The sequence below is a fragment of the Ruegeria sp. CL3 genome (assembly GCF_056536505.1).
In genome coordinates this window covers 1-56,084 of sequence record NZ_JBQFPT010000012.1, presented here as the reverse complement: position 1 = coordinate 56,084, position 56,084 = coordinate 1, and the positions used below count along the sequence as shown (strand labels likewise).

Here is a 56,084-nt window from a genome sequence, read left to right as displayed (position 1 = left end):
TTTTGTCCGGGTAAATCTGGCTTAACGCCTGCGCGTAGGCCCCCATCTGTCGCAACAGGCCTTCGGGGCAGGCTTCAGTCTCGTCGGGCACCGTGGTATTTGTTTTAAAATCAACCACATGCACCTCGGTATCCGTTATGATCAGCCGGTCGATGACACCATGCATCCGCCTTCCGTTCAGTTCGGCTGAAACGGGAACCTCGGTCAGCGCATCCGACGCGAAGACTGGTTGCAGGTGATCCGCTGTCAGTACCTTAGTGACCTCAGACAACAACTCGGCCCTAGTCTGTTCTTGCATATCGGGTAGAACCCGCGCGCACAGCATGGGCCAGTCATCCTGGGGCGCGGCGGGAAGATGTTCCAGCAGCAGGTGCAATCGGGTGCCGCGCAGCTTTGCGGCCTCTTCATCCTGCCCCGCATCACCGGGCAGCGCTTTTGCCCCGCCAAGATCTGAGGGGCTGAGGGTTTCTGGTTCCGAGGGTGGATCCTCGGCGGGATGCTTGAAGTACGCAGGCAGGTCCTGACTTGGCTCGGCGTGTTCGCTGCGTTCGACCAGCGGCAACCCCTGCCAATCGCCATGGGCCAGTCGCCGTGTCAGCGACCCCTCTATCTGTGTCGCGCCTGCGCGCTCCATCGCGGCGTCGACCATCTGATACCAGCTGGTTCCATCCTTCCCGACATCCCCAGCAGCGGCCACGATTAACCACTTTTCTGCCCGTGTTAGAGCCACATAGAGCAATCGAAGGCGCTCATTTTCCTCACGGTTTCGGGCCTCCTCGCGGGCGCTGGAGATCAACTTGGGCGAGACATCGGCAGATACTTTCCACAGGGGCGTTCCATCCGCCACCATGATCTCGGCATCGCGCGGGGCCTGCCGTTTGCCGGTATCCGGCAGGATCACGATGGGCGCTTCCAACCCTTTTGAGCCATGCACGGTCATCACGCGGATCATGTTACCTACGCCGCTCATCTGGCGTTTGATCTCCAGATCGTCGGTCTGCATCCAGACCAGAAAGCCGGTCAGGCTGGGAATATCGGTTCGCTCATAAGCCAAAGCCTGCGAGAGTAGCGCGTTGATCCCATCCTCGGCTTCGGCACCCAGCCGACCCAGCAGCTTTCGCCGTCCGTCATGGCGGGTCAGGATGCGTTCGATCAGGTCATAAGGCCGCAGAAAGTCGATCTGTCCGCGCAGATCGTTGAGGATCGCAAGCGTTTCGGGAAACTCGTCCGAGCGATTGCGCAGCGCGGCCCACAGGAATTTCTCTTGCCGGCGATGGGCCAGATCGAACAGAGCCTGCTCGGACCAGCCGAACAGAGGGGATTTCAGGACCGTCGCCAGCGACAGGCTGTCTTCGGGCGTGGCCAGAAAGCTCAGCAATGCCGCCAAATCCTTCACCGCCAGCTCGGCGCCGACTTTCAAACGGTCGGCCCCGGCGATGGGCAGATGCAGGGCTTTGCAGGCGCGGATGATCTCGGCAAACAGGTCCGAGCGGCGCTGGACCAGGATCAGGAAATCCCCCGGCTGAACCTTACGGCGCACGAATGTGCCGGGCGTTTCGCCATCCTCGGGGATTGTGGCCCCAGTGTCGATCATGTGCTTGATAGACTGCGCCACCTGCTCGGCCAAAATGACGGTATGATGGCGCGACCCGGGCCGATCCACCGGATCGGTCCAATCGCCATCCTCCTCATCCTCGACCTTTTCCACCACGGGCCAGAGGTCTACGCGTCCCGGCAGGTCTGACTTGAACGCACGGTGCTGGCTTTCCTTGTGAAACCCGGCCTCGGCCTGATTTTCGAACAGAAGGTCAACCAATGACAGGATCGCACTGGAGGATCGGAATGAGTATTCAAGCGTCGAATCCCAAAGTTTAGAGCCTGATTCTTCCAGCTTTCGCCCAAACTCGGCCTGCATACGGTCAAAGGCTTGCGGGTCGGCGCCCTGAAAGGAATAGATCGACTGTTTCTTGTCGCCGACCACAAAGATCGTGCGTTCAACCTCGGATCGGGCCCCTTCCCCGCTGGTGAATTCCTGCGCTAGCTTCTCGACCACGTCCCATTGATCCGGGCTGGTGTCTTGCGCTTCGTCCACCAGAATGTGGTCGATGCCGCCGTCCAACCGGTACAGAACCCATTCCGCGACCGCCGGATCGTTCAAAACCTGTCGCGCGCGCAGGATCAGGTCGTCAAAGTCCAGCCACCCGCGCAGCTGCTTACGGCGTTCATATTCCGGCAGGAAAGCTGCAGCGAAGCGATGTAAAACGGTGGTTTTTTGCGCAGCAACCAGAGCCAGCCGTTGTTCGCGCGCAGTCTCAACCCGCAACATCAGCGATTCCAGCTGTGGCATGCGGTCCGCCAGAGCGCCTTCGCGCAGGGCTTTGGTTGGGAAACCGTTGATCTTGGCGGTGAACGGCTCCTTCGCGCCCTTGCCCGTAAGCAAGACGCCTTCCAGCGTTGGCAGATGGGTCAGTTTTGCCTCGGTGAATGCTGCGAGTTTTGCGGCGGCCTTGGCATTGTTGCCGCCGCTTTCGATCAGTGCAGGCAACATGGATTGGATCAGATCAACCTCACCACCCAGAAACACCTGCCCCGCAAGGGTGTCGTCGTCAAAGCCCTCCGGTAGGCCAAACCGCTGAAGTAGATCCGCACGCTGCAAGGGCTGCGCGAACAGGTTCCGCTTTTGCGTCACCGCCGCGGTCAGCCTGTCAAACCCGGTATCGGTGACGAACCGTGCGATATCCTCGATCAAACCGCCCTGAGGGCCCTCGGCGAAATCCTCGATGATCTCTTCGCGTAACAAGGCGGCGGCACGGTCCTCCATCTCGGCAAATTGCGGGCTAACACCGGCCTCAAGCGGGAAGCGACGCAGCAGTGAAGCGCAGAAAGAGTGGATGGTCTGGATTTTCAACCCACCCGGCGTTTCAATCGCGCGGGCAAAAAGGGTGCGCGCCTGCGCCAGTCGGTCCGAGTCGATTGCGCCTTCGACGCCCAGATCTGTCAGTTGCGCCAACAGCGGCGCGTCCCCCAGCATCGCCCATTCCCCAAGCCGCTTGAAGAGCCGGTTCTGCATCTCGCTGGCGGCGGCCTTGGTGTAGGTCAGGCAGAGGATGTGCTGCGGTTGCACCCCGCTCAGCAGAAGACGCGCCACGCGGTCGGTCAGAACGCGGGTCTTGCCCGACCCGGCATTCGCTGCCAACCAGGTCGAGGCATCGGGGTGTGCGGCCTGCACTTGCCGCTCGGTGGCGTCGTTCCGGGCGCTCATGTCAGGTCCTCAGGGAGGGTTTCGGCGGTGCGGTCCCATTCCCCGAACCGGGCCAGATGATCGTAGTCGCCGATATCGGTGTCCTTGTGCAGCATGCGGCGCGATGAGAAGCCTTGATCAGGCTCTAAATAAGAGGAAATCAGCTCTTTCAGCTCAGCCAACACCTTGTCGGTGGGTTCTTTGGCAAGCGGAGCCGCGACCTCTTTGTAGCTGCCGCCCATACCGATGAAGATCGCCTCGGCCACGTCTGTGGGGTCGATCCCTTCGATTGCACCTTGCTCGGCCACGGCGGCTTCGATCAGCAGCTGTTTGTCGAACTTTGCCTGCTGGCTTTCGGTCGGAGGCGCGCCGGTTTTGTAATCCACAATCCGCAACGCACCTCGGCTGTTGCAATCGATCCGGTCGGCCCGTCCAGCGATGGTGAAATCCAGAGGCTCCAACACCAGTTTCATCACGGCCTCAAACGCGACCGGGCCACCGTCGCCCCGGCGATTGACCTCGGCACTCAGAAAGTCGTCTGCAATCCGTTCCAGCCGCGCCAGCCACAGTTTACGGGCGGTTGGCCAGGCGACGTGTGTTTCTAGCAGATCATGGGCGCGTTTCAGGAAGTTCTCGCGGGTCAGCAAAGCGGTATCCAGCACGCTGTCCTTGACGAAATGCTCCAGGATTTCATGAATCACGATCCCGCGTAGCAAGGCATCGGGGGCCTGCACCAGCGGATCGAGCGGTTTCAGACGCAGCACATGTTTGGCGTAAATCGCATAAGGGTCGCGGATCAGGCGCTTGATCTCGGTGACTGAAAGGCGTCGTGGTCGGGCGGCAACCGGAGGTTTGGGCGAGGGGCGATGCGCTGCCTCTATCCGAGGGGCTTGCTCCAGTGTTTTAGCCCAGTTCAGATAGGTCCGACCCCGCGCGCGCATATCCGATAGCGCCGCTTGGCCGCCTTGGTCAGGCAGGCCCTGCAAGAGGTTGGTCAACCGGTTCAGCCAACGCGAGGGCACGGTTTCCGCATCGTCCGAGCGGGTGGCGCGGGTCAGCCAGACCTCGGGCGCGCCGATGGCCTGTTGGAAGTCATGCGCTGAAAGCCCGATCCGACGTTCGGGCAGCAGCAACCCCGCCTTGTCGCGCATCTGGCGGTTCAGCCATGGGTCCGGCGCTGGGGCTTCAGGCCAGCTGCCCTCGTTCAAACCGCCGAGGATCAACAGATCCGCACCCTGCACGCGGGCCTCGAGCGTGCCCCAGATCATGATATGCGGGTGCGGGGCGTCGCGGTCGCGGACTTCTTCTCCGGCCAGAAGCGCGCCCAGCAGATCGGCGAAGTCATGGGCGGTCATGGGGCCGCCGTGATGCGCCTCATCCCGCAAATTGGTCAATACTGACAGGGCCTTTTGGCCCGCGTTCTTGTCCCACAAAGTGCCTTGATCGCCTGCATGTCCGGCCGAGATCGCCTCGGACAGAGACAGCAATCGGTAGACCCATTCGGTCAGGGGGAGTTCCCCGGCGATTTGCTGATCGCAGAAATGCGCTTTGACCCAGCTTACCCATCCTTCGGGCGCTTCGGCGCGGATCGCGGAAGCGGTAAGGCTGGCTTGGTCCGGGAATGGAGGGCCGTGGCGGCGCAGGTCCAGCTCGAGATCGCGGGTATGCAGCAGATGGGTCCCGCGTTCCCCTCCGTCATGGCACAAGGGGTGTTTCAGCAGCGTCAGTAGCGCCTCACCCTCCAGACGGCGGGCAAACAGGCCCGCGACATGGCGCAGAAACCGGCCGGGCGGAGATAGTTGCAGCGGCAGACCGGCGCTATCATCGGGTAGGATGTTCCAGCGATCCAATGCCGCGCTGACCTGCCGGGTCAGCATCCGGTCAGGCGTGATCAAGGCGGCGGTCTGGCCCGTCTCAGCCGCCTGCCGTAGTCGAAGGGCGATGGCGAGGGCTTCGGACCGGGGCGAGTCTGCCTCGACCAGTGTCAGGTCGCGCGTGGCCCGGTCCAACTCGGTCAGCTGTGGGCCCTCGGACATCCACGCGTCGGTGATGGGGGCAGGTCGCAAAGCCAGCGAAACCAACCGGTTACGCGCGGGTGAGGGCGGTTTTTCATCCGTCCAGGGCAGGATTTGGTCGTGCTCCAACCCCAGCGCTCGCATCAATTTTCGGAACCGATATTGCGGGTGGTCCTCAGAGGTCAGCGCCTCGTCCAGACGGTCCCAAACGGCGCGCGGCTGGTCGAAATCATAGCCCGGCAGGATCAAGGCCCCTTGTGGCAGGCGCGCGACGGCTTGCATCAGCATCAGCGTGGTGCCGCGCGATCCGGTCGAGCCCGCGAGAATGACGGGATGTTGCGGAGGAGCCTCCTGCCAGCGGTCGATCAGATTTTCGACCACACGACGTTGCCGCGCCTGTGCATCCATCGCCTGATCGCTTGCATCGACAAAGTGATCCGCGATGCCGATAAACGCCTGCGCGCGGGCCCAATGGCCGGACATATCGCTGACATCTAGTTGGCGGATCGCGTCGGGGGACACGCCCTCGCCCTGCATCTCATCGATCAAGGCAGCGAGACTGTCGGACAGGTCAAACAGCGAGGCCCGTGCGGCCAGATCAGGCTGCTGGTCCAGCAGTTTTGAGATCAGCTGAGTCAGCTCCAACCGCCGTCTCAGCGGGGGTATGGCGGGTGGAATCTGCGCCAGATCAACGCTTTCGCCCAGATCGGTGACCAGAGAAAGCCGAGGCAACAGGCATGGCGCCCCCTGATTGAACAGGTCGCGCACCCGTCGGGCCATCCGGCGTGTGTTGACCACCAATTGCACACGGGCGAGCGCGTGCGGAGGGCCGGAGGCACGCTGTCGTAGCCCGGCAACAAGCGCTTTGGGAAAATCCGTGCCCGGAGGAACTGCGAACACCCGTGGATGAGCGCTGAGGTCAAACATCCGCCAGCATCCCCTCAGCCAGAACGATCCCTTCGGGGCGTCCGACATCGCACCATCGACCGGGATACTCCAGCGCAAACAGGCGGTTGCGGTCGTGCATCTGGTTCCACAACAGGTTTAGCGAGAAGGCCTGTTCTGCGATGTGCCGCAGTCCGTCGGTTTTCAGAATCTGCACGCCGCCATAGACCAGACCCGGACCTCGCGTGATCCGGCCGTCGGCATCAGCGGTAAAGTCCCCTTCGCCCGCATGCCCGATGGTTTGACCAATCGGGACGCACATCAAAAGCGCATCCATCCGGTCCGGGTCCCATGACTGTTGCAGTAGGCTCAGCGGGTTGGGACCGGCCCAGATCGCATCGGTGTTCATGGTGAAAACCGGGCCTGTGCCAAGCAGAGGCAAAGCCGCCCGCAAGCCGCCGCCGGTTTCCAGAATCTCGGGTGTTTCATGCGAAAGCAAGATACCTTTGGGAGCTAGATGCGCCTGCAACTGATCGGCGTGATAGTGGAGGTTTGCAACCACACGGGACGGATGAACGGCATCCACCAGCGCAAGCGCGTGGTCGATCAGCGGGCGCCCGGCGACCTCAATCAGAGGTTTTGGCCGGTCCTTGGTCAGCGCGCCCATCCGGGTGCCGAACCCGGCGGCAAACAGCATCACGGCATCGGGAGATTGGCTCATGACGCTTTCAGCCTTGCGAGGTTTTCTGCGGTTGGTTCAGGCAGGGCGTCGCGCAGGATACCGGCAACCGGGATCAGCGCGGGATGCTCCAGATCGCGCATCAGATGCGCCCATGTGGCGGGGATCAGCTCGACGTAATGTGGCTTGCCATAATCCGTGGCCAGCCGGGCGAAAACACCCAGAATACGCAGGTTTCGTTGCGCGCCCAGAACGCTGTAAGCGGTCCGGAAATCATGGTCATCCATGCCGGAGGCCGCGATATAGCGATTGACCATTTGCATTTCGATTCCGGTCGGCACGGTCCTGCGCACATCCTGCAAGAGCGAGACCAGATCATAGGCCGGGTGCCCAAGCATCGCCAGTTGGAAGTCAAGAAGCCCGACGCGCTGCACGCCCTCACGTTCTGGCAGCCAGATCAGGTTTTCGGCGTGGTAATCCCGCTGAACGACGACTTTGGTGCTCGAGGTCTCCTGCAGCAGGATATCGGCAAAGCGCAGCTCGAACCTCTCCTGCGCGTCTTCATCATGGTCGCCCAGAATGGCCTGCGCGTATTTCGTGAAGGCCAGAGCGGCCAGCTCAGTCATCAAAGTGGGGTCGTATGAGGGCAGGGGCAGGATCGGGGCCTCATGCAGGTGCAGAAGAACATCAGTCGCTGCCTCATATAAGAGGCGTTCCTGGCTCGGGTCCTTGGTCAGAACGCGTGAAAATAGATCATCGCCCAGATCCTCCAGAACCAGAAACCCGTTCTGATTGTCCTCGGCGTAAATCTCGGGTGCGCTGAGGCCGACCGCGCGCAGATGGTTCGCGATCCGGACGAAGGGCTCGACATCTTCTCCCCGATCCGGCGGGGCGTCCATCAGAACCGCCGTGCGACCAGTCGCCGGATCAGTCAGACGCTCATACCTGCGGTTCGAGGCATCACCGGCCAAAGGTGCGCGCGTGGCATTGGCCCATGGCGTCTGTGCAATCAGGGCCTCGGCCAGCACAGTGCGATCTGTCATAGAGTATTCTCCAGTTTCCCAAGCCATTTCGGATCAGACCAGGACAGGGTCAGATGGCGCGTCTCGGTTTCAATCGGGTCGGTTTGGAAGGCAAGCGTCAATGCGGTGTCGGGGGTCAACGACCCAAGTTTGTCGGGCCATTCCACAAGACAGAGCGCAGTGTCGAAGGCTTCAGTCAGGCCCAGCTCGTCAACCTCATCTACCGAGGTCAGCCGGTAGAGGTCACAATGCCAAATCTCGCCGATCTGCGTGTCATAGGCCTGCACCAGTGTGAAGGTCGGTGAGGGCACATCCTCGGGCGGGTTCATCAGAGACTGGATGAGGCTACGGGCAAAATGGGTCTTGCCGCTGCCGATCTCACCTTGCAGTAGCAATACATCCGCAGGTCTCAAGGTCGCGCCAAGACGCACCGCGAAATCTGCGGTGTCCAGAGGGCTTTTCAGGGTGAGAGAAACAGGTGCCGAAGTCATGGCGCCACAATGGACCTGCGCCCCAGCGGCTGCAACCCGGTTCAGGCGCTGATCTGGGCCATGGGTTCGGTGGTCAGAGAATTGCTTGCCGTCGCAAAGCGCACGATCGTGGCACCGTTCTGCATGGGCATAACGGTACAGTCCAGTGCGGTGCCGTTGCGCATCTGAATCTCGGCGCTCCATTCGGTGCGGTCATCGCGCATGTCCACGAAATCGCGGATCTCTCCCAGGACCGGGGTAGCGACGCAATGATCCTGCCAGATGCGCGTGACCTCGGTTACCGTTTCACTGTGAAATCCGGCCTCTTCCTGCGTTCCCCAAAGCCGCTGGTAGGCGTAGTTGGTTAGGGCCAATGTGCCGTCTTCGGAAAAGACCGCGATCGCGTCGGCCAGCTTGTCGAGGATGGATTGCATCAGGTCCATCTCGGACCGGAACCGCCGGGTCAGGGTGATCTCGGCGGTGATGTCTTCGAACAGAAATGCCACGGCGCCATCGGGATGCGGGCGGCCGCTGACCGAATAGACCGAGCCCGAGGGCAGGGACCATGTTTCCTGATAGTTCCCGTCTTCAGCCGCCTCGAGCAGATCGTTCATCTGATTGCGCCACGACCGGTAGTTCTTGGGCTCGGGCATCATGTGCTGATCTCGCAGCCGGTCAAAAAAGCTAGAGATATTGGGACGGCAGCTGAGGAAATCCGGCGGCAGGGTAGTCAGGTCGATCAGCGCCGGGTTGAACAGGGCCAGTTGACGGTTGCGGTCGAAAATAGCCAAGCCGATCGACAGCTGCGCAAAGGTCTTGGTCATCGTCTGCACGAATTTGCGCTGGGCGGTTTCGGCTTGCACAATCGCATTGATATCAACCGCATAGAACAGGCGACCTTCCGTGTGATCCACCTGAGTAAGGTCGAACCACAATTTGCTGTCGCTTCCGGCCACGTCGATCGAGACGCGGGATTTCCCGCCGCGTAGCGGTTCGGCCCCGATGTCCGGGAACAGCGATAGGGTCAAGTCAGCATCCAGCCCGCGCGCCTTGCGAACAAGGGCGACATAGGCCGCGTTGCACCAGCGCACGCTTGCGTTCTGATCCAGCAGCCAGACCGGATAGGGTGCCTGATCCATCGCTAGCCGGATCGGATCATTCGGATCCCGCAGCTTGGTTTTCTTTTCTCTTGCCGGTTCGTGCAGTTGAATTCGAACGATCCCGTCAATCCATTCGCAAAGAACCTCACGCTCAACCGTGCAGTCGATGGCTGAGACAACCAGATTGCCCTGATCGCGCACGAGGTCAGGCGTTTCCGGGAAGGTCGGAAAGTCGCGCTGCAACAAGCGTCGAAGATCGCTCCAATCTGCAACATGTTCGAAACCGGCCAACGCTATATCAGAGTGGCTGATCAGGCGGTCGCCATCGAACAGAAAAACGGCGTCGAACAGGGAGCTTGCAGTGAACATGCCATAGCTGTTGTCCTGTCGGGCACGACGCGGCAGTAGCCACATGACCGCAAAACAGCACGAGACCAAGCTGATCGCGGCCAGAATGATCCAGTCTGCCATCTTCTCCCCTTACGACTACGGAACCCCGACGCAAACTATGGCGAAAATGGTTAACCGTGTCTTAACTCAGACCTGGATAGGCTGGTTGCGCCCGGATGGTACCGGGGTATCGCCCTGTTGCGCGTCGATGCGATTGCGCGGCCATTCGACCTTGACGATAGCACCCCGGCGGTCAGGCTTGTCGGAGAGGTGCTGATACGGGTCCGAGCCGTTGGCAAATTCCAGATCCGCCCCGCTGCGTTCCAATAGGGTTTTGGCGATGAAAAGGCCCAGACCCATACCCTCATACTCGGGGCGCGCGCGCTGGTCTGTTTCGGCCCGTCTGCGCCGCATCAAGGGGTCACCAATCCGCCCAATCAGATGCGAGGGGTAACCGCGCCCGTCATCCATGATACAGACGGCGATCTTGTCCGAGGTCCATTCCGCCTCGACCCAGACATTCGCGCGGGAGAAATCCACCGCATTCTGGATCAGGTTGCGCAGCCCGTGAATGATCTCGGGTTTGCGCAGGATCGACGGTTGTTGCACATCGCCATCCTGCACTGGGCCTTCGGCGAAATGCACGGTTTTGCCCCGGTCGATATGCGGCTCGGCCGCTTCATGGACCACTGTGGACAAGGGCGCCTGACGCAGATGCAGATCGTCTTTGCCAGCGCGTCCCATATCGCGCAGGATGTCCCGGCATCTGTCCGCCTGCTCACGGATCAAGGCTGCGTCTTCTTTCAGTTCGGGGCGGTCGTCGAGCTCCTCGATCAACTCGGAACTGGCCAGTTTGATCGTCGCCAGAGGGGTCCCCAACTCATGCGCGGCTGCGGCGACAACACCGCCCAGATCGGTGAGCTTCTGTTCGCGCGCCAGCGCCATATGCGTGGCCGCCAGCGCCTCGGACATTGAGCGCGCCTCGGAGCTGACACGGTGCGAGTAGGCCCCGATAAAGACAATAGCGATAATGATCGCGGCCCAGTTGCCGAACAAAAGAATGTCGGGGATCTGCAGGACCAGGCCAATCTCGGTCCGCAGGGGCAGGTGGAATTCAGCCAGAAGTGTGGCCAGCGCAATTGCCACGGCCCCCACGATCAGCGTTGAGCGGGTGCTCATGACATTTGCCGAGATCGTGACCGGACCCAGCAACAGCAGGGCAAATGGATTGTTCAATCCGCCGGTCAGATACAGCAGGATCGCCAGTTGAAACAGGTCGAATAGCACCATCAGGAAGTTCTGAAACTCGGTCAGGCGTTTGTTCTGCGGGAACAGGAAGCTGGCAGTCAGGTTGCCGATTACCGAAACGCCGATCGCCAGATAACACAGGGTGACCTCAAGCTGCACATGATAGCTGTGCTGAGCCACCGTGATGGCCGTGATTTGGCCAAAGATGGCCACCCAGCGCAGCAGGATAAGGGTGCGCAGCCTGATCCAGCTGCTGCGTTCCTGACCGCCCCATAAACTCTGGTTGGATTCCGCCATTGGTCACTTATGTCCTGTTGCATCGGCTGATCATCTTGATAGGTGTCCCGACCGATACGATCAACAACCCCTTGCACACGGAAAACGATCATGACCCGCCTGTATGCTATTCTCGCAGCTGTCGTTCTTGCTATCGGCCTTGGCGCCATGTGGCTTTTGACAATGGGGTCCGGGTCAGATGACAAATACGCCCAATGCCGGTCCAGCCAGATCGCGGGCGGAACGGCGGCGATTGGCGGTCCGTTCGAACTGGTCAATAGCAAGGGCGAGACGGTCACCGACAAAGATGTGATCACCGAGCCAACACTGGTCTATTTCGGCTATACGTTCTGTCCCGATGTCTGCCCGTTTGACATGTCCCGCAACGCTGAGGCAGTAGACATTCTGGCCGAGCGTGGACAATCCGTGACACCGCTGTTCATCTCGATCGACCCCGATCGCGACACGCCTGAAGTGGTCGGAGACTACGCCTTTAACCTGCATGAACGTCTGATCGCTCTGACCGGTTCACCCGAGCAGGTCAAGGCCGCCAGCCAGGCCTACAAGACCTACTACAAGGCCCATGACAAAAGCGACGAATACTATCTGGTCGACCATTCCACCTTCACCTATCTGGTCACACCCGAAGATGGGTTTCTTGAGTTCTTCAAACGCGAAGACACAGCGCAGCAAATGGCAGACAAGGTCGGCTGTTTTTTGGACCAAGCCGGGTCCTGACAAGCCAGTTTGACCTTTGGCCCCGCGCTGCTATTACTTCTAGGTAAAGCCAAAGGCATGAAATAGCGGAAAGACTCAACGATGGCAGACAGTTCTCAGCTTGATATCGGCCCCGATAAATCTCTGCTTCTGGTGGATGATGACGAGCCGTTCCTGAGACGACTTGCCAAAGCTATGGAAAAACGCGGTTTCGAAGTTGAAACAGCAGGTTCTGTCGCCGCAGGCCGCGCCATTTCCACCGCTCGTCCGCCGGCTTATGCGGTTGTCGATCTCCGGCTAGAGGATGGCAACGGTTTGGATGTCGTCGAAGTACTGCGTGAAAAGCGCCCGGACAGTCGAGTCGTGGTGCTGACCGGCTACGGGGCCATCGCCACAGCCGTCGCCGCCGTCAAGATCGGAGCAACCGACTACCTGTCCAAACCCGCCGATGCCACAGACATCACCAACGCGCTGCTGGCCAAAGGCGACGAACTGCCCCCGCCGCCGGAAAACCCGATGAGCGCGGACCGCGTGCGGTGGGAACATATCCAGCGGGTCTATGAGCTGTGCGATCGCAACGTCTCGGAAACCGCACGGCGGCTGAACATGCACCGTCGGACGTTGCAGCGAATTTTGGCGAAGCGAAGCCCGCGGTAAAAAGCAGAGCCTTCAATAGTCTGTTGAGAGGGTAGTCTTTCGGGCTACTCGCCAGACTTCGGATAGATGAACCCGTTCACCGGGTACAAACTGCCGTATTGCCCCGGAACGCTCTCGACCCGGACCAGTGTCCAGTCATTGTTCTTGGAGACATCTTTCACGCCCATTTTCAATGACACTTTGTTGCGGTGCCAATTGGCGTGGTTCACGATGACGACTCGGTCGCTAACAACATCGGACACGACCGCCACATGGCCCAAAGGCATCCCGCGCGTTGCCCGAAACGACATGACCGAGCCGACAGCCGGTTCGTTGCCTCGCTCAAACGCACTGCGCGCTTTGCCCCACCAGTCCTTGGCATTGCCGCGAATGTGGATACCGCTGAGGCTACGTGCGTAGGGCACGCACCAAACCCGTTGCCCTCGAGCCTGCTTTTGCGAGACCTCTTGCAGCGCCATTGACTGACGTTCCGGATCAAGTTGCACATCGGTTGGGCCATGGGCGCACGCAGAGACCAGACTCAGAAGCCCCACCGCAACTGCGGTTCGCGCGCCGCCAGATAAGCGCGGCCAATTGGTGTCCGTTTTGCGTTTGCCCGTATTCAAGAATCTTCACTGCCCATTTTGAAGACACGCAAGTTTTAGGGGCATCTGATGTGTTGTGAAAAGAGGCTTGTCAGTACGTGGCAAGATTTCGCCTGTCCTCAGCTACATCGCTAGGACAATCAATTGAGATTGTAGTCGTATCTGCAACCGAAGTATTGGTCTCTGCGCGTCGCGAGATTGTCCGAATCCGTACGGCGTCTGATCATGAACCGCCGGACATCGCAGCAGAATCTGTTGAGACACTGCCACCGGTAGCCATTAGTCACCCTGCCTTTAGAAAAGCGGCGCGTATTTCCAATTGTCGGCATCCGGGGTCACCTCGTCCAGATCGTAGCCTGCATCCTGAAGACGCTTTGCAATTGCAAGGCCTTCCCTTGCGGCCTGATCGACATACTGACGACCCAAAGCCTCGTTCTGAGTTGCACCATGTCCACGCATTAGGTTCAGCCCGTGATTGAAGCGTCCCACCGGGTCACCCGCTTCTGCCGCCTTGCGGTCCCATTGGGCTGAGGCATCAGGGTTGTATTCGCCGCCCAACCCGTTGTTTTCCAGTTGACTCATCCAGGTCATAGCTTTGGTATAGCCCGCATCCGCGCATTGCTTCGTCAGCCGTCTCGCCAACTCGTGGTTGTCGTTCTTTGTGACATTTATACCGAGCGAGCAGGTAATTGAGTCGATAACGCCCATCTCGATTTTGCGGGTTAGCATCTCACGACCCGTATCCTGTGGGTTGAGAATACCAAGATCGTCTTCAACGGTTTCAGGCGGTTCCGCCAGAACCAAGTTTGCGCAAAATACCAAACATGTCACCAGTGCAAGGTGTCTCATCCCGGGTCCTCCTTTTATGAGGATACCATTTATCTTGATTCCGATCACTACTGTTAAGGTCGTAGGTGGCATGAGCCACACGCCGCGAAAGCCGTGTCGCTACAGCCAATATCGCATCAAAGCTCACCTATCAGTGCTGCATGCCGCTGCGTGTAAGCCGTCCTTACTTCAACTGGCGGCCTTAGCCTGATCTCCAACCCCTCCATCACCGCCCGATCCGGACGACCGAAGAACTTCGTCGCCTCAGCCTCGGAAAAGCCCGCGATCTGGGTGGCCTCCATCCAAGCGCTGATCTTGTCTGCCTTCTTGATCTGCCGTTTTACCGATTTAGGCACCTCGGCGGGAAGTCCAAAGCGAATATGAATCGCTGCCGCCAGACGGTCATCCAGTGCGCCGTAGTCCGGGCCTACGGCGGATTTGACGGGGGAAATCATGTCTCCGATCACGTATTCCGGCGCGTCGTGCAGCAAAGCTGCCAGCCGCCATTTCACGGGCGCTTTGGGTGCAATACGGCCAAAAAGGTCTTCGACCAAAAGTGAATGCTCGGCCACAGAATAGGCGAAATCGCCGGCCGTTTGCCCGTTCCAACGCGCCACAAAGGCCAGGCCATGGGCGATATCCTCGATCTCGATATCGACAGGGGTCGGATCCAGCAGGTCTAGCCTGCGGCCCGACAGCATCCTCTGCCATGCGCGGGGTTGTGTTGCCATTCTGCCATGCCTTGTGAAGTGGGACACAATAAAACCAAATTGTTTCTGCTATGATGTACCTGTCAGGATCACCAGCTGCCAACGTTTTCTTGAGCATTCGTGCTTTGAAACCACACCAACTGATCCCGACATTTAAACCGAGGGGGGCACTGGCTTCTCCCGGTGCGCTCCTCTCACAAAGTGAAACGAAAGGAGTTTGCTATGTTCAAACGTATATTTGCAGTCGCCCTGACCTTTGGCATGGCCGCCACGGCCCCGCCCGCCTTTGCCCAGAATTGTGCAGAGCGCGAGCATGTTGTTGATAAGCTGCAGAAAAGCTACTCGGAAGAGCTGGTTTTTGGGGGTTTGCAGAAAACACGCGGCGCGCAGTCGGTCATGGAGGTCTGGACCTCACGAGAAACGGGTAGCTACACCGTTTTGGTGACCCATGCGAACGGCTTAAGTTGTATTGTCGCTGTTGGCACCGATTTTTTCGAAGCGATTCCGAAGGTCAAGGTTGACGGCACGCCCAGCTGATTTTTGCGGCGCAAAATCCCGTTTTCGGTCATCCACATTGCCACCTGCCCCAAGGGATGTTAGGGGCAGCCGGAACTGTGATTGACCGCAAAAATGGAGCGCCTGATGGCCGGGGACTATATCGTCAAAGACATTTCGCTGGCCGGGTTTGGCCGCAAGGAACTGGATATCGCCGAAACTGAAATGCCGGGCCTGATGGCCCTGCGTTCGGAATATGGTGAAAGCAAGCCTCTGAGCGGTGCGCGGATCGTTGGGTCGTTGCACATGACCATCCAGACCGCCGTTCTGATCGAAACGCTGGTTGCCCTGGGCGCGGATGTGCGCTGGGCGTCGTGCAACATCTTCTCGACCCAGGACCACGCAGCCGCTGCGATTGCCGAGGCGGGTATCCCTGTCTTTGCCATCAAAGGCCAGACGCTGGAAGAGCATTGGGACTACTTGGACAAATCCTTCCTGTTCGAAGATGGCCCTAACATGATCCTGGACGATGGCGGCGACGCGACGCTGTATATCCTGCTGGGCGCCCGTGCCGAAGCGGGTGAAGACATTATCCCTGTTCCGGGTTCGGAAGAGGAAGAGGTGATCAAGAAGCAGATCGCCAAGCGTATGGCGGCTAGCCCGGGTTGGTTCACCAAGATGCGCGACCAGATTCAGGGCGTGTCCGAGGAAACCACCACCGGTGTGAACCGTCTGTATCAGCTGGTAAAAGACGGCCATCTGCCGTTCCCGGCGATCAACGTGAACGACTCTGTCACCAAGTCGAAGTTTGACAACAAATATGGCTGTAAGGAATCCTTGGTTGATGGCATTCGCCGCGCCACCGACACCATGATGGCCGGTAAGGTTGCCGTGGTCTGCGGTTACGGCGACGTAGGCAAAGGCTCGGCTGCCTCGCTGCGCGGTGCCGGTGCCCGCGTGAAAGTGACTGAGGTTGACCCAATCTGCGCCCTTCAGGCCGCGATGGACGGGTTCGAAGTCACCCTACTGGAAGACGAAGTTGCCAGCGCGGATATCTTCATCACCACCACCGGCAACAAGGACGTGATCCGTATCGAGCATATGCGCGCGATGAAGGACATGGCCATCGTCGGCAACATCGGCCACTTCGACAACGAAATTCAGGTGGCCAGCCTGAAGAACCACAAGTGGACCAACATCAAGGAACAGGTGGATATGATCGAGATGCCCTCGGGCAACCGTATCATTCTGCTGTCCGAAGGTCGTCTGCTGAACCTCGGCAATGCCACCGGTCACCCGTCCTTCGTGATGTCGGCCTCCTTCACCAACCAGGTTCTGGCGCAGATCGAGTTGTTCACCAAGGGTGACCAGTACGAAAACAAGGTCTACATCCTGCCCAAGCATCTGGATGAGAAAGTGGCCCGCCTGCATCTGGATCGTATCGGCGTGAAGCTGACCAAGATGGACAACGAACAAGCGGCCTATATCGGTGTTGCGCCGGAAGGCCCCTACAAGCCCGAGCACTACCGCTACTGATCGCGGATCGGGTATGACCAAACATTCAGGACGCCGCCGGATCTTGTATCTGGCGGCGTCTTTCTTTTCGATCATCGTATTTCTATTTCTTGTTGGGTCGGTCGGGTATGTGTTGCTGTCGCATCCCAAGTCACCGCTGCCCGACCACTGGAACCCCCTGCGGGATTTGACCCTGACTGCACCGGTCACACCCGTTACCAAGTATCAGTTGAACCGGGCATTGGCGGATGAGGCGCAATGCCGGGCGACGCTGTCTGAGGCCGGTGTTGCGTTTTCAGAGATAGAGGATCTGGTGATCGACCAGAACTGCAGCATCTCCGGGCGGGGTGAGCTGTCCCGGTTGGTCAGCGCCCGCGTCAGCGGGGTCGAGACCCGCTGTACGACGGCCCTGCGTCTGGCGATGTGGGAGCATCACGTGGTTCAGCCCGCCGCGCAGGAACTGTTGGGTACTCAAGTGCGCGCCTTGCGCCATCTAGGCAGCTACAACTGCCGCCGTATGCGGACCGCGCAGGGTGAGAACAGCGGCTGGAGCAGCCATGCAACAGCGGATTCGATTGATATCATCGGGGTGGAATTGGCGGATGGGCGGACGCTCAGCCTGCTTCAGGATTGGTCCACGCCGGGACCTGAGAGTGCTTTTCTACATCGGATCGGGAAAGGGGCCTGCGACTGGTTCCGCGTGGTATTAGGCCCAAATTTCAACCGACTGCACGCGGATCATTTTCACCTACAAGGCCCCGGTTGGGGCTATTGTCGATAGGTATCCCGGCCCCGCTGAACAGGGCCGGGCCAGGATCAGCGTCCGCTGACCGCGTCGGAAAGCGATTTGAATCGGACGATCTTATAGATCCCCTTCGAGGCATCCTCGCCATTGTTCAAAACGGGTGAGCGGTGCAACTCGTTAATCGTGGCATAGACATACCCATCCGCCCCGATCGAGAACCCGTCTGGCCACGGCAACTCATCATCCGACCGGAACAGAACCTCATAGCTGCCGTCCGGCTTGGTCACACCCAGCGCATTATCCGTCATCGCGGTGATGTAGACATTGCCACCGGTATCCACGGTCGAGCCGTCCGAGATCGGTTTGTCGCCATAGCGTTCGACCTGCGCCTCAAGATCAGCATCCGACAGGCTTTCATCCAGCAATGCCGCCGTAGGGATGCGGTACATCGCGCTCGCTGTCATCGGGGCGAAATAGACCCACGTGTTGGTCGGATCGACGGTGATCGGGTTGATGCCGATCTTGGCCGGATTGCCGCCCAGCGTGATCTCGCGCCCGTCGATCACCATCGGAGTATCCTCGGGGATCGTATATTTGGACCCCTCCAGAACGCGCCGTGCGCGGCCCGTCTCAAGATCAACCACGATGATGGCCGAGTTTTGACCGTCGCCCGTATCCGAAATGTAAATCGCCCCATGATCGCGGTCCACGGCCAGATCGTTCAGGAACGAGGTCGGCCGCGCGACTGGGGCGCCGATATAGTGGATCGCGTGCAGGGTCTCGGTCTTGGTGTCCCAACCGACAATGCGCCCGGTCTGGTTTTCACCCTGACCATCCAGCATCCACAGGATACCATCGCGATCTGCCCGCAGGCCCAAGACGCCGTTCAACCCATCGGCATCGTCTTGCGGGGCACGGGCCCAGTCCTCGGTCGGGTAGGGTTTGGTTGATCCATCGGGCATCACTTCGACCACACGCAGCTCGGGCCCGTAGAATTCATGCACGGACATGAACATGCGCCCATCCGGTCCAATCGCCAGATTGCCCGGAGGCATGGCCTTCTCGAACTCAAGATACGTTTCCAATTCGGCTGCCGCGGCGGGCAAGGCCAGCGCCAAGGCGCATGTAGCTGCATAGAGCGATTTCATCGGGTCCTCCTCTGATGTGCCCGATCAGATACCATTTGAAATTTTCGCGGATAACTGGCTCAATTTCGAAACCAGTGTTAGGAATTTTCGAATGTACCATGTGAACGATCTGCTGACCTTTGTCTCTGTCGCTAAAACCGGAGGGGTCGGATCGGCTGCAAAGGCGCTGGGCATTTCGGCGGCGACGGTCAGCCATCGGATCGGGAAGTTAGAAGAGGTGCTGAACCTCAAACTCTTTCACCGCAACAGCCGCCGGGTGCAGCTGACCAATGAAGGCCTGATCTTTCTGGATCGGATCGAGCCTGTGCTGTCTGATCTGCGTGAAGCCGAGTTGGAGGCTGGAAGCGGCAAGGGTGCGTTGCGGGGCCATCTGCGTGTAACCCTGTCACCGTGGATCCTGTCTCGGTTCATCATGCCGTTGATGGACAGTTTCCAAGAGGATCATCCGGACCTGACCATCGAGTTTCTGGCCGTCGATCGCTATGTCTCTCTGGTGGATGAGGGCGTTGATTGCGCCATTCGTGTCGGGCAATTGCCGGACAGCACGCTGAAGGCGCGCAAGCTTTGCGACAATGACCGGATTATCTGCGCCGCGCCGGGTTTCATTGCACGATACGAGATGCCCAAATCCGTTGAAGACCTGCGCAAGATGCGCTGGGCGTGTTTGCCCTGGCAGACGCGGTTTGACACCCATGAGGGGCAACTGTCCGTCACGAGACGTATTGCCGTTTCCAACTCGGACATGTTGACCGAAGCCGCGGTGCAGGGGCTGGGACTGGTGGTCAAGTCCCGCTTGGCCGTTCAGCGAGAGCTGCAGCAGGATACTCTGGTCGAGGTTTTGCCCGGTGCGTTGAAATCCCCCGCTGCACCAATTGCCTTTGTTCACGCGGGCAGCAGCACGCCGGGGCGCAAGGTGCGCGCGTTTTCGGACCTTGCAGATCGAGCCTTTCAAGGCGCGCGGCAAAGGCGTTCCTCCGCTTAGGGGGAAAGCGCGGAATTTTTCCCTTTGTGAGAAGGGGATGAATGGCTAGGCTTCCGACACCTGTTTTTAGGATTTGAGTAACCGCAGCCTGGACTGCTGATAGGGAGACTATTTTATGGGAAAACGCGACGATCTGATCGCCAAATACGCTGATGATCTGAAAAACAAATGCGGCATGGATGCCGATATGGACCTGCTGACCAAAGTCACCATCGGGTGCGGTCCGGCGATCTATGACGCCGACGCGTCGACCGTGGCGGCCAGCCAGGACGGAGAGCTGGAGACCGTCAAAAACAACTTCCTCATCAAAAAGCTGGGTCTGGCCGACGGTCCTGAGCTGATGGAGGCCATCAACTCGGTGCTGGAAACCTATGGCATGTCCGAGCGCAACAAGTACCGCGCCGTGGTCTACTACATGCTGACCAAACATTTCGGCAAAGAATCCGTTTACGGCTAACCGTATCGTTTTCCACCCAAACGCCCGCCTCCCCATCGGCGGGCGTTATTGTTTTGAGTTATATTTTAAGGACTTGGTGTTTGAAGCGGCCTGAGAAAACAGGCTATAGTCCTTATGTGGCCAGGACGGTCAGAACCAACAGAAACCAATACGCGTGTGGTGAGTAGGGAGCACGTGGGGTAGGGAAGGTTCTGCACGGTGCAGGGCCTTCCCTCAATTTTACTAGGCCTCAGTCGCGCCCAACGCGCAAATCACCTGCCATTCCGCCTCGGTGACCGGCTGCACCGACAGGCGAGAGTTTTTCACCAGCACCATTTCCCCCAGACGTTCATCCGCTTTGATCTGATCCAGCGTGACGTGCGCCTCAAACGGTCTCACCGCTTTGATGTCGACGCAATCCCAACGCTCATCATCGGTGGTGCTGTCGGGATGGGCTTCGGCGCAGACTTCGACGATGCCGACGATCGCCTTGTCCTTTTGCGAGTGATAAAAGAACCCGCGATCACCGATTGCCATTTGCCGCATGAAATTGCGCGCCTGATAGTTGCGCACGCCGTCCCATTCTTCGCCCGCCTCGCCCTTGGCAACCTGCTGGTCCCAGCTCCAGGTCGATGGCTCGGATTTGAACAGCCAAAATGCCATCAGCCAATCACCTTCTTCCACGGGATCAGTTCGACGGATTGGAACAGACCGGCCTTGGCATAGGGGTCATTGTCGGCCCAGCTTTGTGCGGCGGCCAGATCTGCCACATCGAGAATAACCAGCGAGCCGATCATCGCGTCCCCGTCCAGCAGCGGGCCGGCCTGCGATACAACGCCGGTTTCTTCGATATAGGCCAAATGGGCCGCGCGGTTGTCCAGACGGGTTTGCAGCGCGCCGGGTTTGTCACGGGCGATGAGGGCGATTAGCATGTTATTCCTCCTTGAGGGGTCGGTTGAGCAGGGTTTCGATGGCTTGAGCAACACTGTAGGCGCCTTGGCTCAGGTCGGCCACAGTGGCGCTGATGGGCATGTCCAGACCTTCGGCCTTGGCGATATCGGCCATGGCGCGGGCGGTGGCGACGCCTTCGACGGTTGTTTTGGTGTCGAAGGGCTCATTTCGACCCAAACACAGGCCAAAACGATAATTTCGGGACAGCTCGGACGAGCAGGTCAACACCAGATCGCCCAGTCCAGAGAGTCCCATCAGCGTCTCTGGTTGCGCGCCACGCATCAGGGCAAAGCGCTGCATCTCAGCAAAGCCGCGGGTCATCAGGGCAGCACGGGCGCTGTCGCCCAGGCCGGCACCGATGGCAGCGCCACATCCGATGGCCATAACGTTTTTCAATGCGCCGCCGAGTTCCGCTCCGATCACATCGGTGGTGCGGTATAGGCGCAGATTGGCGGTGGTCAGCTCGGATTGCAGTGTTTCGAGCAGATCGGCATCTGCACAGGCCAGGGTCAGCGCAGTCGGCAAGCCACGCGCGATGTCATCCGCAAAGCTGGGGCCAGTCAGAAGCGCTGGTCGTGCGTCCGGAATGGTTTCCCGGATCACGGAAATCGGACCGAGGCCCGAAGACAGTTCAATCCCCTTGCAGCACGCAACCAGCGGTTTCCCGGCCAGCACCGCTGCGTTTTTTTGCAGCGCGCTGCGCAACTGTTGCATGGGCACGGATACCAGGAGGACATCTTTTGCCGTCGCTGCTGCGATATTCGAACTGACGGTGATGGCATCGGGCAAGGTTACATCGGGCAATCGGCTCTTGTTGATCCGATTGTCTTGCATAGCTTTCGCGTGCTCGGCGCTTCGCGACCACAGGGTGACCGGCCCGCTTCCGGCCAGCGAAATCGCCAGAGCCGTGCCGAACGCCCCAGATCCGAGAATCGAAACGCTCATGCCTTTGCGCCCTTCTTTCCGCTTCCCAACATGGCGGGGCTGGTCTGGTCCAAAGGCCAACGGGGTCGCGCTGTAAGATCCAAACCGTCGCGCGCACCTGTGCGAAACCGTTCCATCCCCGCATAGGCGATCATGGCCGCATTGTCGGTGCAAAGCTCAAGGGGTGGGGCGGTGAAACGCGCGCCTTTTTCGGCACAAACAGACTCTAACGCAGTGCGAATAGCGGAGTTTGCAGCCACACCGCCCGCGACTGCGATCACCGGATCCGAGGGGGTCTTGGCCAGATACATATCCATAGCGCGTCGTGTTTTCTCGGCTAAAGTATCCACGACAGCCTGCTGAAACCCGGCACATAGATCGGCGCGATCCTGACGGGTCAGGCCGGTTTTTTCGGCGACGATCTGATCCCGCATCCGCATCAGCGCGGTTTTCAGCCCCGAGAAGGAAAGATCACATCCGGGCCGGTCCAGCAGGGGCCGCGGAAAGCGGAACCGCTTTGGATCGCCCTGGCGCGCCTCGGCCTCAACCGAGGGTCCACCGGGTTGCGGCAGGCCCAGAAGACGGGCGGTTTTGTCAAACGCCTCGCCGGGGGCATCGTCGATAGTGCCGCCCAGACGGGTAAATTCCTCAGGTCCGTAGGCGATAAGATATTGGCAGTGCCCGCCCGAGACCAGCAGCATCAGGTACGGAAAGGCTACTCCATCCGTCAGGCGCGGGGTCAGGGCGTGACCGGCCAGGTGGTTTACCCCGATCAAGGGAAGGCCGGTCGCGGCACTGATCCCCTTGGCGCACATAACGCCGGACATGACCCCTCCGATCAGGCCGGGCCCGGCGGTCACGGCGATGGCGTCCATATCAGCCAGTGTTAGACCCGAATCTTTTAGCGCCTGCGCGACGCAGCTATCCAATTTCTCGGCATGGGCACGTGCAGCGATTTCGGGGACGACGCCCCCATATGCGCTGTGCAGCTCGGTTTGGCCATGGACAATCGACGACAGCACTTCGGCCCCTTCGCCGTCGGTTTGGCGCACGACGGCGGCGGCTGTGTCGTCACAGCTGCTTTCCAATCCAAGGACGGTAAGTGTTTGCACCATTGGCCTGATCCGTTGCATCATGATTGCCAAGCGGGGTACCACCCTGCGCGGACGCAAACAATCCCAAGGCCGAAGGCGCCGATAGTTGTATTTGTTGATGACCCGCCCTCGCGCCGCCTCGGAGAGGTTTGTTGCGCAGCTTCCAACCCGCGTCAGATCGCGTGTTGAGGTCATCCATTCCCCCATTCTGGAAATCAAACCGCTGGCGGTTCCGATTTGCACGGCCGAGACGCAGGGGATGATCTTCACGTCATCCAATGCGGTGAATGCGGCAGCCTCGGCGGGTGTGCGCCGGGATTTGCCTGCCTATTGCGTGGGTCCGACCACGACTGCGACCGCCGAAGGCGCGGGCTGGGATGCGCGTATGGTCGGTGGCACGGCAGAAGAGCTTGTGGCCGGTCTATTGCAGATCAGACCAACAAGCCCGCTGTTGCATCTGCGCGGCGAACACAGCCGGGGCAACATCGCCGAGCGTCTGACCGAGATGGGCGTAACCACGCGCGAACAGGCGGTGTACCAGCAACTTCTGCTGCCGCTCAGCCCCGAGGCAAAGGCCGCATCCGAGGGCGACAGGCCAGTGATCGCGCCTATTTTCTCACCCCGCACCGCGCGACAATTTGCCGACATTTGGGCGGGCACTGCCCCGCTATGGCTGGCCGCAATCAGCGAGGCAACGGCGGAACCCCTTAAATCCTTGGGGTATGAACGTCTGAGGATCGCCAAGGAACCGACGCCCAAGAAGATGCGTAAGGCCGTTAAAAAGCTTGTGAAACACGCGTTGCGGGTTGAGAGAGAGCCGGGTGCAGATTAACTTGGAACAGTCTGTAGTTCTGGTGATTTTAGAATCGATAAGGGGAATTTGACGGTGGCGGGCAAAAAGAAATCCGATCAGGAACCGGTGGAAACCCCGAAATCAGACGATGTGGTCGAAGATGTAAGCGTTGAACCTGGCGGTGAAACTGAAGGGTCGCCTGTTGACGAAGATGCGCCGAATGAGGACCTGATTTCCGAAGCCGAAGCCGAAGCCGAAGCCGAAGCCGAAGCCGAAGCCGAAGCCGAAGCCGAAGCCGAAGCCGAAGCCGAAGCCGAAGCCGAAGCCGAAGCCGAAGCCGAAGCCGAAGCGTCCGTCGAGCCGTCGGAACCTATGCAGGCCGATGAGAAACCCGCTGAACCGACCCAGGAACAACGGGGCGGATTTGTTCCGGCCCTGATAGGTGGTGTGATTGCCGCGGGCCTTGGCTTCGCGGCGGCTCAAACGGGGCTGATCTCGTCTGGTGGGTCGGATAACTCGGACGTGATTGCGGCGCTTGAATCGAAGCTCTCGGAACAATCCGATCAGATCGAAGCGCTGACGAAGCAACTCTCGGATGCGCCAGACGTGTCGGGCCTGACGGATCAGGTTCAGGCGCTATCGCAAAAGCTGGATCCGGTCGATGCCGACCTGTCTGCCATGAAATCCAGCGTCGAATCTCTGACGGGTCAGATCGCGCCTCTGGCCGACCGGCTGACCGAGCTTGAGAAGGCACCGATCTCCGCTAACACCTCGACCGAAGCCACCGCTGCTTTTGAAGCCGAGTTGAAAAAGCTGCAGGACTCTCTGGCGGCGCAGCGCGGTGAGGTCGAAAAGATGGTTGCCGATGCACAGGCGCTTGAGGCGAAAGCAACGGCCGAAGCGCAAGCCGCGACCAATCTCGCCATTCTGTCCCGCCTGCATGGACAGTTGGATGCCGGTCAGCCCTACTCGGACCTTTTGGGCGAACTACAAGCGGGGGGTGTGACGGTGCCTGATGCGCTCTCAACGCCTGCAGATAAAGGGGTTGAGACGCTTTCGTCCTTGCGGGCCTCATTCCCTGCGGCGGCGCGTACCGCTTTGGCGGATGCGCGGGATGCGGACAAAGGCACGGGCGTGATCGCCTTTTTGCAGCGCCAGACCGGCGCGCGATCGGTGACGCCTCAGGATGGGGATGGTCCGGATGCTGTGCTGTCGCGTGCTCAGGCGGCCTTGGCCGATGGTGACGTCGCTACTGCCCTGACTGAATTGAAATCCCTGCCAGAGGCGGCACAAACCGCAATGGCCGATTGGGAACAAGCAGCCCAAACTCGGGTCGCGGCGGTCGAGGCCGCCGATACGCTTGCTTCCGACCTGAACTCGAACTGAAGGACCTGCCATGCTGTGGTCATTGTTTAAGATCCTTGTTTTTGTTGCGATTATCGGCCTTCTGGCTTTGGGTGGTCACTTCCTCATGCAAACCAGCGGCGGAGTTCAGATTACCGTCGCCGGGGTAGAATACACGCTAGGGCCGCTGCAATCGGTGATCGCGCTGGGCGTGCTGGTCTTTGGCGTCTGGTTGTTCTTCAAACTGCTGGGCCTGCTGATCGCGACGCTGAAATTCCTCAACGGTGATGAAACCGCCCTGTCGCGCCATTTCGACCGCAGTCGCGAACGGCGCGGATATGAGGCGCTGTCCGACGGCCTCATGGCTTTGGCATCGGGCGAGGGTCGCATGGCGATGGCCAAGGCCTCCAAGGCCGAGAAACTGTTGAACAAGCCGGAACTGACCAACTTGCTTGTGGCGCAAGCGGCCGAGATGACGGGCGACACCAAAAAGGCCTCGGAAACCTACAAGAAGCTGGTGACCAACAGTGCCACGCGCTTTGTCGGTGTGCGGGGTATCATGAAACAGAAACTGGCCGAGGGTGATGACGAAACCGCGCGCAAACTGGCCGAGAAAGCCCTGGCACTGAAGCCGCGCCATGAGGAAACGCAGGATGTATTGCTCAACCTGCAGACCAAGGCACAGGATTGGGCCGGAGCGCGGTCGACTCTGACGTCGAAGCTGAAAGCCGGATACCTGCCGCGCGATGTGTTCAAACGGCGCGACGCGGTTCTAGCCCTGTCCGAGGCCAAGGGGATTCTGGACGATGGCGCAAGCCTCGAGCAACAGGAACAAGCCATCGAGGCCAACCGCCTGTCGCCCGATCTGGTGCCCGCCGCCGCCATGGCTGCGCGGGCCTATATCGAAAAAGGCAAACCGCGCGCGGCGACAAAGATCCTCAAGAAAGCGTGGGAGGTTCAGCCCCACCCCGACCTCGCCCATGCCTTCGCCGAGATTGCGCCGGACGAGTCGGCTCAGGACCGGATCAAGCGGTTCACCGCGTTGACCCGTATCCACCCTGAGAACATGGAAACCCGCCTGATTCTGGCCGAATTGAACATCGTCGCCGAGGACTTCCCCGAAGCGCGTCGCGCGCTGGGTGATGTGGTCGAAAAACAGGCCGACGCGCGTGGATACACGTTGATGGCGGCCATCGAGCGCGGCGAAGGTGCCTCGGACGCTGTTGTTCAGGGTTGGCTGGCCAAGGCCTTGACCGCACCGCGTGGGCCGCAATGGGTGTGCGAGAACTGTCACGACATTCAGCCCGAATGGGGCCCGGTCTGCCAGAATTGCGGCAGCTTCGATACGCTCAGCTGGCAGGCACCTCAGACGCCCGAGATCGCCACAGCCACAGGTGTGCATATGTTGCCTTTGATTGTGGGCGCACTGGAAGATCAAACCTCGCCTAGCGAGGAGACAGAACAGGAAGCGCCTGCCGAAGTGATCGAGCTGAACGCCGACACGGTGGATGAAACCGTAGAGAAGCAGGCCTGACCCAAACGGCCTGATCTTTTCTGGGCCACAACGGCCTTGCAAAAAAATAGTAGTCTATGGCTCCGCCCGGAAGGGCGCTGCTTTGGTGTGTTTTACGCCAGTGTGACGGGTTTCACTGACGCTCAGGCAGCATTTGCCGCATTCTCTCGATGAATCGACCAAGCGTTTTAGATTGAGGAGAAACACAATGAAAATTGATGAAAAAGGCCTGGATAAATTTGAGAAAGAGGCGGACAAGCTCGCGGCGGCGATTGTCCAGCAGTCCAAAATCATCGATCAGGCGGAAAAGGCGTCTCCTGTCGCGAAGAAAACACTGGCACCGTTGAAAAAGGCAATTGCAGTGGCGATGAAGCAAGGCAAAGCTGCGCAGAAGGCCATTTCGACTGCGAAGAAGAAAAAATGTATGGACGAAAAGGCCAACAAAGACCTTCTGGTTCAGGTGTCGAAAGCTGCCAAGACTGCATCGGCGGCCAAGAAATTGATCGGTCACGAGGCAACGCATGTGGTTCAACAGGCCGTCCCGAAAGCGAAGCCGAAGCAAATGGAAAAGACCTTCGACGAAAAGCTGAAGTTCTGGCAAAACCTAGAAAAGAAAGCCAAGTAAATCTGAGACATAGGCCGGGGCCTGCGCAGAGCACGGCTTTGCGAGGCCCTGACGTCAACGCTCAAGGCATGAAATGCTATGCGTGTGGTTGGATCTGAGACTGAATTCCCCAAACACACGGGCTATTTCCACGCCGCAAATGCGAGTAATCAATAGAATTTAGGGGGATTTGGTGCCCAGGAGAGGACTCGAACCTCCACGTCCATACGGACACTAGCACCTGAAGCTAGCGCGTCTACCAATTCCGCCACCTGGGCAGGTGTCGTGAGGGGGCGTTTAAGCCCAGTGGCGGGGAGGGTCAACCAGATTCGGACAGATTTTTGAAAGTTTTTTGAACCATGCCGCTTGGCCCCTTTTCGCAGCGGGTCTCGATGCAGGATGCGCGGCGATTTGATGCCTTGTTTCTAAGGGGTTCGGGCGCTACTTCTACGTCAGAGCCACGCAGCAGGAGCCATCGAATGTCGAAACTGGTCACGATCTACGGAGGGTCAGGGTTTGTCGGGCGCTACATCGCGCGCCGTATGGCAGCAAAGGGATGGCGTGTCCGAGTCGCCGTGCGACGCCCGAACGAGGCCATGTTCGTGAAACCCTATGGCGTTGTGGGTCAGGTTGAGCCGATTTTTTGCAACATCCGGGATGACGCCTCGGTGCAGTTGGCCATGCAGGGTGCAGAAGCGGTTGTGAATTGCGTGGGTGTTCTGAACGAACTGGGCAAGAACGGGTTTGATGCAGTGCAGGCCGAAGGGGCCGAACGCATCGCGCGTCTTGCGTCCGAGAATGGCGTGGAGCGGATGGTTCATATCTCGGCCATTGGTGCAGATGCCGAGTCGGCCAGCGCTTATTCCCGCACCAAAGCTGCGGGTGAGGCCGGAGTTCTGGCTCATATGCCCGATGCAGTAATCCTGCGCCCTTCGATCATTTTTGGTACCGAGGATCAGTTCTTCAACCGGTTCGCCGCGATGACGCGGTTCGGGCCGTTTTTGCCTCTGGTCGGGGCCGAGACGCGGTTTCAACCGGTCTATGTGGATGATGTGGCGCAGGCGGCCGAGCAGGGTGTCTTGGGGAAAGCGGCCTCGGGCATTTATGAGCTGGGCGGTCCTGAGGTGAAAACCTTCCGGGCTTTGATGCAGCAAATGCTGGAGGTGATTCATCGGCGCCGGGTGATTCTGGGTGTGCCGTTCTTTGCCGCCAAGATCATGGCCGGTGTGTTGGATATTCTGAAATTCGTCAGCTTCCAGCTGTTCTCGAATCCGATCCTGACGCGGGATCAGCTGAAGAACCTTCGACAAGACAATGTAGTCGGTGACAGCGCCAAGGGCTTTGCGGATCTGAGGATTGTGCCCACTACGTTGGATGCTGTTCTGCCCGAATACCTGTGGAAATTCCGCCCCTCAGGTCAGTATGACGACATTCAGAACTCGGCCAAGAATTTGCGGACCTGATCAGCTATAGGCGATCACCAGCAGGATCGCGCCAAGAATGACGCGATAGATGACATAGGGCGTGAAGCTGACACTGCGCAGCAGGCGCATCATCAGGCTGAGTGCTAACAGGGCCGACACAAAGGCAAAGAGGGCGGCGATCGCTCCGTCTTTGGCCAGCTGCGCGTCGGCCTGGTGGGCTACGTCAAGGGATAGCAACACGCCTGAGGCGATGATGGTCGGGATCGACATAAGCATGGCGAGGCGTGCGCCTTCTTCCCGCGTATAACCCAGATGCCGTGCCCCGGTGATGGTGATGCCCGACCGAGATGTTCCAGGAATTAAGGCGATAGCCTGCCAAAGGCCCATGATTGCTGCGTCACGCAGGGTCCAATCGGCGGCGATCTTGGTCTGGGGGCCTTTCTGGTCCATCCAATAGAGCAGCAGCCCGAATAGCAGCATTGTCCAACCGATGACGGCTATGGATCGCAGCGCCTCGGTCAGGCCGGTCAGGAAAAGGACCAGCCCAGCGAGGACTGTCGGAATCGTTGCCACGATCAGGCCTAGCGCCAGCCGGGCCTGTGCTGTGTCAATGCGCCCCGTCAGTGCCGCAGGCAGCCCGCGGATTGCTTGTTTGACGTCGGACCAGAAGTACAAAACAACCGCGCCCAGCGTGCCCACATGAACGGCGACGTCGATGGTTTGGCCCTGATCCTGCATCCCGGTCAGGTTGGGCAGCAAAATCAGATGGCCGGACGAAGAGACAGGCAGAAATTCAGTAAGCCCCTGAATGATCGCCACGAGAATCAAGTGAAAGAGACTCATTTACCCTGCCGCACTGCCATCAAATTGCTTTGAGTTCATGGGTATTCTGGTGGTGTCGAAAAGGAAAGATGATAGATAGGTCCGTATCGGACATAAAAATAGAAGAAAAAAGCAAATATTTTGCGCGCCAGTCGATATTTTTCTCAATTAGGTCAGTATATATGACTTTTCATATCCTGGACGATCTCATAAAGAGATGCTTCCTAGCCAATTCATGGAGTCGGACCCGTGGCAAAGCAACCGATGTTGAAATTTGTGCAGATTGACCGTGTCATGCCTGAAAAGCGTGCCGCCGATGACCGCAAAGAAGACTTTGACGAAATCTACGCGGAATTCGCATCGGCCAAGGCTGCAGAACAAGCCAGTCGATGCAGCCAATGTGGTGTGCCCTATTGCCAATCGCATTGCCCATTGCACAACAACATCCCCGACTGGCTGCGCCTGACGGCGACAGGTCGTCTGGAAGAGGCCTACGCGACCAGTCAGGCCACCAACACATTCCCCGAGATCTGTGGCCGTATCTGCCCTCAGGATCGCTTGTGTGAGGGTAATTGTGTGATTGAACAGTCGGGTCACGGTACGGTCACCATCGGGACGATTGAAAAATACATCACTGACACCGCATGGGACAAAGGCTGGGTGAAGCCCGTCGTTCCGACCGCTGAACGCAGCGAAAGTGTGGGCATCATCGGCGGAGGCCCGGGTGGCCTGGCGGCAGCCGACATGCTGCGCCGTGCCGGTATCCAAGTCACAGTCTATGACCGCTATGACCGTGCGGGCGGCCTGTTGATGTACGGTATCCCTGGCTTCAAGCTCGAGAAAGACATCGTCCAGCGCCGCAATGACCTGTTGGCCGAAGGCGGGGTGGAGTTCGTTCTGAACTGCGACGTGGACGCCGCCAAATTTGACGAAATTCGCGCCAAGCATGACGCCGTGATCATCGCAACCGGCGTTTACAAGTCGCGTGATCTGTCCATGCCGGGCAGCGGATTGACGGGCATCGAGAAGGCGATCGACTTCCTGACCGCCTCGAACCGCAAAAGCTTTGGTGACGCGGTCGAAGATTTCGACAATGGTCGCCTGAACGCCGACGGCAAGAAAGTTGTCGTTATCGGTGGTGGCGACACGGCGATGGACTGTGTGCGCACTTCGATCCGTCAGGGCGCGACCTCGGTCAAATGTCTGTACCGCCGTGACCGTGCCAACATGCCCGGCTCGCAGCGAGAAACGCAGAATGCCGAGGAAGAAGGCGTGGTGTTTGAATGGCTCAGCGCGCCAAAAGGTTTTGTCGGTGATGACAAGGTGTCCGGCGTGATGGTGCAGAAGATGCGCCTGGGACAACCGGATGCGTCGGGCCGTCAGGCCCCTGAGGTTATCGAAGGTGCAGACTATGTCGAGGACGCCGATCTGGTGATCAAGGCGCTGGGTTTTGAACCCGAAGACCTGCCCACACTCTTCGGTCAGCCCGATCTGCCGGTCACGCGCTGGGGCACCATCAAAGCGGCCTTCCAGACCGGTGAGACCGAGATAGATGGCGTGTACGCCATTGGTGACATCGTGCGCGGCGCTTCTCTGGTCGTCTGGGCGATCCGGGATGGCCGTGATTGTGCCGACGCCATCATCGAGCGGTTCAATGCCAAGGCGGTGGTCGCGGCCGAATAACCGCCCATCATCGAAGTTCAACATTTTCCCTAAGGGATACGCGTTCGATCCAGAACGCCAGCCAAAGACCAAACCAGGGATCCGGCAATCCGTGCCCCCTTGGAAGCAGGAGACAGCGAATGACCAAATTTGATGCCGATTGGGTGCGCGCCGAGGAAGCCAAGCGCAAGTGGATGGCGGAAAACGGTCTTTATTCCGAAGAGGAAGAGCATTCCTCATGCGGTGTGGGCCTTGTGGTGTCCGTCGACGGTAAACCATCGCGTAAGGTCGTGGATGCGGGGATCGATGCCCTCAAAGCGATCTGGCATCGAGGCGCTGTCGATGCGGATGGCAAAACAGGTGACGGCGCGGGTATCCATGTTCAGATACCGGTTCCCTTCTTCTACGACCAGATCCGCCGTACCGGCCATGAACCCAATCTGGATGAACTGATCGCCGTTGGTCAGGTCTTCCTGCCTCGCACCGATTTTGGCGCGCAGGAAAGCTGCCGGACCATCGTGGAAACTGAAGTCCTGCGGATGGGGTATTACATCTACGGTTGGCGTCACGTGCCGGTTGATGTCACCTGTCTGGGCGACAAGGCCAACGCGACCCGTCCTGAGATTGAGCAGATCCTGATCTCGAACTCGAAAGGCGTGGACGAAGAGACGTTTGAGCGTGAGCTGTATGTCATCCGTCGTCGCATCGAAAAAGCGGCTGCCGCTGCTGGGATTTCGGGACTGTATCTGGCTTCGCTGTCCTGCCGCTCGATCATCTATAAGGGCATGATGCTGGCCGAACAGGTTGCCGTCTTCTACCCCGACTTGATGGACGAACGCTTTGAGTCGGCCTTTGCGATCTATCACCAGCGCTATTCGACCAACACCTTCCCGCAATGGTGGCTGGCCCAGCCGTTCCGGATGTTGGCACATAACGGTGAGATCAACACGCTGAAGGGCAACATCAACTGGATGAAGAGCCATGAGATCCGCATGGCGTCCTCGACCTTTGGTGACTATGCCGAGGATATCAAACCAATTATCGCAGGAGGATCGTCGGATTCGGCCGCATTAGACTCGGTTTTTGAAGTTCTGGTGCGTGCAGGCCGCTCGGCACCCATGGCGAAAACGATGTTGGTGCCGGAGAGCTGGTCCAAGCAGGCGGTTGAGCTACCGCAGGCGTGGCGCGACATGTATTCCTATTGCAACTCGGTGATGGAGCCGTGGGACGGCCCTGCTGCTCTAGCCATGACCGATGGCCGCTGGGTCTGTGCCGGTCTCGACCGGAATGGTCTGCGCCCGATGCGCTATGTGGTGACAGGTGACGGACTGGTCATCGCGGGATCCGAGGCCGGGATGGTGCCGATTGATGAGGCCTCCGTGACTGAAAAAGGCGCTCTGGGTCCGGGTCAGATGCTGGCTGTCGACATGAAGCGCGGCAAGCTCTACCGCGACAAACAGATCAAGGACAAATTGGCCCGCGCCCTGCCGTTTGGTGAGTGGGTCAACAAGATCAACGATCTGGATGACGCGTTGGCCGGCGTGACCGAGACCGCCAAATTCCGCGGAGAAGAGCTGCGCAAGCGTCAGATCGCGGCTGGCTACTCGATCGAAGAGTTGGAGCAGATCCTTGCGCCGATGGCCGAGGATGGCAAGGAATCCATCGCCTCGATGGGCGATGACACGCCCTCGGCCGTGCTGTCCAAGCAGTACCGCCCGCTGAGCCATTTCTTCCGTCAGAACTTTAGCCAGGTGACAAACCCGCCCATCGACAGCTTGCGGGAATACCGCGTGATGTCGCTGAAAACTCGGTTCGGTAACCTGAAAAACGTGCTGGACGAAGACAGCAGCCAAACCGAAATCGTGGTGCTGGGCAGCCCCTTTGTTGGCAACGCGCAGTGGGACAAACTGGTTGAGACCTTTGGCTCTCCTCTGGCAGAAATCGACTGTAGCTTTGAGCCCGGTCGTGGCGCGCTGAGCGCCGCTTTGGCCCGTGTTAGAGCCGAAGCAGAGGAGGCTGTGCGCTCGGGCGCGGGGCATCTGGTGCTGTCTGACATGAACTCGGGCGAGGGCCGTGTGGCTATGCCGATGATCCTGGCGACCAGCGCGGTGCATTCGCATCTGACGCGGCAAGGGCTTCGGACCTTCTGCTCGCTGAACGTGCGCTCAGCCGAATGTGTTGATCCGCACTACTTTGCGGTTCTGATCGGCTGCGGTGCGACCGTGGTAAACGCCTATCTGGCCGAGGACTCGCTGGCGGATCGGATTGACCGTGGTCTGCTGGACGGCACGCTGACCGAAAACGTCGCGCGCTATCGCGAAGCGATTGACCAAGGTCTGCTGAAGATTATGGCCAAGATGGGCATCTCGGTGATCTCATCCTATCGCGGCGGTCTGAACTTCGAGGCCGTTGGCCTCAGCCGCGCTATGGTTGCGGAATACTTCCCCGGTATGACCAGCCGGATTTCCGGCATCGGTGTCACGGGTATTCAGGCCAAGGTCGAGGAAATCCATGCCAAGGCTTGGGACAACGGCTTGGACGTGCTGCCCATCGGTGGGTTCTATAAAGCCCGGCAATCGGGCGAGACCCATGCGTGGGAAGCGACCTCGATGCACATGATGCAGATGGCGTGCAACAAGGCGTCCTACGAGCTGTGGAAGCAGTATTCGGCCAAGATGCAGTCGAACCCGCCGATCCACCTGCGTGATCTGATGGATTTCAAACCGCTGGGCAAACCAGTGCCGATTGAAGATGTCGAATCGATCACCTCGATCCGGAAACGTTTTGTCACTCCGGGAATGTCGCTGGGCGCGCTGTCGCCCGAAGCGCATAAGACGCTGAATGTGGCGATGAACCGGATCGGTGCGAAATCCGACTCGGGTGAAGGTGGTGAAGACCCGGCGCACTTCGTGCCCGAGCCGAATGGTGACAACCCGTCGGCCAAGATCAAACAGGTGGCCTCGGGCCGGTTCGGTGTGACCGCAGAGTATCTGAACCAGTGTGAAGAGTTGGAAATCAAAGTCGCCCAGGGTGCGAAACCCGGTGAGGGTGGTCAGCTGCCGGGTATGAAGGTCACCGACCTGATCGCGCGTCTGCGTCATTCGACCAAAGGCGTGACCCTGATCTCGCCGCCGCCGCACCACGACATCTACTCGATCGAGGATCTGGCGCAGCTGATCTACGATCTGAAACAGATCAACCCGCGCTGCAAGGTGACGGTGAAACTGGTGGCGTCCTCTGGTGTTGGCACGATTGCTGCCGGTGTGGCCAAGGCGAAAGCGGATATAATCCTGATTTCGGGCCACAATGGCGGCACGGGCGCATCGCCTGCGACCTCGATCAAATATGCCGGTCTTCCGTGGGAGATGGGCCTGACCGAGGCGCATCAGGTTCTGGCGATGAACAACCTGCGTGACCGTGTGACCCTTCGGACTGATGGCGGGTTGCGCACCGGGCGCGATATCGTCATGGCAGCGATGATGGGGGCCGAGGAATATGGCATTGGCACCGCCGCCCTGATCGCGATGGGCTGTATCATGGTGCGTCAGTGCCAGTCGAACACCTGCCCGGTCGGAGTGTGTACGCAAGACGAAAGCCTGCGCGCCAAGTTTACCGGCAACGCGGATAAGGTCGTCAACCTGATCACCTTCTACGCACAGGAAGTGCGTGAGCTGCTGGCCAGCCTCGGCGCGCGTTCGATTGATGAGATCATCGGTCGGGCCGATCTGCTGGCTCAGGTCAGCCGCGGCTCGGCGCATCTGGACGATCTGGACCTGAACCCGCTGCTGATCACTGTCGATGGCGCGCATGACATCGTCTACAACCGTGACAAGGACCGCAACGCGGTGCCTGATACGCTGGACGCCGAGATCGTGCGCGACGCGGCGCGGTTCCTGAAAGACGGTGAAAAGATGCAGCTGTCTTACGCGATCCAGAACACGCACCGGACCGTGGGCACCCGCGTCTCCAGCCATATCGTTCAGAACTTCGGTATGCGGAACACGTTCCAGGACGACCACCTGCATGTGAAACTGCAGGGCTCGGCCGGTCAGTCGCTGGGGGCCTTTGCGGCACCGGGTCTGAAGCTGGAAGTGTCGGGTGACGCCAACGACTATGTCGGCAAAGGTCTGTCGGGCGGCATGATCGTTGTCCGCCCACCGCAGGTCAGCCCTTTGAAGGCGGATGACAACACAATCATCGGCAATACCGTTCTCTACGGTGCAACCGACGGGCAGCTGTTTGCCGCGGGTCGTGCAGGTGAGCGGTTCGCGGTGCGGAACTCGGGCGCCAAAGTGGTGATTGAGGGCTGTGGCTCGAACGGGTGTGAATACATGACCGGCGGCGTCGCGGTGATTCTTGGTGATATCGGGGCCAATTTTGGTGCGGGCATGACCGGCGGCATGGCCTATCTGTATGACCCCGAAGGTAAGGCGCAGGCGTTGATGAACATGGAAACGCTGGTGACCTGTCCGGTGACCGTCGATCATTGGGAAGATCAATTGAAATCCCTGATCGAGCGTCATGCGGCGGAAACCTTCAGCCGGAAGGCCTCGGACATCCTGCAGCATTGGGATGTGGAAAAGGCGAATTTCCTTCAGGTCTGCCCGAAAGAGATGCTGAACAAGCTTAGCCATCCTCTGACAAACGAAGTGGCTGCTGTTCCGGCCGAATAAGTCGGGTGCAGAGATAAATAAGAAGGACCCGCGTTTCTGGGGTGGAACGCGGGTCTTTTTTGTATTTCTCGGCGGACACAGTCGCGCGGCCCAATCCGCCGATCAGGAATTCCGCCGTTCCCAAGACCGGCGCGGCGGCGTATAGCAAAACCATGGCAAAGAAAGCAGCCCGCAAGAAAAGCGGCAGAAAAAGTAAGGCAGGCAAGGGGCAAAAGACACGGTCGCTCTGGTCCCGCATCCGGCGATGGATGATCTATTCCGCGCTGGGCGTTGCGGCGTTTCTGGTGGCGTTGGTGGTTCTGTATTCGGTCGTGAACCCTCCGATCACGCATACGATCTGGTCTGAATGGCGCCGTCTTGGAAAGGTCGAGCGCGAGTGGGTCACGATGGATGAGATCGCTCCAATCATGGCGCGTTCGGTCGTGGCGGCTGAGGATGCGAATTTCTGTCTGCACTGGGGTTTTGACGTCGAAGCCATTCGTGACGCTTTGGAGGGGGGTGGGACCCGAGGGGCCTCAACCATTACGCAGCAGGTGGTGAAGAATGTCTTTCTGTGGCAGGGGCGCAGCTGGGTGCGCAAGGCGATGGAAACCACGATCACGCCTGTGGTCGAGATTTTCTGGAGCAAACAGCGCATTCTTGAAATCTATCTGAATGTCGCGGAAACCGGGACGGGCCTATTTGGGGTTGAGGCCGCGGCGCAGCGGAACTTTGGTGTCAGCGCGGCGCAATTGACTCCGACGCAGGCGGCACGGCTTGCAGCGATTCTGCCCTCACCCCGCAAACGCTCGGTGACGGACCCGTCGGTTTTCACCCGCAGGCGGGCGGCGGCTATCCTGCAAGGGGCGGCTACCATCCGCGCAGATGGTCGCGCGGATTGTTTCGAGGATTGAATCCCACGCCCTGCCAAGGCTAAAGCTGAGGGGTACTCATTGGTTTGATTGGAAGTCCATGGCGCGTTTGTTTCACGTTCCCCTCTCTCCCTACTGTCGCAAGGTTCGGCTGTCTCTGGCCGAAAAGAAGATCGAAGTTGAGCTGGTCGAAGAGCGGTATTGGGAGCAAGATCCGGATTTCCTGCGTCGAAACCCGGCTGGAAAAGTGCCGGTTTTGCGGTTGGACGGGCAGATCATGTCCGAGAGCGCGGCGATTTGTGAGTATATCGAGGACACGCGCCCTGAACCTCCATTGATGCCCAAGGCCGCCGAAGCGCGGTATGAGGTGCGGCGCTTGGTGGGCTGGTTCGATGACAAGTTTCATCACGAGGTGACCTCGAAACTTCTGTATGAGCGGGTCAACAAGAAGATGACTGGACAGGGCTACCCGGACAGCAAGAACGTCAAAGAAGGCGCGCGGGCGATCAAGTATCACTTGGAATACATGGCATGGTTGCTGGATCATCGTCGCTGGTTGGCCGGAGATCAGATGACGCTGGCGGATTTCGCGGCGGCGGCGCATTTGTCGGCGCTGGACTATATCTCGGACGTGGATTGGAATCGCAGTGCGGCGGTGAAGGATTGGTACGCCAAGATCAAATCGCGGCCGGCGTTCCGGTCGATTCTGGCGGACCAGGTGCCGGGGTTTCGGCCTCCACCCCATTACGCTGATCTGGATTTCTGATAGGGTAGCAAAGGGGGGCTGTCTGCCCCCCAATCGCGCCAGAGGCGCGATTCCCCCCGAGGATATTTTTAGCCAAATGAAGAGCGGATCAGGTTTAAAGGACAAACTGGTGGCGCAGGCTTTGGCCGAGGGGTTTGTCTCGTGCCGGGTGTGTCGGCCCTGGGATGTGCCGCAGGTGCCCGCGCGGTTGGAGGCCTTTTTGGAGGCCGGGTATCACGGGCAGATGGGCTGGATGGCGGAACGCACGCATTGGCGTGGGGATCCGGCGGCCCTTTGGCCCGAGGCGCGGTCGGTGATCATGTTGGCCGAAAGCTACACGCCCGCGCATGATCCAACCGAGGTTTTGACCCATCCCGAACGCGGGGCGATTTCTGTTTATGCGCAGAACAAGGACTACCACGATTTGGTTAAGAAGCGGCTGAAACGGTTGGCCCGTTGGTTGATTTCTGAGTCGGGTGGTGAGGTTAAGGTTTTTGTGGACACCGCCCCGGTTCCCGAGAAGGCTTTGGGTCATGCAGCCGGGTTGGGGTGGCAGGGCAAACACACCAATCTGGTCAGCCGAGAATGGGGCAATTGGTGCTTTATAGGCTCTGTTTTTACGACTTTGGACCTTCCGGCGGATATGGCGGAAGTTGATCATTGTGGGTCGTGCCGTGCCTGTTTGGACAGTTGTCCGACGGATGCCTTTCCCGCGCCGTATCAGCTGGATGCGCGCCGGTGTATCTCCTACCTGACGATCGAGCATAAAGGCCCGCTTGACGAGGAACTGCGCGGCAAGATGGGCAACCGGATTTACGGCTGCGATGATTGTCTCGCTGCGTGCCCATGGAACAAGTTTGCCGTGGCGGCCAGCGACATTCGATATGCAGCGCGGGAGGATCTGAAGGCTCCGGCCCTGGCTCATCTGGCGGTGTTGGATGATGCCGCGTTTCGGGCAAAATTCTCGGGCTCTCCGATCAAGCGGATCGGGCGAGACCGGTTCGTACGCAATGTTCTCTATGCCATTGGCAACTCGGGTCGGGCCGAATTGCGGGCTGTGGCGCAGGGCTTGGCGGATGATCCCGATCCGACTGTGGCCGATGCCGCGCGCTGGGCGGTGGAACAGCTAGGTTAAATGCCGCAAATAGGCTGGACGTGTCGGTCCAAACCGCTACACCCATCTGCAGCGAACAGATGGAGGACCCGATGGCGCTGGCTTTGGGGGTAGATACGGGCGGGACCTATACCGATGCGGTGTTGATCCGGGATGAGCGTGAGGTGATCGCCTCGGCCAAGTCCCTGACCACTCGGGCGGACCTGGCGATTGGGGTGGGTAAGGCGATCTCGGCCGTTTTGGACGAGGCGCAGGTGACGCCGGATCAGATCTCGATGGCGTCTCTGTCCACGACGCTGGCCACCAATGCTCTGGTCGAGGGGCAGGGCGGTCGCGTGGCCTTGATCTATATCGGGTTCAAGGAAAGCGATCTTGAAAAGCATGGGCTGAGGGACGCTTTGAAAGGCGATCCGGCGCTTGTCGTGGCAGGTGGGCACAGCCACGCCGGCGGTGAGGTCGCAAAGCTGGATGTTGAAGCCTTGGAGGCGTTTTTAGACACTCATAAAGGGGTTTCGGGCTTTGCGGTGGCGGCGCAGTTCGCGACGCGCAACCCGGCGCATGAGTTGGAAGCGGCAGGGATCATAACCGAAAAGACCGGAGCGCCGGTTACCTGCTCGCACCAATTGTCGGCCAAGTTGAACGGGCCGAAGCGTGCCGTCACGGCTGTTTTGAACGCGCGGTTGATCGGGATGATTGATCGGCTGATCGGGCGGGCGCAGGATCAGTTGCTGGCTTTGGACATTACCGCTCCGATGATGGTCGTGCGCGGGGATGGCGCGTTGATGAGCGCGGAACAGGCGCGTGAGCGGCCGATTGAAACGATTCTGAGTGGTCCTGCGGCCTCGATCGTAGGGGCGCGGTGGCTGACGGGGGCCGAGAACGCTTTGGTCTCGGATATTGGCGGTACGACGACGGACGTGGCGCTGATCCGCGATGGGAAACCCGCGATTGATCCGGCGGGCGCGCAGGTTGGTGGGTTTCGCACGATGGTTGAAGCCGTCGCGATGCGAACTCACGGTTTGGGCGGCGATAGCCAGGTTCATGTCATGACCGAAGGCTTGAAGGGCGGCGTTTTCCTTGGGCCGCGACGGGTGCTGCCGGTTTCACTGATCGCGTCCGAGGCGCCCGAAGTGGTACATGCGATACTCGACGAGCAGCTGCGCTCGACCACGGTGGGCGAGCATGACACACGGTTTGCTCGCCGCGTTCCGGGGGTGCGTGTCGATGGGATCGGTGCGCGGGAAGAGGCGTTACTGGACAGGTTAGGCGATCAGGTCCTGCCTCTCAGCGGACTATTGCGGACGCGGATGGAGAACGGAGCGCTGACCCGCTTAGTGGATCGCGGAATCCTACAGGTTTCGGGGATCACGCCGTCTGACGCCAGCCATGTTCTGGGTCGGGTCGAGGCATGGGACGCAGATGCCGCACGAAAAGCGCTGGAACTGGTGGCGCGCAAACGGGTTGGGTCGGGTGACATGCTGGCAGCGACACCGGAACACCTGGCGCAGATGATCATCGACCAACTGACCGAGCAGACTAGTTTGACCTTGTTAGAGACTGCTTTTGCCGAAGAAGCAGAGGATTTCGGTCTGCCGCCAAAGGAGCTTGCCCGGCATGTCCTGACCCAGCGCGGGTTGGCACAGCACCGAGGGTTGCTGGCGCTGGATGCGGCGTTGAACGTAGATGTGGTGGGTCTGGGTGCCTCGGCCCCCAGCTACTATCCGGCGGTTGGGGAGCGGCTCCATTGCAAAATGGTTCTGCCCGAACATGCTGGTGTGGCCAACGCTATCGGGGCGGTGGTTGGGCGGCTGACTCTGCGGCGGTCGGGAACCATTACCTCGCCTGCCGAAGGGCAGTACCGTGTTCATCTGGAAGACGGCCCGAAGGACTTCAACGCCTCGGATGAGGCTTTGGCGTTGCTGGAAAAGATCCTCCGAGATGAGACGGAAGGTGCCGTGCGCGAGGCGGGTGCTGAAGATATCCGAGTGGTTGTCGACCGCGATATCCGAACCGCCCGCGTGGAAGAGCGTGAAGTGTTTGTCGAGGCGATGTTGACCGTCGAGGCCAGCGGGAGACCCCGGGTCGCCACGGGTTAACCCCCTTCGGAACCCGAAGGGGTCCAAGCGTTATTCAGCCGCGTCGCGTTTGGGCAGAACCCAATCGGGGCGCGGGAAGTGGCAGGTATAGCCGTTTGGAATGCGTTCCAGATAATCCTGATGCTCGGGTTCGGCGTCCCAGAAGTCGCCCACGGGTTCCAGTTCGGTGACGACCTTGCCGGGCCACAATCCACTGGCGTTCACATCCGCGATTGTGTCCAGAGCCACCTGCTTTTGCGCCTCATCCACATAGTAGATCGCTGAGCGGTAGCTCATGCCAAGATCATTGCCCTGACGATTCGGTGTGGTCGGGTCGTGGATCTGAAAGAAGAATTCCAGCAGTTCGCGATAGGTGATCTGTGTGGGGTCAAAGAAGATATCGATCCCTTCGGCATGGGTGCCGTGGTTGCGATAAGTGGCGTTTGGCACGTCGCCGCCGGTATATCCGACACGCGTGCGGGACACGCCGGGCAGTTTGCGGATCAAATCCTGCATGCCCCAAAAGCAGCCACCGGCCAGAACAGCGCGTTCGATACTCATTGGATGTCCTCCACGTGGATCAGGTATTCGCCGTAACCTTGGTCCTCCATCTCGTTGCGATGGATGAACCGCAGGGCGGCAGAGTTGATGCAATAGCGCAGACCACCATGTTCGCGCGGGCCGTCCGGGAAGACGTGGCCAAGATGGCTATCGCCGTGTTTTGAGCGGACCTCGGTGCGGATCATACCATGGGTGGTGTCACGAAACTCTTCCACATGCTCATGGATGATTGGCTTCGTGAAACTGGGCCAGCCGCAGCCGGATTCGTATTTGTGCGTCGAGGCAAATAGCGGCTCGCCCGATACGATATCCACGTAGATTCCGGGTTCTTTATTGCCCAGGTATGCGCCGGTTCCGGGGCGTTCGGTGCCGCTGCGCTGGGTGACGTGAAACGCCTCGGGGGACAGAGCGGCAACGACCGCGGGGTCCTTGGTGTAGCGGGACATGGCTCCTCCGATCAATTGGAATGGTTGAGTAGTATTTGGGCATAATTTTCCGGAAATCAAAATCATATTTCAAACCCCTCGCGCGCATGTGCGGTTGATCCGAAAGGGGGTTTTGACCGTATCCTTTATACCAAGGAGGTTTTGCCATGTTTCGTGTGTTGCTGCTAAGCGTTCTTTTGTTGATCGGTCGTGCTGTTCAAGCGGCGCCCTTGACGGCTGAGTTTGCGTCGATCGACGGGGGTGTTCTGTCCCTTGAGGCATGGCGTGGTCAGCCGGTTCTGGTGGTCAATACTGCATCGCAATGCGGCTTCACCGGTCAATACGCGGATTTGCAAGAAATGCATGAAACCTATGGCAAACGCGGCCTGGTGGTGCTTGCGGTCCCATCAGATTCCTTCAATCAGGAATTGGAAACGGCAAGCGAAGTCAAAGCCTTCTGTGAGATGAACTACGGCCTGACCCTACCGATGGCCGATATCACTCCGGTCAAGGGGCCAAAGGCGCATGCGTTCTACAAGGCGGTTGCGGAGCAAACCGGTTTTGTGCCGCAGTGGAACTTCAACAAAATCCTGTTGGATTCTGAAGGTGAGGTCGTGGCGACCTTCGGGTCTGGCGTCAAGCCGACATCGCCGAAACTAACCCGTCAGGTCGAGGCGCTGCTGCCCTGACCAGGCTGACGCGACAGTTGCACCGCCAGAATGCCAAGCGTGGTGATCACAACACCCAGCGCATCCAGCGGCCCCAACTTCTCACCCAGCAGAACGGCGGCAATGGCGACGCCGAACACGGGGTTGAGGAAGTGGAACGTCGCCGCGCGAGTCGCCTCGATCCGGTTGAGCAGCATGAACCAGATCAACGTCGCCAGAAGGCCGGGGAACAGCGTTGTGTAGCTGAACGCCAGAACCAGCGGTACTGTCAGATGTATGCGGATCGTTTCAAAAATCGGGGCGGCGACAAACAGAATCGCGGCACCCACGAACATCTGCAAGCCGACCACCATCATGAAATTGCCGCCCGACGTGGCCCCGCGCACGGACAAGGTCGCGAAGGTCAGGGCGAGGGCTGCGATTCCACAAAGGGCCACTCCGAACAGATCGACACCTGCGCCGATGCGGTTGCCCATGATGAGGGCAACGCCAACAAATCCAGCCAGTAGCCCGACAATTCCCAAGGGGCGCAAACGCTCACCCAGGAATGCCCAGCCCGCCAGTGCAACAAGCAGCGGCATGGTGGATGCGATGATCGCCGCGACCGAGGCCTCGACGGTTTGCATCGCATAGAAATTCAGACCCAAATAAAGGGCATTTTGGCAAACTCCGAACAGTATGGTCGCGCGCCACTGCTCACGTGTGAGGTGCCAGGATTGGCCCATGGCCCGCGCGATCGCGACGCCGATGATGCCGGAAATCAGAAAGCGCAATGCCAGCGAAAACAGAGGCGATGCATCCGCAACGATGATCCGCGCCGACGTAAAAGCCGACGACCAGATCAGGGCAAAGGTCAGCCCCATTGCGATGGCGCGCAGATCCATTTCCATCTCCTTGGGTGGGCGGTGTGCTTTTCTTAAACGGGTCGCCCGGCAAGAAAAAGGGGGCCACCTTCCGGCAGCCCCACATTCTGTCAACATGACGTCGCGGCTTAGCCGTTCACGCTGTCTTTCAGAGCTTTTGCGATGGTCATCTTCACAACCTTGTCGGCTTCTTTGGTGAAGGTCTCACCAGTGGCCGGGTTGCGAACCTGACGCTCGGGGCGTTCGCGGCAGTAGATTTTGCCAACGCCGGGAAGGGTTACTGCGCCACCGGCCGAAACTTCGCGGGTGATCAGGCCGGTCACAGCCTCCAGCGCCGCGTTCGCGGATTTCTTGTCGGTTCCCATTTCCTCAGCGAGAGCAGCCACCAGCTGAGTCTTTGTCATAGGCTTTGCCATTTCTTGGTCTCCTTAACGTGCCCGATCTATAGGGCCTCACCGCGTAACTGTAACGGGATATTGTGGACGAACACAACGAATAGTAGCGCGGAAAACCCTAAAAATATGGGGAAAACGTTGCTTTTTTACGTCAGAGGAAGGCCGTTTCGTCAAATGAACGCAATTTCCGGCTGTGCAATCGTTCTAACGGCATGCCGCGCAGATGCTCCATCGCCTTTATTCCGATCGCCAGGTGGCGGCTGACTTGAGTGGTATAGAAGGACGACGCCATGCCGGGAAGCTTCAATTCCCCATGCAACGGTTTGTCGGAGACGCAGAGCAAAGTCCCGTAGGGAACCCTGAATCTGTAGCCATTTGCAGCAATCGTGGCACTTTCCATATCCAGCGCAATCGCACGGGATTGGCTGAGCCGCTGCACCGGGCCGGATTGATCGCGCAGCTCCCAATTGCGGTTATCGACCGATGCGACAGTGCCCGTCCGCATGATCCGCTTCAGCTCATACCCTTCAAGTTCGGTGACCTCGGCCACGGCGCGTTCCAGCGCCACTTGAATCTCGGCCAGCGGTGGGATCGGGACCCAGACCGGCAGGTCATCGTCCAAGACCTTGTCTTCGCGCAGATAGGCGTGCGCCAGTACAAAGTCGCCCAAGGCTTGTGTATTGCGCAGACCGGCGCAGTGCCCGACCATCAGCCAAGCGTGTGGGCGCAATACCGCAATATGGTCGGTAGCGGTTTTGGCGTTCGACGGCCCGACGCCGATATTGACCAGAGTAATACCGGACCCATCCGCACGCTTCAGGTGATAGGTCGGCATCTGAGGCAGCTTCATCGGCTGCTCCAGCGGCGCATCTGCGTCGGTGATCTCGACATTCCCAGTCGAGACAAAGCTGGTATAGCCGCTATCGGGATCGGCCAGTTGTTCACGCGCGTAGTTTTCGAACTCGGACACGTAGAACTGGTAGTTGGTGAACAGAACGTGGTTCTGGAAATGCCCCGCATCCGTCGCGGTATAGTGTGCCAGCCGCGCCAGAGAATAATCGACGCGCTGGGCGGTGAACAAAGCGAGCGGCCCGACCTCGGTATGATCATGTACGCCATTGACGATATCGTCATTGGTTGTTGTCAGATCGGGTACGTCGAACACATCGCGCAGGGTAAATCCTGCGGCGCCTTGATGAGGCACTACCAGATCTGGGTTGTTGGCGACGGCAAAATGAACCGGAATCGGCGTGTCTGATGCACCTATGGTCACCGGTTGGTCGTGATTCTTGATCAGCAACGCGATCTGCTGCGTCAGGTACGCGCGGAACAGGTCAGGCCGCGTCACGGTGGTTGCATGGATGCCAGGTTCCGAGACATGCCCAAAGCTCAGGCGGCTATCGACCTGCGCGTAGCTTGAGGTCTTGATGCGAATTTCCGGGTAATAGGCTCTAATACGGGCCGAAGGGGCCCCATCTTGCATCGCCGCCGAAAAGCCCTCGCACAGGAAATCGGTGGCTTGATTGTAGAGAAGTTCAAGCCGCGCGACGGCGGCCTTGGGGTCGGTGAAGTCTTCCGCAGCAGGTGTTTCAGGTGTTTTTATTATTGTCATGCCAGGGGTTCCAGAAGGTCTATTTTTTCAAACGTACGGACATCCACCAATCCAAGATCCGAGATCCGCAATTCGGGGATCACAACGAGGGCCAGCAGAGAGTGTTGCATGTAGGCGTTGTTCAACTGACAGCCGCAGGCCTCCATCGCCTCAACCATCTTTTCGGCTTTTGCTGCGACCTCGGCGGCAGGGCTGTCGGACATCAGGCCAGCGATGGGCAGTTCCACCAGCGCCAGTTCCTGACCGTCCCGGAACAGGGTGATACCACCGCCGACCTCGGCCAGACGGTTGGCGGCCAGCGCCATTTGCGCGCGGTCGGTGCCGACGACGATCATGTGGTGGCTGTCATGGGCCACGGTTGAGGCCATCGCCATGTTGCCCTGATAGCCAAAGCCTGAGACGAACGCATTTGTGACCCCTCCGGTGGCGCGATGGCGTTCGACCAGCGCGATCTGACAGACCTCGCCCTCCCCCTCGACCAGACCACCGATGATCGGCAATTCGGCCTTGAGCGCCTTGGTCGGGGCCTGATTTTCGACAACACCGATGACATTGGCCTGAACCCGGTTCGCGCCAGCGGGGGCCTGTATTTCAAAGTCACTTTCCGTCAGCTCATGCCCCAGATGCACCGTATTGCGCACGCCTTCCGGCCAGTTCAGATGCGGGCATTCGACGGTGATGGCTCCGTTCTCAGCGACCACCCGCCCACGCGCAATAACCGTCTCGATCGGCAATTCGGTCAAATCCGAGCTGAGGATGATATCCGCGCGCCGTCCCGGCGTGACCGAGCCAATCTCACGCTCCAGCCCGAAATGCGTGGCGGTGTTGATCGTGGCCATTTGCAAAGCGACCAGAGGTTCGCACCCACAGGCGATGGCATGGCGCACCACCCGGTTCATATGGCCTTCATTGACCAAGGTGCCAGAGTGGCAATCATCGGTACACAGAATAAAGTTGCGCGGGTCCAGACCTTTTTCGGTAACGGCCGTGATCTGGGTCTCCACATCGTACCATGCAGACCCCAGCCGCATCATCGACCGCATCCCCTGCCGTACCCGTGCAATGGCGTCAGCCTCACAGGTGCCTTCATGGTCGTCCGCCGGGCCACCAGCTACATAAGCCGAGAAATCAGACCCTAAATCAGGCGAAGCATAGTGTCCGCCGACCGTTTTCCCGGCCCGTTGAGTGGCTGCGATCTCAGCCAACATCTTCGGGTCGCCGTTGATCACACCGGGGAAATTCATCATCTCACCCAGCCCGATGATACCCGGCCAGCTCATCGCCTGTGCCACATCCTCGGGCGAGATTTCATAGCCGGTGGTCTCCAATCCCGGGGCCGATGGCGCGCAAGAGGGCATCTGAGTTAAGATATTCACCGGCTGCATCATTGCCTCATCATGCATCATGCGCACGCCGTCGAGGCCCAGCACATTTGCGATCTCGTGTGGGTCGGTAAACATCGAGGTCGTACCATGCGGGATCACGGCCCGAGCAAATTCAGCCGGGGTCAGCATCCCCGATTCGATGTGCATATGCGCGTCGCACAGGCCCGGCAGAATATAGCGCCCATTGGCGTCGATGATCTGTGTGTCGGGGCCGATGCAGTGGCTAGCATCTAGACCGACAAAAGCAATCCGCCCCTCAGCGATGGCGACGGAGTGATTGGGCAGTAGCTCTCGGCTGTGAACATTGACCCATATACCACTGCGGATCACCATATCCGCGGGTTCGCGACCTGCGGCAACGGCGATTAAACGGGGGGCGACATCGGGCCAACTTGGGAAGGGTGTGTATTCCATGGCTCAACTTTCCCGAATGTGTTGTCAGGTGCAACCCCGGTAATCCCGTATCATGAAATCATCATAAATCCCGCCCGCAGCGCGCCAGCGCTGCCCGGCCCAACCAGAGAAGCTGCCCCGAAAAGGGGCCGCGACGATGGGCGGGAGAGGTTCCCTCACCCAATCTCGCGCCGTATCCAATTGGCAAAGGCCACCGCGCCAGGCGTTTCCTCGGCCTGGGGGGAAAGCAACAGGTAATACGCCTCGGGCATCTCTGCGCGATGCTCAAAAGGGGCCACCAGCAAGCCCTGCTCAATCAACCGGTCTGCGATCGTATCATGCGCAAGGCACAAGCCGCCCCCGGCCATCGCTGCTGATAAGCAAACCAGATAGGTCGTGGCGTATGTTATGTACGGTTTGCCCCATGTTAGAGCCTGATCATCCGCCCAGCTGGCCCAATTCGAAAGCAGGTTTGAACAATCATACAGGGGCTTTTCCTGCAGCGTTTCCAGGTCGACATTGAAACCGGGCGCGCAGACAGGAAAATAGTGTTCACGCCGCAGCAGCTCGGTTCGGACCGTATCGGCGGGCCTCAGGGAAAAGCGAATCTCGACCGCAGCGCCTTCGGCCATTTCCTGCGGCTCCCAGAGCTCTGTGAAGATGTTTAGTTGGACATCCGGGTGCTCAGCCCGAAAGGCCGGCAGGCGTGGGGCCAGCCAGTTCACGGCAAAGGTGATGTTGCACTGAACCTGAACCGCGTTTTGCTGAGCGCCCGTTACGGCCTGTGTGCCACGCACCAGCGTGCGAAATGCCTCTCGCACGACGGGCAGGTAGGTGATTCCGGCCTCGGTCAGTTCCAGCGCCTTGGGGCGTCGCAGGAACAAGGGCTGACCCAGATGGCCCTCGAGCGACTTGATCTGCTGGCTTACCGCGCTTTGTGTCATGTTTAGATCGCGGGCAGCGCCGGTGAATGACAGATGCCGTGCCGCCGCCTCGAATGTGCGCAGCCAGCCCAGAGGAGGCAGGGAGTTCTGCATCGGCATAACCTCATCATAAGTTCTACTAATGAGATAGATGCGTTTTTTTCGTTGGTCAAACTCAAGGACCCAAGGCAGGCTTTGTTCAAACCAATTGCCCTAAGGAGCGTTCCCATGAGTGTCGCCAATCTTCGCCCCAATATCGACCATTGGTCCGAGCGTGTGGACATGGCCGCGACGTTCCGCTGGACCGAGCGTCTGAACCTGCACGAGGCCGTTGCCAACCATTTCAGCCTTGCAGTGAACGAGGACGGCACGCAGTTCCTGATGAACCCCAATCAGATGTATTTCGGGCGAATCCGGGCCTCGGACCTGTTGCTGTTGGATGCCAATGATCCGGATGTCATGAGCCAACCCGGCGCGCCGGACCCGACCGCTTGGGGGCTTCACGGGTCGATCCATCGCCACTGCCCGCATGCACGGTGTGTCATGCATGTGCATTCGATCTTTGCCACCGTGCTGGCATCGCTGGCGGACAGCAACATGCCCCCCATCGACCAGAACACAGCCACGTTCTACAACCGCTATGTGATTGATGAGGAATTCGGCGGTCTGGCGTTTGAGAGCGAGGGGGAACGCTGCGCCTCAATGCTGTCGGACCCGAAGAAGAAGGTCATGATCATGGGCAACCATGGTGTTCTGATCATCGGCAGCGACCCGGCAGATGCCTTTAATAGACTCTATTATTTCGAGCGCGCCGCCGAAACCTACATCCGTGCGCTGCAAACGGGTCAACCGTTGCGCGTGCTATCCGATGAGATCGCCGAGAAGACTGCGCAAGAGTTGGATGACTACCCCGATCAAGCCGAGGCGCATCTGCGTGAGATCAAAGCCCTGCTCGACGCCGAAGGCTCGGACTACGCAACCTGACCCAACAGACAAAAGTGACTGCCATGACCGATACTGCTCAGGACCCGGAAGCCGCCCGTTGGAATTATCACCCCGAAGGACCGGTGGGATTGAACCCTCTATTCACTTGGCCGCTCCGCCCGGCGGCGGTTGTAAAATGGTATGGCGGGGCGTGGCTGCAGATCACCTCGCTGACCCTGTGCATGACACTGGCCGTGATCGCCTATGTCCTGTTCTTCCCCGGATTGGACGCAATGAAGAGTTTCTCGGCGGGATGGATGTTCCGGATTTGGCTGCTGAACATGGTGCCTCAAATTCTGGTCGCGGGTGGTTTGCACTGGTGGCTTTACATGCGCAAAGGGCAGGGCATGTACAAAAAGTTCGATCGCCGTGATCTGACCCGGGACAACGGCAGTTTCACCTTCCGCAATCAGGTCCTCGACAATATTTGGTGGACCTTGGGCAGCGCGATGACAGTGGCGACCGTTTATCAGTGGGTGATCTTTTGGGCGATGGCCAATGGTTATGTGCCGACCGTGACATGGTCCAGCGCGCCGGTTTGGTTTGTCCTGTGGATGTTGCTGATCCCTATGTGGTCCGGCCTGCATTTCTATTGGGTGCACCGGTTGGAGCATCACCCGAAGCTCTACAAACACGTCCACGCGGTGCATCACCGCAACGTCAATATCGGGCCCTGGTCGGGTATCTCAAACCATTGGTATGAGAACATTCTCTACTTCACGACCTATTTCATTCACCTGATCATCCCATCGCACCCGCTGCACTTGCTGTTCCATACCTACTTTCAGCAGATCAGCCCGGTTCTGTCCCATTCCGGTTTCGAAAAACTGAGGGCGAAAGAAACGGATGCTGCCCGCGCTGGCGATTTCTTCCATCAGCTGCACCACCGCTATTTCGAGTGCAACTATGGCACCTCGGAAATCCCGTTCGACAAGTGGTTCGGCACTTATCACGACGGTTCGGCCGAGGCGACGACGCGTACGCGGGCGTTCAAGAAACAGATGTACACATAACGTTTCAGCTCAAAGACCTGATCAGGTCCTCTCGAACAAGGCGACATAGGCCGTGTCGTCCTTGTTCGGACCGGCGGCGAGGTCTCCGTAGATACGGACCTCGGGCAGAGACAGGTTGATGATCTGGCCCTGCTCTAGCTGCCTGAAGGCGTCGGCAAAGCCCAGTTTCTCATAGTGTTTGGCGTTGATCGAGATGGCAAATTGTGCGCCGGGGCGCGCGACGCGGAGCAAGGCGGGCAGGACCTTGGGGCCCAGATGGCCATGGGTGAAGGTGCCAGATGACACGATACCCGAATAGCTGTGGCGCGGAACTGGGATACCTTGGGTCAGGTCGGCCTCGATCGCGTCGCGATAGGTGTCCTTGCGCATGGCCTGATCCAGCATTTCGGCGCTGATATCCGTGGCGTCGATCGGACCTACGCCCAGATCTGTCAAAACCGCGCCACAAAGACCGGTGCCTGCACCGATATCCAGCACCGGACCTTGCCCCCCGGCCCGCACAAAGGCGCGGGCTGTATGGATATGCAGCTGATAGTCCTCGCGCGCGGCAAAACCGTCATCATAATCGCCCGCCCACTCGGCATAGAGGCGCTTGTTGTCATCCGGCGAAGTCAGCGCATAGGCCGCGTGCAGGTCTGGGGTTTTCTCGCTCATGCCTAAAAGAAAGGCGCATCGCGAGATTCGAATCAAGTGTGTCGACGTGGCGCTTGCATCCCCGGTCTGCTCGGATCATCTAAAGGGCATGACGAACACACTGTTTTCCTTTGGCCACGGATACTCTGCCCAGGCCCTGTCGCGCCACCTGAAGCCTGAGGGCTGGCGCGTTGTCGGCACCACGCGGGATGCCGAGGGTACTGACGCCATTCGCGCCTCCGGCGCTGAGCCGTTGATCTGGCCTGGAGAAGTGCCGGATCTGGATGGGGTCTCGCATCTGCTGATCTCGACCGCACCGAAGGAGGATGGCGATCCGGTTCTGGCGGCGCTGGGCACCGAGATCGCCGCGCGCGCGGAGCAGTTTAAATGGGTTGGATATCTGTCGACCACCGCGATCTATGGCGATCATCAAGGCAACTGGGTGGATGAGACCACGCCACCTGCGCCGACAGCCAAACGCGGGCGCTGGCGATTGCAGGCCGAGGAGCAATGGTCGGCCATTCCTAACCTGCCGATCCATATCTTCAGGCTCGCCGGTATTTACGGCCCCGGTCGCGGACCGTTCTCCAAGCTCAAGGGCGGTGGGACCCGGCGGATTATCAAACCGGGTCAGGTGTTTTCGCGTATCCATGTGGAGGATATCGCGCAGGTTCTCGCAGCCTCAATGGCGGCCCCGAATCCCGGCGCTGTTTATAATGTTTGCGATGATGAGCCGGTGCCGCCGCAGGATGTGATCGGCTACGCAGCCGAACTGCAGGGCCTGCCGCTACCTCCCGCCGTTCCGTTTGAAGAGGCCGAAATGACGCCGATGGCACGCAGTTTCTACAGCGAGAATAAGCGGGTTCGAAACAACCGGATCAAGGATGAGCTTGGGGTCAAGCTGCTCTACCCCAACTACCGGGTTGGACTTGAGGCCCTGATGAAGGTCACTGAGCAGCCTTGATCATGTCAGCCGCTTTCTCGGCAATCATGATCGTCGGCGCATTGGTGTTGCCCGAGATCAGAGTTGGCATGATCGAAGCATCGACGACCCGCAACCCTTCGATCCCGTGAACCTTTAGCTCTGGGTCGACCACAGCCATCTCATCCAGCCCCATCTTGCAGGTGCCTACCGGGTGATAGATCGTATCGGCGCGGGCGCGGATATGGCGTTCCCAATCCGCGTCGGTTTCGGCGGTTTCAGTTCCGAACATCTCTTTGTGCTGGTAACTGGCAAGGGCGGGGGCCTGCATGATATCGCGCATCATCCGCGCACCTTTGATCATGGTTTGCAGATCGCGGTCATCGGACAGAAAATTGGGATCAATGGCGGGCGCGGCAAAGGGATCGGCGCTGTGCAGGCCAACTGTGCCGCGGCTTTCCGGCCTTAGTTTGCAGATGTGGCAACTATAGCCATGGCCATAGTGTAGCTTACGGGCGTGATCATCGACCAGCGCAATGGCGAAATGGAGCTGAATGTCGGGACGATCCAGTTCAGGAGAGGTCTTCAGGAACGCGGCCCCTTCGGCAAAGGGGGTCGAGGCCATCGACGACCCGGTTTTGCGCCAGCGCAACAGGTGCCCCATCAGGCGCATGCCCGCCGTTATGCCGATGCCGAAATTGTCTGTGTCCTTGGTTTTGTAGGCCAGAATGAAATCCAGATGATCTTGCAGATTCTTACCAACGCCGGGCAGGTCATGCCGGACTGCGATTCCGTGTTGGCGCAACTCTTCCCCGTCGCCGATACCGGACAGTTGCAACAGCTGTGGCGATTGCAGCGCGCCCGCACAGATCAGCACTTCTCGTCTGGCCGTGACCGAGATATCTGCGCCTCTTGCTCTCTTCTTGTAGATCACTCCGGTCGCGCGTTTGCCGTCGAAGGTCAGCTCCTTGGCATGGGCATGGGTGATGACGGTCAGGTTCGGGCGATCCATGACCGGATGCACATAGGCCGCTGCGGCTGAACATCTCTCGCCGTTGCTGGCAGCGTCGTGGAATTGCGTCACCTGATAGAGGCCGACGCCCTCGTTATCACCGCGATTGAAATCCTCGACGCGGCGGTGCTGCATCTGGCTGGCGGCATCGATGAAGGCATTGGTGATCGGGCGCGGCTCTTTCTGATCCGACACCTGCAAGGGGCCACTATCGCCATGTAGGTCATCTGCACCCTGCTCGTTGTTTTCCGAGCGTTTGAAGTAAGGCAGAACGCTGTCCCAATCCCAACCAGCGCAGCCCAGATCGGCCCACCCATCGTAGTCCTGCCGCTGCCCGCGTATATAGAGCATGGCATTGATCGCGCTGGAGCCTCCCAAGGCTTTGCCGCGCGGCTGATATCCTTTCCGCCCGTTCAGGCCCGGTTGCGGGACAGTTTCAAACGCCCAATTGCTGATCTTTGGGCGTCCCGGAAGGGTCGACACCACGGCGGCGGGCATGCGGATGGCGATATGTTTGCCGGAGCCTCCGGCCTCAAGCAGGCAGACGCTGATGTTCGGGTCCTCGCTCAGGCGACCGGCTAGAACCGATCCGGCCGAGCCTCCGCCGACGATCACATAGTCAAACTCCATCCTGCTGTCCTTATGTCCTGCTCGGGGTCCTTGGCCGCATGTTCGGGCCAGACTGAAAGCGAACAGGAAAGAAGACAATCTGCCTGTGGGCGTTGTGACCCAAGGTTACGGGTCGGAGGATCCGCGTATCATAGGTTTTGGTTATTGTTATTATGAGAAAACAAAACTTATCTCTATGCCTTTGGTTTGCTAGATTTCCCCCGACACAAGGGTGCAGAGTCGCCCTGATGAATGGGGGCTGCGCCAATTTCGGCGGGCGACCCTTGAAATCCATCAGGGTTACATCTTTCTGTAATCTTGTTCGTTACAGTTAATACCGCGCTGAGCCGCAAGACCTGAGCCAGGATAGGAGATCGATATGGACGGAAGTGATAACCCCAAAGCAGGCGGTTGCCCTGTGATGCATGGCGCTGGCACGCGTTCGAATCGCGACTGGTGGCCCAACCAGCTGAAGCTTTCGATCCTGCACCAGCATGCACCGGCATCGAACCCGATGGGCGCAGATTTCGACTATGCAGAAGAGTTCAAGAAGCTGGATTACAAAGCGCTGAAAGAAGACCTCTATGCGCTAATGACGGATTCCCAGGACTGGTGGCCAGCGGACTACGGTCACTATGGTGGTTTCTTCATTCGGATGGCGTGGCACAGTGCTGGTACGTACCGGACGGCAGATGGCCGTGGCGGCGCCTCGACCGGCAACCAACGTTTTGCTCCGCTGAATAGCTGGCCGGATAACGGCAACCTCGACAAAGCGCGTCGCCTGCTGTGGCCGATCAAGCAGAAATACGGCAACCAGATTTCCTGGGCCGACCTGATGATTCTGGCGGGCAACTGCGCCATCGAGTCGATGGGCGGCAAGACCTTTGGTTTCGCAGGTGGCCGCGAAGACATCTGGGCGCCAGAGGAAGACATCTATTGGGGTTCGGAAACCGAATGGCTGGCCCCAACGGACAACCCACATAGCCGTTACTCGGGCGAGCGTGATCTGGAAAACCCACTGGCCGCCGTGCAGATGGGTCTGATCTACGTGAACCCAGAAGGTCCAGACGGACAGCCTGACGCGCTGGCCTCGGGCCGCGACATCCGTGACACCTTCGGTCGCATGGCGATGAATGACGAAGAAACCGTCGCTCTGGTCGCAGGTGGCCACACCTTTGGTAAGGCCCATGGTGCGGGTGATCCCGATCTGGTTGGTCCCGATCCAGAGGCCGCTCCGATTGAAGAAATGGGGTTTGGCTGGATTAACAAGTTTGGCTCGGGCAAGGGTGACGACACCACCACCTCGGGGATCGAGGGCGCGTGGACGGCTAACCCAACGAAGTGGGACAATGGTTATTTCGACCTACTGTTCGGTTATGACTGGAACCTGACCAAAAGCCCCTCGGGCGCGTGGATCTGGGAGCCAGTGAATGTCAAAGAAGAAGACATGGCCCCGCAGGCGCATGATCCGTCGAAAAAGGTCAAAACCATGATGACCACCGCCGACATGGCGATGCGTATGGATCCGATCTACGGCCCGATCTCGAAGCGGTTCCACGAGAACCCGGAAGAGTTCGCCGATGCGTTCGCACGCGCCTGGTTCAAGCTGACTCACCGCGACATGGGCCCGCGTTCGGCCTATATCGGCGAAGAAGCCCCCGCTGAGGAACTAATCTGGCAGGACAACGTCCCCGCAGTGGATCACGATCTGATCGACGACGCGGATGTGGCCGACCTGAAAGCCAAGATCGCTGCGACTGGCCTGTCTGTGTCCGAGCTGGTCTCGACCGCATGGGCCTCGGCTTCGACTTACCGTGGGTCGGACAAGCGGGGCGGTGCCAATGGTGCTCGTATCCGTCTTGCTCCACAGAAAGACTGGGACGTCAACGAACCTATGAAGCTGTCCAAGGCGCTGGGCGCGTTGGAAGGCGTTCAGGCCGCATTCAACGACGCTCAATCTGGTGGCAAGAAAGTGTCCTTGGCCGATGTGATCGTTCTGGCAGGTAGCGTTGGTATCGAACAGGCGGCCAAAGCGGGCGGCCAGGATGTTGAGGTTCCGTTCACCCCGGGCCGGACCGACGCGTCGCAAGAGCAGACGGATGTGGACAGCTTTGCCGTGATGGAGCCAATCGCAGATGGGTTCCGCAACTACCAGAAGGCCGACTATACTGTCTCCCCAGAAGAGCTGTTGGTCGATCGGGCGCAGCTGCTTACACTGTCTGCCCCGGAGATGACGGCCCTTGTAGGCGGTCTGCGTGTCTTGGGTGCGAATTTTGGTGACAGCAAGCACGGTGTGTTCACCGATCGCGTCGGTGTGCTAAGCAACGACTTCTTCACCAACATCCTGGACATGAGCACAGAATGGAAACCCTCGGGTAAAGGCGTCTATGAAGGTCGTGACCGTACGAGCGGTGAGGTCAAGTGGACGGGCACCCGTGTCGATCTGGTCTTCGGCTCCAACTCGCAATTGCGGGCATTGGCTGAGGTCTATGGTCAGGCAGATGCCGAGGGCAAATTCGTCTGTGACTTTGTTTCGGCCTGGAACAAGGTGATGAACGCGGATCGCTTTGATCTGAAGTAAAGGCCTACAACACTCACGAAACAGCGCCGTCCGAGAAGACTCGGGCGGCGTTTCTGTTAGCCTGCCCTGAACGCATACCAAGCATTGGGTACGATTCAGGCGCTTGGCTGTTCGTTGTCAGCTACCCGTGGGGTATAGGCGGAAAAACCGCCAGTAAAATGAAGCTAACCTGTTGCTTTTATTAAGGTAGGAAACTTTCTGCCGAGAAATTTGAAGTTTTTGCAAAATGGGGGTTGCAGGTCCCAGACCTAATCCGTAAATACCCCTTCACCGGCGCTGCTGAGGCGCTGGGGCGCTGCTGAGGCGGCGGGGACGCTCAGGATAGACTGGGGGCATCTGAGGTTGAGTTTTAGGCGGGCGCGCTGAGGGATTG

48 protein-coding genes and 1 tRNA gene (1 of these 49 running past the window's edge) are annotated in these 56,084 nt (G+C 59.2%); 23 read left to right on the top strand and 26 right to left on the bottom strand.

Annotation, left to right across the window (positions count from 1 at the left end; genetic code table 11):
- The 7 genes from addA to regB all read right to left on the bottom strand — a co-directional run.
- A protein-coding gene (addA, locus tag ACR0NO_RS17495) for a double-strand break repair helicase AddA (RefSeq protein ID WP_480724890.1) crosses the window boundary here: on the bottom strand, positions 1-3,262 show its 5' portion. 98 nt of this gene lie to the left of the window's left edge; the window shows 3,262 of its 3,360 coding nt (coding positions 1-3,262); its start codon is at positions 3,260-3,262; its stop codon lies off the left edge, out of view.
- The gene (gene addB / locus ACR0NO_RS17490; protein ID WP_480724889.1) at positions 3,259-6,183 is read right to left on the bottom strand and encodes a double-strand break repair protein AddB; all 2,925 of its coding nucleotides are present in this window, start codon (positions 6,181-6,183) and stop codon (positions 3,259-3,261) included. The genes addA and addB overlap by 4 nt, the downstream gene beginning before the upstream one ends.
- Positions 6,176-6,862: a nucleotidyltransferase family protein gene (locus ACR0NO_RS17485; RefSeq protein ID WP_419740600.1), complete on the bottom strand. Its 687-nt coding sequence runs from the start codon at positions 6,860-6,862 to the stop codon at positions 6,176-6,178. Before ACR0NO_RS17485 ends, addB begins: the two co-directional genes overlap by 8 nt.
- Complete coding sequence (locus tag ACR0NO_RS17480; RefSeq protein WP_419740601.1) at positions 6,859-7,863, bottom strand: aminoglycoside phosphotransferase family protein; 1,005 nt, start codon at positions 7,861-7,863, stop codon at positions 6,859-6,861. The genes ACR0NO_RS17485 and ACR0NO_RS17480 overlap by 4 nt, the downstream gene beginning before the upstream one ends.
- Entirely contained in the window at positions 7,860-8,333 is a 474-nt protein-coding gene (gene tsaE, locus ACR0NO_RS17475; protein WP_480724888.1) for a tRNA (adenosine(37)-N6)-threonylcarbamoyltransferase complex ATPase subunit type 1 TsaE, read from the bottom strand. The genes ACR0NO_RS17480 and tsaE overlap by 4 nt, the downstream gene beginning before the upstream one ends.
- Before the next feature lie 41 nt (positions 8,334-8,374).
- Complete coding sequence (locus ACR0NO_RS17470) at positions 8,375-9,883, bottom strand: PAS-domain containing protein (RefSeq protein WP_480724887.1); 1,509 nt, start codon at positions 9,881-9,883, stop codon at positions 8,375-8,377.
- Between the two features lie 66 nt (positions 9,884-9,949).
- Entirely contained in the window at positions 9,950-11,347 is a 1,398-nt protein-coding gene (gene regB / locus ACR0NO_RS17465) for a sensor histidine kinase RegB (RefSeq protein WP_480724886.1), read from the bottom strand.
- Between the two features lie 90 nt (positions 11,348-11,437).
- Between regB and ACR0NO_RS17460 the strand changes: the two genes are divergently transcribed.
- Positions 11,438-12,064, top strand: a complete 627-nt coding sequence (locus tag ACR0NO_RS17460; protein ID WP_170550914.1) for an SCO family protein — start codon at positions 11,438-11,440, stop codon at positions 12,062-12,064.
- A gap of 81 nt (positions 12,065-12,145) precedes the next feature.
- Positions 12,146-12,700: an ActR/PrrA/RegA family redox response regulator transcription factor gene (locus ACR0NO_RS17455; protein ID WP_050604676.1), complete on the top strand. Its 555-nt coding sequence runs from the start codon at positions 12,146-12,148 to the stop codon at positions 12,698-12,700.
- A gap of 44 nt (positions 12,701-12,744) precedes the next feature.
- On the opposite strand, the gene ACR0NO_RS17450 is transcribed toward ACR0NO_RS17455, so the two are convergent.
- The 3 genes from ACR0NO_RS17450 to ACR0NO_RS17440 form a co-directional block, all read right to left on the bottom strand.
- Complete coding sequence (locus ACR0NO_RS17450) at positions 12,745-13,104, bottom strand: CHAP domain-containing protein (protein ID WP_480724885.1); 360 nt, start codon at positions 13,102-13,104, stop codon at positions 12,745-12,747.
- Between the two features lie 474 nt (positions 13,105-13,578).
- Positions 13,579-14,133, bottom strand: a complete 555-nt coding sequence (locus tag ACR0NO_RS17445; protein WP_170640817.1) for an SEL1-like repeat protein — start codon at positions 14,131-14,133, stop codon at positions 13,579-13,581.
- 116 nt (positions 14,134-14,249) lie between these two features.
- Positions 14,250-14,843 (bottom strand): HD domain-containing protein, encoded by a 594-nt coding sequence (locus tag ACR0NO_RS17440; protein ID WP_480724884.1) that lies wholly within the window; start codon positions 14,841-14,843, stop codon positions 14,250-14,252.
- 201 nt (positions 14,844-15,044) lie between these two features.
- Here ACR0NO_RS17440 and ACR0NO_RS17435 point away from each other — a divergent pair, with 201 nt between their 5' ends.
- The 3 genes from ACR0NO_RS17435 (at position 15,045) to ACR0NO_RS17425 (ending at position 17,613) form a co-directional block, all read left to right on the top strand.
- A complete protein-coding gene (locus ACR0NO_RS17435) occupies positions 15,045-15,359 on the top strand; it encodes a hypothetical protein (protein WP_170380174.1) in 315 nt (104 codons plus the stop codon).
- A 105-nt stretch (positions 15,360-15,464) separates the two neighbouring features.
- A complete protein-coding gene (ahcY, locus tag ACR0NO_RS17430; protein WP_170492011.1) occupies positions 15,465-16,853 on the top strand; it encodes an adenosylhomocysteinase in 1,389 nt (462 codons plus the stop codon).
- Between the two features lie 13 nt (positions 16,854-16,866).
- A complete protein-coding gene (locus tag ACR0NO_RS17425; RefSeq protein ID WP_480724883.1) occupies positions 16,867-17,613 on the top strand; it encodes an extensin-like domain-containing protein in 747 nt (248 codons plus the stop codon).
- Positions 17,614-17,648: 35 nt separating this feature from the next.
- Here ACR0NO_RS17425 and ACR0NO_RS17420 read toward each other — a convergent pair whose 3' ends face one another.
- Entirely contained in the window at positions 17,649-18,725 is a 1,077-nt protein-coding gene (locus tag ACR0NO_RS17420) for an L-dopachrome tautomerase-related protein (protein ID WP_480724882.1), read from the bottom strand.
- A gap of 91 nt (positions 18,726-18,816) precedes the next feature.
- On the opposite strand from ACR0NO_RS17420, the gene ACR0NO_RS17415 reads away from it, so the two are divergent.
- Together ACR0NO_RS17415 and ACR0NO_RS17410 are read left to right on the top strand one after the other, a co-directional pair.
- On the top strand, positions 18,817-19,707 hold the full coding sequence (locus tag ACR0NO_RS17415; protein ID WP_480724881.1) for a LysR family transcriptional regulator: 891 nt from the start codon (positions 18,817-18,819) through the stop codon (positions 19,705-19,707).
- A gap of 115 nt (positions 19,708-19,822) precedes the next feature.
- A complete protein-coding gene (locus ACR0NO_RS17410; protein ID WP_170380170.1) occupies positions 19,823-20,164 on the top strand; it encodes a DUF2853 family protein in 342 nt (113 codons plus the stop codon).
- A 222-nt stretch (positions 20,165-20,386) separates the two neighbouring features.
- Here the strand turns inward: ACR0NO_RS17410 and ACR0NO_RS17405 are convergent, their stop codons facing one another.
- The 4 genes from ACR0NO_RS17405 to tsaD are packed head-to-tail and all read right to left on the bottom strand — an operon-like array spanning position 20,387 to position 23,133.
- Positions 20,387-20,806, bottom strand: coding sequence for an EVE domain-containing protein (locus ACR0NO_RS17405; protein WP_480724880.1), 420 nt, complete (start codon positions 20,804-20,806; stop codon positions 20,387-20,389).
- Positions 20,806-21,075 carry a YciI family protein gene (locus tag ACR0NO_RS17400; protein ID WP_480724879.1) on the bottom strand — a complete coding sequence of 90 codons (270 nt, stop codon included), beginning with the start codon at positions 21,073-21,075 and terminating at the stop codon, positions 20,806-20,808. Before ACR0NO_RS17400 ends, ACR0NO_RS17405 begins: the two co-directional genes overlap by 1 nt.
- A 1-nt stretch (position 21,076) precedes the next feature.
- Positions 21,077-22,039 (bottom strand): NAD(P)H-dependent glycerol-3-phosphate dehydrogenase, encoded by a 963-nt coding sequence (locus ACR0NO_RS17395; RefSeq protein ID WP_480724878.1) that lies wholly within the window; start codon positions 22,037-22,039, stop codon positions 21,077-21,079.
- The gene (gene tsaD, locus ACR0NO_RS17390; protein WP_480724877.1) at positions 22,036-23,133 is read right to left on the bottom strand and encodes a tRNA (adenosine(37)-N6)-threonylcarbamoyltransferase complex transferase subunit TsaD; all 1,098 of its coding nucleotides are present in this window, start codon (positions 23,131-23,133) and stop codon (positions 22,036-22,038) included. The genes ACR0NO_RS17395 and tsaD overlap by 4 nt, the downstream gene beginning before the upstream one ends.
- Before the next feature lie 97 nt (positions 23,134-23,230).
- Between tsaD and ACR0NO_RS17385 the strand changes: the two genes are divergently transcribed.
- From ACR0NO_RS17385 to ACR0NO_RS17370, 4 genes are all read left to right on the top strand, one after another.
- Positions 23,231-23,944: a uroporphyrinogen-III synthase gene (locus ACR0NO_RS17385; RefSeq protein ID WP_480724876.1), complete on the top strand. Its 714-nt coding sequence runs from the start codon at positions 23,231-23,233 to the stop codon at positions 23,942-23,944.
- A 54-nt stretch (positions 23,945-23,998) separates the two neighbouring features.
- Entirely contained in the window at positions 23,999-25,291 is a 1,293-nt protein-coding gene (locus ACR0NO_RS17380; RefSeq protein WP_480724875.1) for a COG4223 family protein, read from the top strand.
- Positions 25,292-25,301: 10 nt separating this feature from the next.
- A complete protein-coding gene (locus tag ACR0NO_RS17375; RefSeq protein WP_480724874.1) occupies positions 25,302-26,783 on the top strand; it encodes a heme biosynthesis HemY N-terminal domain-containing protein in 1,482 nt (493 codons plus the stop codon).
- A gap of 187 nt (positions 26,784-26,970) precedes the next feature.
- On the top strand, positions 26,971-27,387 hold the full coding sequence (locus ACR0NO_RS17370) for a hypothetical protein (protein WP_170470608.1): 417 nt from the start codon (positions 26,971-26,973) through the stop codon (positions 27,385-27,387).
- Positions 27,388-27,557: 170 nt separating this feature from the next.
- Here ACR0NO_RS17370 and ACR0NO_RS17365 read toward each other — a convergent pair.
- Positions 27,558-27,644, bottom strand: a tRNA-Leu gene (locus ACR0NO_RS17365).
- Positions 27,645-27,845: 201 nt separating this feature from the next.
- On the opposite strand from ACR0NO_RS17365, the gene ACR0NO_RS17360 reads away from it, so the two are divergent.
- Positions 27,846-28,829, top strand: a complete 984-nt coding sequence (locus ACR0NO_RS17360) for a complex I NDUFA9 subunit family protein (RefSeq protein WP_480724873.1) — start codon at positions 27,846-27,848, stop codon at positions 28,827-28,829.
- Here the strand turns inward: ACR0NO_RS17360 and ACR0NO_RS17355 are convergent, their stop codons facing one another.
- Positions 28,830-29,633, bottom strand: a complete 804-nt coding sequence (locus ACR0NO_RS17355; RefSeq protein WP_480724872.1) for an undecaprenyl-diphosphate phosphatase — start codon at positions 29,631-29,633, stop codon at positions 28,830-28,832. It abuts the gene before it with no gap.
- A 228-nt stretch (positions 29,634-29,861) separates the two neighbouring features.
- Between ACR0NO_RS17355 and ACR0NO_RS17350 the strand changes: the two genes are divergently transcribed.
- From ACR0NO_RS17350 to ACR0NO_RS17325, 6 genes are all read left to right on the top strand, one after another.
- Positions 29,862-31,295 carry an NAD(P)-dependent oxidoreductase gene (locus ACR0NO_RS17350; protein WP_480724871.1) on the top strand — a complete coding sequence of 478 codons (1,434 nt, stop codon included), beginning with the start codon at positions 29,862-29,864 and terminating at the stop codon, positions 31,293-31,295.
- A 119-nt stretch (positions 31,296-31,414) separates the two neighbouring features.
- On the top strand, positions 31,415-35,947 hold the full coding sequence (gene gltB, locus ACR0NO_RS17345; RefSeq protein WP_480724870.1) for a glutamate synthase large subunit: 4,533 nt from the start codon (positions 31,415-31,417) through the stop codon (positions 35,945-35,947).
- A gap of 152 nt (positions 35,948-36,099) precedes the next feature.
- Complete coding sequence (mtgA, locus tag ACR0NO_RS17340; RefSeq protein WP_480724869.1) at positions 36,100-36,840, top strand: monofunctional biosynthetic peptidoglycan transglycosylase; 741 nt, start codon at positions 36,100-36,102, stop codon at positions 36,838-36,840.
- Positions 36,841-36,898: 58 nt separating this feature from the next.
- Positions 36,899-37,564 (top strand): FtsZ-binding protein FzlA, encoded by a 666-nt coding sequence (gene fzlA, locus ACR0NO_RS17335; RefSeq protein ID WP_170689618.1) that lies wholly within the window; start codon positions 36,899-36,901, stop codon positions 37,562-37,564.
- A 76-nt stretch (positions 37,565-37,640) separates the two neighbouring features.
- Positions 37,641-38,678, top strand: coding sequence for a tRNA epoxyqueuosine(34) reductase QueG (gene queG / locus ACR0NO_RS17330; RefSeq protein ID WP_480724868.1), 1,038 nt, complete (start codon positions 37,641-37,643; stop codon positions 38,676-38,678).
- A 71-nt stretch (positions 38,679-38,749) separates the two neighbouring features.
- Positions 38,750-40,753: a hydantoinase/oxoprolinase family protein gene (locus ACR0NO_RS17325; protein ID WP_480724960.1), complete on the top strand. Its 2,004-nt coding sequence runs from the start codon at positions 38,750-38,752 to the stop codon at positions 40,751-40,753.
- Positions 40,754-40,783: 30 nt separating this feature from the next.
- On the opposite strand, the gene msrA is transcribed toward ACR0NO_RS17325, so the two are convergent.
- Together msrA and msrB are read right to left on the bottom strand one after the other, a co-directional pair.
- Positions 40,784-41,293, bottom strand: coding sequence for a peptide-methionine (S)-S-oxide reductase MsrA (gene msrA, locus ACR0NO_RS17320; protein WP_480524295.1), 510 nt, complete (start codon positions 41,291-41,293; stop codon positions 40,784-40,786).
- Positions 41,290-41,739 carry a peptide-methionine (R)-S-oxide reductase MsrB gene (gene msrB, locus ACR0NO_RS17315; protein WP_480724867.1) on the bottom strand — a complete coding sequence of 150 codons (450 nt, stop codon included), beginning with the start codon at positions 41,737-41,739 and terminating at the stop codon, positions 41,290-41,292. The genes msrA and msrB overlap by 4 nt, the downstream gene beginning before the upstream one ends.
- A gap of 146 nt (positions 41,740-41,885) precedes the next feature.
- Between msrB and ACR0NO_RS17310 the strand changes: the two genes are divergently transcribed.
- Positions 41,886-42,407, top strand: a complete 522-nt coding sequence (locus tag ACR0NO_RS17310) for a glutathione peroxidase (protein WP_480724866.1) — start codon at positions 41,886-41,888, stop codon at positions 42,405-42,407.
- Here the strand turns inward: ACR0NO_RS17310 and ACR0NO_RS17305 are convergent.
- The 5 genes from ACR0NO_RS17305 to ACR0NO_RS17285 form a co-directional block, all read right to left on the bottom strand.
- A complete protein-coding gene (locus ACR0NO_RS17305) occupies positions 42,383-43,270 on the bottom strand; it encodes a DMT family transporter (protein WP_480724865.1) in 888 nt (295 codons plus the stop codon). The genes ACR0NO_RS17310 and ACR0NO_RS17305 overlap by 25 nt on opposite strands.
- A 107-nt stretch (positions 43,271-43,377) precedes the next feature.
- Positions 43,378-43,665, bottom strand: coding sequence for an HU family DNA-binding protein (locus tag ACR0NO_RS17300; RefSeq protein WP_050605937.1), 288 nt, complete (start codon positions 43,663-43,665; stop codon positions 43,378-43,380).
- Positions 43,666-43,795: 130 nt separating this feature from the next.
- Complete coding sequence (locus tag ACR0NO_RS17295; RefSeq protein WP_480724864.1) at positions 43,796-45,256, bottom strand: AMP nucleosidase; 1,461 nt, start codon at positions 45,254-45,256, stop codon at positions 43,796-43,798.
- The gene (gene ade, locus ACR0NO_RS17290) at positions 45,253-47,055 is read right to left on the bottom strand and encodes an adenine deaminase (protein WP_480724863.1); all 1,803 of its coding nucleotides are present in this window, start codon (positions 47,053-47,055) and stop codon (positions 45,253-45,255) included. The genes ACR0NO_RS17295 and ade overlap by 4 nt, the downstream gene beginning before the upstream one ends.
- A 155-nt stretch (positions 47,056-47,210) precedes the next feature.
- Positions 47,211-48,071: a LysR family transcriptional regulator gene (locus tag ACR0NO_RS17285; protein WP_480724862.1), complete on the bottom strand. Its 861-nt coding sequence runs from the start codon at positions 48,069-48,071 to the stop codon at positions 47,211-47,213.
- Positions 48,072-48,185: 114 nt separating this feature from the next.
- On the opposite strand from ACR0NO_RS17285, the gene ACR0NO_RS17280 reads away from it, so the two are divergent.
- Positions 48,186-48,941: a class II aldolase and adducin N-terminal domain-containing protein gene (locus ACR0NO_RS17280; RefSeq protein WP_170380147.1), complete on the top strand. Its 756-nt coding sequence runs from the start codon at positions 48,186-48,188 to the stop codon at positions 48,939-48,941.
- A 23-nt stretch (positions 48,942-48,964) separates the two neighbouring features.
- Positions 48,965-49,954, top strand: a complete 990-nt coding sequence (locus ACR0NO_RS17275) for a sterol desaturase family protein (protein ID WP_480724861.1) — start codon at positions 48,965-48,967, stop codon at positions 49,952-49,954.
- Between the two features lie 21 nt (positions 49,955-49,975).
- Here the strand turns inward: ACR0NO_RS17275 and ACR0NO_RS17270 are convergent, their stop codons facing one another.
- Positions 49,976-50,608, bottom strand: coding sequence for a class I SAM-dependent DNA methyltransferase (locus tag ACR0NO_RS17270; protein ID WP_480724860.1), 633 nt, complete (start codon positions 50,606-50,608; stop codon positions 49,976-49,978).
- 88 nt (positions 50,609-50,696) lie between these two features.
- On the opposite strand from ACR0NO_RS17270, the gene ACR0NO_RS17265 reads away from it, so the two are divergent.
- On the top strand, positions 50,697-51,551 hold the full coding sequence (locus ACR0NO_RS17265) for an SDR family oxidoreductase (RefSeq protein WP_480724859.1): 855 nt from the start codon (positions 50,697-50,699) through the stop codon (positions 51,549-51,551).
- Here ACR0NO_RS17265 and ACR0NO_RS17260 read toward each other — a convergent pair.
- Positions 51,535-53,151 carry a GMC family oxidoreductase gene (locus tag ACR0NO_RS17260; RefSeq protein ID WP_480724858.1) on the bottom strand — a complete coding sequence of 539 codons (1,617 nt, stop codon included), beginning with the start codon at positions 53,149-53,151 and terminating at the stop codon, positions 51,535-51,537. The two genes, ACR0NO_RS17265 and ACR0NO_RS17260, sit on opposite strands and share 17 nt — an antisense overlap.
- Positions 53,152-53,509: 358 nt before the next feature.
- Between ACR0NO_RS17260 and katG the strand changes: the two genes are divergently transcribed.
- A complete protein-coding gene (gene katG / locus ACR0NO_RS17255; protein WP_480724857.1) occupies positions 53,510-55,711 on the top strand; it encodes a catalase/peroxidase HPI in 2,202 nt (733 codons plus the stop codon).
- Positions 55,712-56,084 lie beyond the last annotated feature (373 nt).

What these genes read in the sequence shown, in the direction of transcription:
- addB (WP_480724889.1), bottom strand. Translation starts at nt 6,183, where the DNA reads ATGTTTGACCTCAGCGCTCATCCACGGGTGTTCGCAGTTCCTCCGGGC.
- ACR0NO_RS17485 (WP_419740600.1), bottom strand. Translation starts at nt 6,862, where the DNA reads ATGAGCCAATCTCCCGATGCCGTGATGCTGTTTGCCGCCGGGTTCGGC.
- ACR0NO_RS17480 (WP_419740601.1), bottom strand. Translation starts at nt 7,863, where the DNA reads ATGACAGATCGCACTGTGCTGGCCGAGGCCCTGATTGCACAGACGCCA.
- tsaE (WP_480724888.1), bottom strand. Translation starts at nt 8,333, where the DNA reads ATGACTTCGGCACCTGTTTCTCTCACCCTGAAAAGCCCTCTGGACACC.
- ACR0NO_RS17470 (WP_480724887.1), bottom strand. Translation starts at nt 9,883, where the DNA reads ATGGCAGACTGGATCATTCTGGCCGCGATCAGCTTGGTCTCGTGCTGT.
- regB (WP_480724886.1), bottom strand. Translation starts at nt 11,347, where the DNA reads ATGGCGGAATCCAACCAGAGTTTATGGGGCGGTCAGGAACGCAGCAGC.
- ACR0NO_RS17460 (WP_170550914.1), top strand. Translation starts at nt 11,438, where the DNA reads ATGACCCGCCTGTATGCTATTCTCGCAGCTGTCGTTCTTGCTATCGGC.
- ACR0NO_RS17455 (WP_050604676.1), top strand. Translation starts at nt 12,146, where the DNA reads ATGGCAGACAGTTCTCAGCTTGATATCGGCCCCGATAAATCTCTGCTT.
- ACR0NO_RS17445 (WP_170640817.1), bottom strand. Translation starts at nt 14,133, where the DNA reads ATGAGACACCTTGCACTGGTGACATGTTTGGTATTTTGCGCAAACTTG.
- ACR0NO_RS17440 (WP_480724884.1), bottom strand. Translation starts at nt 14,843, where the DNA reads ATGGCAACACAACCCCGCGCATGGCAGAGGATGCTGTCGGGCCGCAGG.
- ACR0NO_RS17435 (WP_170380174.1), top strand. Translation starts at nt 15,045, where the DNA reads ATGTTCAAACGTATATTTGCAGTCGCCCTGACCTTTGGCATGGCCGCC.
- ahcY (WP_170492011.1), top strand. Translation starts at nt 15,465, where the DNA reads ATGGCCGGGGACTATATCGTCAAAGACATTTCGCTGGCCGGGTTTGGC.
- ACR0NO_RS17425 (WP_480724883.1), top strand. Translation starts at nt 16,867, where the DNA reads ATGACCAAACATTCAGGACGCCGCCGGATCTTGTATCTGGCGGCGTCT.
- ACR0NO_RS17420 (WP_480724882.1), bottom strand. Translation starts at nt 18,725, where the DNA reads ATGAAATCGCTCTATGCAGCTACATGCGCCTTGGCGCTGGCCTTGCCC.
- ACR0NO_RS17415 (WP_480724881.1), top strand. Translation starts at nt 18,817, where the DNA reads ATGTACCATGTGAACGATCTGCTGACCTTTGTCTCTGTCGCTAAAACC.
- ACR0NO_RS17410 (WP_170380170.1), top strand. Translation starts at nt 19,823, where the DNA reads ATGGGAAAACGCGACGATCTGATCGCCAAATACGCTGATGATCTGAAA.
- ACR0NO_RS17405 (WP_480724880.1), bottom strand. Translation starts at nt 20,806, where the DNA reads ATGGCATTTTGGCTGTTCAAATCCGAGCCATCGACCTGGAGCTGGGAC.
- ACR0NO_RS17400 (WP_480724879.1), bottom strand. Translation starts at nt 21,075, where the DNA reads ATGCTAATCGCCCTCATCGCCCGTGACAAACCCGGCGCGCTGCAAACC.
- ACR0NO_RS17395 (WP_480724878.1), bottom strand. Translation starts at nt 22,039, where the DNA reads ATGAGCGTTTCGATTCTCGGATCTGGGGCGTTCGGCACGGCTCTGGCG.
- tsaD (WP_480724877.1), bottom strand. Translation starts at nt 23,133, where the DNA reads ATGGTGCAAACACTTACCGTCCTTGGATTGGAAAGCAGCTGTGACGAC.
- ACR0NO_RS17385 (WP_480724876.1), top strand. Translation starts at nt 23,231, where the DNA reads ATGACCCGCCCTCGCGCCGCCTCGGAGAGGTTTGTTGCGCAGCTTCCA.
- ACR0NO_RS17375 (WP_480724874.1), top strand. Translation starts at nt 25,302, where the DNA reads ATGCTGTGGTCATTGTTTAAGATCCTTGTTTTTGTTGCGATTATCGGC.
- ACR0NO_RS17370 (WP_170470608.1), top strand. Translation starts at nt 26,971, where the DNA reads ATGAAAATTGATGAAAAAGGCCTGGATAAATTTGAGAAAGAGGCGGAC.
- ACR0NO_RS17360 (WP_480724873.1), top strand. Translation starts at nt 27,846, where the DNA reads ATGTCGAAACTGGTCACGATCTACGGAGGGTCAGGGTTTGTCGGGCGC.
- ACR0NO_RS17355 (WP_480724872.1), bottom strand. Translation starts at nt 29,633, where the DNA reads ATGAGTCTCTTTCACTTGATTCTCGTGGCGATCATTCAGGGGCTTACT.
- gltB (WP_480724870.1), top strand. Translation starts at nt 31,415, where the DNA reads ATGACCAAATTTGATGCCGATTGGGTGCGCGCCGAGGAAGCCAAGCGC.
- mtgA (WP_480724869.1), top strand. Translation starts at nt 36,100, where the DNA reads ATGGCAAAGAAAGCAGCCCGCAAGAAAAGCGGCAGAAAAAGTAAGGCA.
- fzlA (WP_170689618.1), top strand. Translation starts at nt 36,899, where the DNA reads ATGGCGCGTTTGTTTCACGTTCCCCTCTCTCCCTACTGTCGCAAGGTT.
- queG (WP_480724868.1), top strand. Translation starts at nt 37,641, where the DNA reads ATGAAGAGCGGATCAGGTTTAAAGGACAAACTGGTGGCGCAGGCTTTG.
- ACR0NO_RS17325 (WP_480724960.1), top strand. Translation starts at nt 38,750, where the DNA reads ATGGCGCTGGCTTTGGGGGTAGATACGGGCGGGACCTATACCGATGCG.
- msrA (WP_480524295.1), bottom strand. Translation starts at nt 41,293, where the DNA reads ATGAGTATCGAACGCGCTGTTCTGGCCGGTGGCTGCTTTTGGGGCATG.
- msrB (WP_480724867.1), bottom strand. Translation starts at nt 41,739, where the DNA reads ATGTCCCGCTACACCAAGGACCCCGCGGTCGTTGCCGCTCTGTCCCCC.
- ACR0NO_RS17310 (WP_480724866.1), top strand. Translation starts at nt 41,886, where the DNA reads ATGTTTCGTGTGTTGCTGCTAAGCGTTCTTTTGTTGATCGGTCGTGCT.
- ACR0NO_RS17305 (WP_480724865.1), bottom strand. Translation starts at nt 43,270, where the DNA reads ATGGATCTGCGCGCCATCGCAATGGGGCTGACCTTTGCCCTGATCTGG.
- ACR0NO_RS17300 (WP_050605937.1), bottom strand. Translation starts at nt 43,665, where the DNA reads ATGGCAAAGCCTATGACAAAGACTCAGCTGGTGGCTGCTCTCGCTGAG.
- ACR0NO_RS17295 (WP_480724864.1), bottom strand. Translation starts at nt 45,256, where the DNA reads ATGACAATAATAAAAACACCTGAAACACCTGCTGCGGAAGACTTCACC.
- ade (WP_480724863.1), bottom strand. Translation starts at nt 47,055, where the DNA reads ATGGAATACACACCCTTCCCAAGTTGGCCCGATGTCGCCCCCCGTTTA.
- ACR0NO_RS17285 (WP_480724862.1), bottom strand. Translation starts at nt 48,071, where the DNA reads ATGCAGAACTCCCTGCCTCCTCTGGGCTGGCTGCGCACATTCGAGGCG.
- ACR0NO_RS17280 (WP_170380147.1), top strand. Translation starts at nt 48,186, where the DNA reads ATGAGTGTCGCCAATCTTCGCCCCAATATCGACCATTGGTCCGAGCGT.
- ACR0NO_RS17275 (WP_480724861.1), top strand. Translation starts at nt 48,965, where the DNA reads ATGACCGATACTGCTCAGGACCCGGAAGCCGCCCGTTGGAATTATCAC.
- ACR0NO_RS17270 (WP_480724860.1), bottom strand. Translation starts at nt 50,608, where the DNA reads ATGAGCGAGAAAACCCCAGACCTGCACGCGGCCTATGCGCTGACTTCG.
- ACR0NO_RS17265 (WP_480724859.1), top strand. Translation starts at nt 50,697, where the DNA reads ATGACGAACACACTGTTTTCCTTTGGCCACGGATACTCTGCCCAGGCC.
- ACR0NO_RS17260 (WP_480724858.1), bottom strand. Translation starts at nt 53,151, where the DNA reads ATGGAGTTTGACTATGTGATCGTCGGCGGAGGCTCGGCCGGATCGGTT.
- katG (WP_480724857.1), top strand. Translation starts at nt 53,510, where the DNA reads ATGGACGGAAGTGATAACCCCAAAGCAGGCGGTTGCCCTGTGATGCAT.